The sequence below is a fragment of the Curtobacterium sp. MCLR17_055 genome, assembly GCF_003234305.1.
GTDB classification, from domain to species: Bacteria; Actinomycetota; Actinomycetes; order Actinomycetales; family Microbacteriaceae; genus Curtobacterium; species Curtobacterium flaccumfaciens.
This window is the reverse complement of the sequence record NZ_QKSX01000004.1, coordinates 170,216-212,389: the sequence shown is the minus strand read 5'-3', so window position 1 is coordinate 212,389 and position 42,174 is coordinate 170,216. Positions and strand designations below refer to the sequence as shown.

At 71.3% G+C, this 42,174-nt stretch carries 32 protein-coding genes, 1 tRNA gene and 1 pseudogene (1 of these 34 running past the window's edge); 6 read left to right on the top strand and 28 right to left on the bottom strand.

Annotated elements, in window-relative coordinates; translation table 11 throughout:
* The 17 genes from DEJ09_RS05585 to DEJ09_RS05505 all read right to left on the bottom strand — a co-directional run.
* Window positions 1–5,868: Ig-like domain-containing protein (locus DEJ09_RS05585; protein WP_146245676.1), on the bottom strand; the 5,868-nt coding region annotated here is incomplete at its 3' end.
* A complete protein-coding gene (locus DEJ09_RS05580; RefSeq protein WP_111029234.1) occupies window positions 5,865–7,277 on the bottom strand; it encodes a serine/threonine-protein kinase in 1,413 nt (470 codons plus the stop codon). The genes DEJ09_RS05580 and DEJ09_RS05585, both read right to left, overlap by 4 nt.
* 130 nt (window positions 7,278–7,407) lie before the next feature.
* On the bottom strand, window positions 7,408–8,229 hold the full coding sequence (locus DEJ09_RS05575) for a PP2C family serine/threonine-protein phosphatase (RefSeq protein WP_111053983.1): 822 nt from the start codon (window positions 8,227–8,229) through the stop codon (window positions 7,408–7,410).
* 3 nt (window positions 8,230–8,232) lie between these two features.
* On the bottom strand, window positions 8,233–9,045 hold the full coding sequence (locus DEJ09_RS05570; RefSeq protein WP_146245675.1) for an FHA domain-containing protein: 813 nt from the start codon (window positions 9,043–9,045) through the stop codon (window positions 8,233–8,235).
* 25 nt (window positions 9,046–9,070) lie between these two features.
* Entirely contained in the window at window positions 9,071–9,628 is a 558-nt protein-coding gene (locus DEJ09_RS05565; RefSeq protein WP_111029231.1) for a hypothetical protein, read from the bottom strand.
* Between the two features lie 109 nt (window positions 9,629–9,737).
* Window positions 9,738–10,490, bottom strand: a complete 753-nt coding sequence (locus tag DEJ09_RS05560) for a YaaA family protein (protein WP_258373802.1) — start codon at window positions 10,488–10,490, stop codon at window positions 9,738–9,740.
* 14 nt (window positions 10,491–10,504) lie between these two features.
* The gene (locus tag DEJ09_RS05555; RefSeq protein ID WP_027465776.1) at window positions 10,505–10,768 is read right to left on the bottom strand and encodes a F0F1 ATP synthase subunit epsilon; all 264 of its coding nucleotides are present in this window, start codon (window positions 10,766–10,768) and stop codon (window positions 10,505–10,507) included.
* A 1-nt stretch (window position 10,769) separates the two neighbouring features.
* Entirely contained in the window at window positions 10,770–12,224 is a 1,455-nt protein-coding gene (atpD, locus tag DEJ09_RS05550) for a F0F1 ATP synthase subunit beta (RefSeq protein WP_017885744.1), read from the bottom strand.
* 47 nt (window positions 12,225–12,271) lie between these two features.
* A complete protein-coding gene (locus DEJ09_RS05545; RefSeq protein WP_027465777.1) occupies window positions 12,272–13,174 on the bottom strand; it encodes a F0F1 ATP synthase subunit gamma in 903 nt (300 codons plus the stop codon).
* A complete protein-coding gene (gene atpA / locus DEJ09_RS05540; RefSeq protein WP_027465778.1) occupies window positions 13,175–14,803 on the bottom strand; it encodes a F0F1 ATP synthase subunit alpha in 1,629 nt (542 codons plus the stop codon). It abuts the gene before it with no gap.
* Window positions 14,804–14,911: 108 nt separating this feature from the next.
* Complete coding sequence (locus tag DEJ09_RS05535) at window positions 14,912–15,706, bottom strand: F0F1 ATP synthase subunit delta (RefSeq protein ID WP_111033768.1); 795 nt, start codon at window positions 15,704–15,706, stop codon at window positions 14,912–14,914.
* Window positions 15,707–15,708: 2 nt separating this feature from the next.
* The gene (locus tag DEJ09_RS05530) at window positions 15,709–16,263 is read right to left on the bottom strand and encodes a F0F1 ATP synthase subunit B (RefSeq protein WP_110859012.1); all 555 of its coding nucleotides are present in this window, start codon (window positions 16,261–16,263) and stop codon (window positions 15,709–15,711) included.
* A gap of 9 nt (window positions 16,264–16,272) precedes the next feature.
* Window positions 16,273–16,509, bottom strand: a complete 237-nt coding sequence (atpE, locus tag DEJ09_RS05525) for an ATP synthase F0 subunit C (RefSeq protein ID WP_027465781.1) — start codon at window positions 16,507–16,509, stop codon at window positions 16,273–16,275.
* Between the two features lie 61 nt (window positions 16,510–16,570).
* The gene (gene atpB, locus DEJ09_RS05520) at window positions 16,571–17,431 is read right to left on the bottom strand and encodes a F0F1 ATP synthase subunit A (protein ID WP_027465782.1); all 861 of its coding nucleotides are present in this window, start codon (window positions 17,429–17,431) and stop codon (window positions 16,571–16,573) included.
* A 107-nt stretch (window positions 17,432–17,538) separates the two neighbouring features.
* On the bottom strand, window positions 17,539–18,030 hold the full coding sequence (locus tag DEJ09_RS05515; protein ID WP_035808335.1) for a hypothetical protein: 492 nt from the start codon (window positions 18,028–18,030) through the stop codon (window positions 17,539–17,541).
* Complete coding sequence (locus tag DEJ09_RS05510; RefSeq protein ID WP_027465783.1) at window positions 18,027–19,253, bottom strand: MraY family glycosyltransferase; 1,227 nt, start codon at window positions 19,251–19,253, stop codon at window positions 18,027–18,029. Before DEJ09_RS05510 ends, DEJ09_RS05515 begins: the two co-directional genes overlap by 4 nt.
* The gene (locus tag DEJ09_RS05505) at window positions 19,250–19,924 is read right to left on the bottom strand and encodes an L-threonylcarbamoyladenylate synthase (protein ID WP_027465784.1); all 675 of its coding nucleotides are present in this window, start codon (window positions 19,922–19,924) and stop codon (window positions 19,250–19,252) included. Before DEJ09_RS05505 ends, DEJ09_RS05510 begins: the two co-directional genes overlap by 4 nt.
* Window positions 19,925–19,961: 37 nt before the next feature.
* On the opposite strand from DEJ09_RS05505, the gene DEJ09_RS05500 reads away from it, so the two are divergent.
* Window positions 19,962–20,615, top strand: a complete 654-nt coding sequence (locus DEJ09_RS05500) for an HAD family phosphatase (protein ID WP_139196861.1) — start codon at window positions 19,962–19,964, stop codon at window positions 20,613–20,615.
* A 166-nt stretch (window positions 20,616–20,781) separates the two neighbouring features.
* On the opposite strand, the gene prmC is transcribed toward DEJ09_RS05500, so the two are convergent.
* From prmC to argS, 9 genes are all read right to left on the bottom strand, one after another.
* Window positions 20,782–21,600: a peptide chain release factor N(5)-glutamine methyltransferase gene (prmC, locus tag DEJ09_RS05495; RefSeq protein ID WP_375537951.1), complete on the bottom strand. Its 819-nt coding sequence runs from the start codon at window positions 21,598–21,600 to the stop codon at window positions 20,782–20,784.
* An 82-nt stretch (window positions 21,601–21,682) separates the two neighbouring features.
* A complete protein-coding gene (gene prfA, locus DEJ09_RS05490) occupies window positions 21,683–22,765 on the bottom strand; it encodes a peptide chain release factor 1 (protein WP_017885756.1) in 1,083 nt (360 codons plus the stop codon).
* Between the two features lie 3 nt (window positions 22,766–22,768).
* Window positions 22,769–25,060, bottom strand: a complete 2,292-nt coding sequence (gene rho, locus DEJ09_RS05485; protein ID WP_111087850.1) for a transcription termination factor Rho — start codon at window positions 25,058–25,060, stop codon at window positions 22,769–22,771.
* Window positions 25,061–25,240: 180 nt separating this feature from the next.
* A complete protein-coding gene (gene thrB, locus DEJ09_RS05480) occupies window positions 25,241–26,224 on the bottom strand; it encodes a homoserine kinase (protein ID WP_181422633.1) in 984 nt (327 codons plus the stop codon).
* A gap of 32 nt (window positions 26,225–26,256) precedes the next feature.
* Window positions 26,257–27,336, bottom strand: coding sequence for a threonine synthase (gene thrC, locus DEJ09_RS05475; RefSeq protein WP_071404606.1), 1,080 nt, complete (start codon window positions 27,334–27,336; stop codon window positions 26,257–26,259).
* 87 nt (window positions 27,337–27,423) lie between these two features.
* Complete coding sequence (locus DEJ09_RS05470; protein WP_027465790.1) at window positions 27,424–28,731, bottom strand: homoserine dehydrogenase; 1,308 nt, start codon at window positions 28,729–28,731, stop codon at window positions 27,424–27,426.
* A 65-nt stretch (window positions 28,732–28,796) separates the two neighbouring features.
* Window positions 28,797–30,218: a diaminopimelate decarboxylase gene (lysA, locus tag DEJ09_RS05465; RefSeq protein ID WP_111087849.1), complete on the bottom strand. Its 1,422-nt coding sequence runs from the start codon at window positions 30,216–30,218 to the stop codon at window positions 28,797–28,799.
* Between the two features lie 58 nt (window positions 30,219–30,276).
* Entirely contained in the window at window positions 30,277–31,032 is a 756-nt protein-coding gene (locus DEJ09_RS05460; RefSeq protein ID WP_071404604.1) for an LmeA family phospholipid-binding protein, read from the bottom strand.
* Between the two features lie 159 nt (window positions 31,033–31,191).
* Window positions 31,192–32,862, bottom strand: coding sequence for an arginine--tRNA ligase (argS, locus tag DEJ09_RS05455; protein WP_056068838.1), 1,671 nt, complete (start codon window positions 32,860–32,862; stop codon window positions 31,192–31,194).
* Between the two features lie 59 nt (window positions 32,863–32,921).
* Here argS and DEJ09_RS05450 point away from each other — a divergent pair, with 59 nt between their 5' ends.
* Together DEJ09_RS05450 and DEJ09_RS05445 are read left to right on the top strand one after the other, a co-directional pair.
* The gene (locus DEJ09_RS05450) at window positions 32,922–33,497 is read left to right on the top strand and encodes a hypothetical protein (RefSeq protein ID WP_111087848.1); all 576 of its coding nucleotides are present in this window, start codon (window positions 32,922–32,924) and stop codon (window positions 33,495–33,497) included.
* A gap of 827 nt (window positions 33,498–34,324) precedes the next feature.
* Window positions 34,325–34,396: transfer RNA gene (locus tag DEJ09_RS05445), tRNA-Arg, on the top strand.
* A gap of 26 nt (window positions 34,397–34,422) precedes the next feature.
* On the opposite strand, the pseudogene DEJ09_RS18505 reads toward DEJ09_RS05445, so the two are convergent.
* Both DEJ09_RS18505 and DEJ09_RS05440 read right to left on the bottom strand, forming a co-directional pair.
* Window positions 34,423–34,767: pseudogene (locus DEJ09_RS18505) on the bottom strand (VOC family protein); the annotation flags it as partial.
* Between the two features lie 26 nt (window positions 34,768–34,793).
* On the bottom strand, window positions 34,794–35,618 hold the full coding sequence (locus DEJ09_RS05440) for an alpha/beta hydrolase (RefSeq protein WP_181433272.1): 825 nt from the start codon (window positions 35,616–35,618) through the stop codon (window positions 34,794–34,796).
* Window positions 35,619–35,786: 168 nt separating this feature from the next.
* Between DEJ09_RS05440 and DEJ09_RS05435 the strand changes: the two genes are divergently transcribed.
* The 3 genes in view from DEJ09_RS05435 to DEJ09_RS05425 are tightly spaced (at most 44 nt apart) and all read left to right on the top strand, a layout consistent with a single transcriptional unit that may run on beyond the window.
* Window positions 35,787–36,932, top strand: a complete 1,146-nt coding sequence (locus tag DEJ09_RS05435; protein WP_258373798.1) for a Gfo/Idh/MocA family protein — start codon at window positions 35,787–35,789, stop codon at window positions 36,930–36,932.
* A gap of 44 nt (window positions 36,933–36,976) precedes the next feature.
* Window positions 36,977–40,873, top strand: coding sequence for a Pls/PosA family non-ribosomal peptide synthetase (locus DEJ09_RS05430; RefSeq protein WP_111087846.1), 3,897 nt, complete (start codon window positions 36,977–36,979; stop codon window positions 40,871–40,873).
* Between the two features lie 14 nt (window positions 40,874–40,887).
* Window positions 40,888–42,174, top strand: the 5' portion of a protein-coding gene (locus tag DEJ09_RS05425; protein ID WP_258373796.1) for a M1 family metallopeptidase. 33 nt of this gene lie beyond the right edge of the window; only the first 1,287 of its 1,320 coding nucleotides appear in the window; its start codon is at window positions 40,888–40,890; its stop codon lies beyond the right edge, outside the window.

Sequence of the window (42,174 nt, the reverse complement as noted above, 5' to 3'; positions counted from 1 at the left end):
AGATGTGTATAAGAGACAGGGGGCGGGCTGCTCGGGAGCTGGGTCCGGTTCGGGTGCCGCCTCGATCGACGCGCTCGGCGGGTTCGGGTCCTCGTGGCCGTCGACGATCGCCGCGACGTACACGTACCGCGAGAGCGGTGCGTCCTCGACCGTCGGCAGGGCGTCCGGCGCGTAGACCGTGCCCTCTCCGCAGAGCTGGTAGTACCGCGAGGCGCAGAAGACGACCCGGTATCCGGTCGGCTGGAGCCCGGCGTTCTGCGGCGGCGCAGTCACCGTCAATTGTGTCCCGGCCGTCACGGAGTCCGGCAGCGTGGCACGGGTCTGCACCGGGCGCAGCCCGCCCACCGTGGAGCCGTCCCCGCAGAAGTTGGACGTGCCGTCCGCGCAGGCCACCACGGTCACGCTCACCGTCGAGCCGAACGCGGCACCGGTGACCCAGGAGCCGTTCCCGCCGAAGGACACGAGGCCGCCGCCGTTGACCGAGTAGGCGTAGTGGTCGATCGATCCGTTGGGGCTCGGCTGGGCGCGCGGGTTCCGGATGCGGATCGCGTACGTGCCGTCGTCCTCGCTGAACCGCTCGACGCCGATGTCGGCCGACGCGGCCCCCGGGGCGGAGTACCCCTGCACGGACGCCGCACGGCTCGGCGTGCAGAACAGACCGTTGTCGGCAAGCGCGACGTACTGGAAGTTGCCGTTCGAGTTCAGCGTGTCGTTGGCGCTGCCGCCGTCCCAGCGCTTGTCCGAACCAGTGGTCGAGCAACCGTTCGGGATGTTCGCCCCGGGCGGGTACCGAACGATCGTGAGCGTTCGACCGCCCCCGGCCCAGTCGTTCTCGGCCGCACTGAGCGACACGTTGGTCCGCCCGGGCGACACGTCGCGCGACGCGTTCAGCGTCGGGACGCCCGGTGTCCCGACGGCACTGCCGGTGGCGGACGCGGAGTTCCACTGCACGACGGTGCCGTTGCGGTCGGCGTCGTTGCGAGCGGACACGGTGACCTTGTACTGGGCAGCGCTCTGGGCGCCGGTGAACGAGGTGTTCGTGGCGGTACCGGTGTGCCGCGTGGTCGACAGGCCCGGGCCCTCGATCGTGACGATGTAGTCGTCGACCGCGCTGCCGTTGTTCGGCGCGGAGACCTTGCCCCACTTGACGTCGAGCTGGTTCGGTGTCGCCTTGCTCGGCGTGACCGTGATGCCCTTCGGGGGCGCCGGCACGAAGTCCGCACTCATCGGACCCGAGCGGGACGAGGGCTTCGAGTCACCGATCGCGTTGGTCGCCACGACCTGGAACCGGTACGACGCCTTCGGGTCGAGTCCGGTCAGCGTGCACACCGTCGCGGTCCCGCAGTTCTTCGAGACGCCGTTGGTCCCGACGACCCGGTAGCCCGTGATCGGCGAGTTGTTGCCCTGCGGGGTCGACCACGTGAGCGTGACCTGACCGCCGTCGTAGGAGCCGGTGCGGGTGGGTGCGCCCGGAGCGTCCGGGACGTCCTGCACCGAGATGGTGACGTCGCCCCAGACGTACCGGTCGGGGTCGTTCGTCGCGTCCGCCACCTGGTACTGCAGGTGGGCGTCGCCGGGCTTCGCGGTGTCGGCGACCGAGACCTGCAGGCGCGTGCGGTCACCACTCGGTGTGACGGTGACGCCGCTCGGCAGCCCGCCGGACAGACCCCGGATGTTCACGACGCGCAACCGCTCACCCGGGAACGGGTTGGTCGGCTGGTCGTTCGTGAGCACGTCGATGGTGGTGGTCGCCCCGCGCTTCGTCACCGACCGGTCGGCGCCGGGCTGGACCACCGGACGGGTGGAGGCGACGACGCCGACGGTGACGGTGCCGGCGCGACCGGTGTTGGCGTCGTCTGCGACACCGATCCCGATCGACGCGGTGGTGTTCTTCTTCGCGGTGTCGGCGACCGAGATCGTGAGCTGCTGCTTCGCGATCGACGCGGTCGTCCCCGCGGCCGGCCGGCCGACGATCGAGTACCGGAGCTCGGGCAGGTCCCTGGGGTACGGGTAGTCGGTCAGCTTCGTCAGGTCGATCTTGCGCGTCTCGCCCGGCTGCATCTCGACCGAGGATCCTGTGAACGCAGGCGGCTGGTTCGACCGGGGCGTGACCGTGATCGGGAGCACGAGCGTGGCGACGCGGCCCTTGCCGCCGTTCGCCGACGACCCGTCGGTCACCTCGAACGAGATCGACGCCTTGCCGTAGTAGAGCTTCGACGACGTGAACTGCAGCGTCGACGAGTCCACCATCAGACTCTGCCCGTTGGCGTGGGTGGCCTTGACCGTGCCGCGGTCGGTGATCTTCGCGGTCTCGCCGTTCGCCGTCACGACGAAGTCCTGCAGCGGGATGCGGACGGTGGCCTCGCTCTTCACCGTGACCGCACCGGCGCTGCGGTTGATCTGGGGCAGGGCATCGTCGAAGCCCGGCACGTTGATGAAGCCGTAGGAGACGATGTCCGGGTGGTCGGCCCGGGCGACCGAGAACGGGATCACCTGCGAGTCGTCGGTCAACCGGACGGTGATGCGGCCGTCGTCGGTGGGCGTCGCGGTGTCGCCGTAGCCGGGGACGACCCCGACCCGGAGGTCGGCCGCGGTGCCCTCGGCGAAGAAGACGTTGTCGAGCACGTCGACGGTCACGCTCTGCCGGTGCAGGATGTCCTGCAGGTCGAGGGTCGTGTCGTCGACCTCGGGCCGGAGCGGCTGGGCGTCGGGGTCGACGGTCACCGTGAGGAACGCCGTGCTCGACCCCCCACTGCTGTTCGCGACGGTGTAGAGCACCGCGAAGTCACCGCTCTTCGCCGACTCCGGAGGCGTGACGCGGATCTGCTGCTTCCGGAGGACCTTGGCGGTGACGTCCTCGGCCGTCGGCTCGGCCTGCGCGACGGTCAGCTGCCCGCCTTCCGGGTCGGAGTCGTTCTGCAGGACGCGCACCGTCACCGACCCACCGGGGCGGATCGTGACGTGGTCGGCCTCGGCCACGGGGTTCGAGGCCTGCTCGGCGCGGGGTGCGATGCCGACCCGTACGGTGCCGGTGGCGCGGGCCCCGAGGGCGTCGACGACGGTGTAGGTGAACTCGTCGGTGCCGGCCGAGTAGTCGCCCGCCTCGTAGGTCAGGGCGTCCGAGGCGACGTCCGAGACCGACCCCTTGTCGGGGTTGGAGCCCACGCCGACCAGCTGGACGGAGTCGCCGTCCGGGTCGATCCCGTTCAACGGCACGCTGACACGCACCGACGACCCGGCGACGACGCGCGCGGTGACGGTCTGCGGGACGGGCGGGTTGTTCGTGGCGGCGTCGCGTTCGCGCACCGAGATCGACACCGCGGCGTCGGCGTACTGGCCGTCCGGGCCGGCGACCCGGTAGACGGCGGTGTAGTTGCCCGGCGTCTTCGGGGCGAGGTACCGCAGGTGGTCGCCGGAGACGAACAGCAGGCCGCCGTCACCGGGGACGTTCTGCACCAGTTCGGGCTGCAGCGTCAACGGCTCGCCCTCGGGCTGGGTGTCGTTGTCGAGCACGTCGATGTTCGCGACGTCGCCGACACGGACGGTGGCGCTGTCCGGCTGGGCGACCGGGGGCTGGATGCGGTCGGGCTTCGGGATCTCGACGACCGTGATCGTGCCGGGTGACGACGCCAGGCCGTTCGTCTCCGTGTACCCGAACGAGACCGGCCCGTCGAGGGGTGCCGTGAGCGTGACACGGACCGTGTGCTGGTCGAGGATGCTCGCCTGCACACCGCTGCCCCGTGGGGGTCCGTCGAGCGCCGTCACGAGCAGCACCCCGCCCGCCGGGTCGATGTCGGTCGCGGTGACGTCCGTGTCCTTGGTGGACAGGGTGTTCACGAACACCGTCTTCGGCGTGGTGATCGGCGCCGTCGAGGCGTCCGGTGGCGCGAGGACGGTCACCCGGACGATGCCGCTCGAGGTCTTCACGCCGTCGGTCACCGTGTACTCGAGCTGGTGGTCGCCCGCCCGCTCCCCCTGCACCCGGAAGGTCCCGGCGTCGTAGCTCGGGGTGACGGTGAGCCCGGACGCCGACGACACGCTCGTCAGCGTCACGGTGCCGTTGCCACCGCGCACGTGGTCGAGCGGCTCGACCGTGAAGGCCTTGCCGGCGTACCCGGACACCGGGAACGGATCGGCGCGCAGCGGGACGGTGCCCTGCTTGGCGACCCGGACCGTCACGGCACCCCGACCGTCGGCGCGACCGTCGCTCACGACCAGCTGCACGGAGCGCTCACCGGTCCGGCCGCTGTCGTTCCGGAAGTCGAGCAGGCCGTCCGGTGTGGTGGACACCCGGTCACCGTTCGACGCGGTCGCCGACTCCAGGTACACCGGGTCGCCGTCCGGGTCGACCCAGTCGCCGAGGACGTTCGAGACGACGTGCCCGTTCTGGACGACGTCGGCCGAGGTGTCACGGACCTGCCGCGGCGCCTCGTTCTGACTGTCGGGGCGCACGCTGATCCGGACGGTCGCGGTGTCCGATCCGCCGTTGCCGTCGGTGATCGTGTACGGGAACGTCACGGTCCCGGTGGCGCGCGACGACAGCGTGACCTGCAGGCGTTGACCGTCGCCGACGATCGCGACGCGGCCGGCGGACTTCGAGATGGTGCCGACCTCGCTCACGATGATCGGGTCACCGTTCGGGTCGTAGTCGTTCAGCAGGACCGGGAGGCTCGTGGTACGTCCCGGACGAGCGCCCAGTTCGTCGTCCACCGCCACCGGTGGCTTCTGGTCCTTGTCGACCTCGGGGTCGTCGTCGGAGACCTGCTCCTGCTGCTGCTCGTCGTCCTGCTTGATCAGGTCGGCCCAGTTGTCGATGAGCTGCCCGCTCCGGTCGATCGCCCAGGAACGGCCGCTCGTCGGGTCGTTGGCGACGACGGTGTCGCCGTTGTGCAGGATCTGCAGTTCGCTCGTGCCGCCGGTGCTCGCCAGCCGCTGCAGCGCGTTGCCGTCACACGTGTCGATCGCCTGCCCGCCCGCCCACGCCGCGTACGTGCAGGAGCCGTCGACGTAGGGCCGCGCGGCTCGTCCGGCCACCTGGAGCGCGGTGGCGTCCACGGTGCCGGAGGCGCTGACGCGGACCAGGCCCGCCGTGCCCGCGACCGTCACCTGGGCCGTGCTGTCGGAGGACCGCTGGAGGGCCGGCGACGACCCCACCCGGTCGCCGAGTTCGACGGTGCGGCCGTCGACCGACAGGGCACCGCTCGTCCGGTCGAGCACGGCGAGGTGACCGTCGAACGTGGCGACCTGGAAGTCGTCGCCGCGGTCCATGTCGACCTTCCACCGTTCGGCGACGGTGAGTGTCGTGCCGACGTCGATCAGCGACGCCGTCCCGGTCTTCGCGGAGTAGACCGCGACGTGGCCGTCGGAGGCGTCGAAGACGGTGTCGGCGCCCAGGGTCAGGTCTGCCTTGGCCGACGCGTCGAACTCGGCGAGGTCGTTCGCGGGGGTCGCCCAGAGCTCGCCCGTGTCGGCGTTGCCGATGACCGCGGTGTCGCCCGCGAAGAAGACCTGCGGCGTCCCCGCCGGCAGCGTGATCGCATCACCCACGGTGGCGTCGGCGACGTCGACCCGGGCGACCGTGCCCTTCGTCTCGTCCACGCTGTAGACGGTGGAGCCGCGCTGCAGCACGGACAGGTCGTCGCTGGCCGTCTCGACGGCGGTGTTGAGCTGCAGGATGCCGGTGTTCGCCCGGCCGACCGCGCCGTACTCGGCCGAGGGCACCCAGACCGTGCCGTCGCCGAGGTCGACGCGTTGCGTGTGGTACCCGGTGGAGACGATGGCGGTGGTCGCGACGACGGCGGCGACGAGCACCGAGGCACCGGTCGTCACGGCGGCGGAGCGGTGCTTCGCGAGGAGGGCGCGGATCACCCGGCGCTCCCGATCGTCGCGCACTTCTGCGCGCTCGCGGCACCCGTCTTGCCGTCGCGGTTCACGGCGACGGCGATGCACTCCTCGTCGCCGCGTTCACCGGAGACGACGAACGTCGTGCCGGTCTGCTGGCTCGACGACCCGTTGGACGAGATGACGTACGTGTCGCCGCTGCGCAGCCCCGGGTCGGTCCAGCTGAAGGACACGGACTGCGGCGACGGCTCGGCACGGACCTCGGCCACGACCGGGATCGCCCCGGCGCCGAGCCGACCGACGACCACGACCGTGGCGATCGCCAGTGCGGCGACCACGACGACGGCCAGGGACGTCGCCCAGACCAGGGTCGAACGGGTCCGGCGCCGGGCACGGGTCACGGACCCGGTGCGGTGCACGGTGCCGACGCTGTGCGAACCCCCGGCCACGACCCCACCCTGCACCGCACGGCGGGTGCGACGACGTCCGCCGACCCGGGTGGGCGGCTGCAGCTCACGGATCACGGTGCGCTCACCGTGCGGGGTCGGCGTCGAGATCGCCCAGGCCTCGACCGCGACGTCGGCGGACGTCTGCGGGATGCCGAGCTCGGCCTCGACCTGCTGGAAGCCGCGGACGAGTTCGATCACCGTCGCGGGGCGGCCCTGCGGCTTGCGGGACAGCGCCGAGGCGAGCAGGCGCTCCAGCGAGGGCGGCACGTCGGTGCGACCGGTGGGCTTCACGCCGCCCTTGTCGATCCGGTGCATCAGGTCGTTCGCACCGTTCTTGCCGCCGCGGATCTCGAACGGGCTGCGCCCGGCGAGGAGCGAGTACACGGTCGCCGCGAGGGAGTACACCTCTGACTGGATCGTGCCGCGCGACTCGTCGATCAGGACCTCGGGCGCGGACCACGGGATCGACATGCCGATCGGCTCGTCGGGGTCGGTACCCCCGATCGTCGCGGCGATGCCGAAGTCGGAGAGCACGGGGTTGCCGTAGGCCGTCAGCAGGATGTTCGACGGCTTGATGTCGCGGTGCAGCACGCCCTCGCGGTGTGCGGTCTCGAGCGCCGACCCGATGCGGATGCCGATCGACAGCACCTCGGACACCGGGATCGGTTCGCGGCGGTAGCGCTCACTGAGGGACGAGGAGCAGAGCTCCATGACCAGGTAGGGCCGGCCGTCGGCGGCGACGCTGGCCTGGAGGACGGTGAGGATCGACGGGTGCGTGCTGAGCCGCGCCATCAGGTTGGCCTCGGCCTGGAACATCTGCCGGACGCGGTCGTCGACGACCTCGTCCAGCAGCACCTTCACCGCGACCTGTCGTCGGGGCATGTCCTGCTCGTAGAGGAAGACGTCGGCGAAGCCACCGGACCCGAGGACGTGCACGGGACTGAAACCGCCGATCACGGGCGGGTTGGACGGCAGGCGTCTCGCCATGGTCCTCTCCTCCCCCGGCCGAGCGGCCAGCTCTCTCGACGTGGCCATGTCATTGTACGAAGCGTGGGTGACCGACATTCCGCACGCCGATCCCCCACAGCTCGACGTGTTCCCCCAGTTCGGGGGCCAGCTAGTGGCGCGGCAGCGTGTCCTCGAGGTCGCCGTCGTCCGGTGCGGCATCGACCTGCAGCACCACCACGGTGACGTTGTCACGACCGCCGGCCACGACGGCGTCGCCGACGAGGCGCTCCGCCAGGTCCTGCGCGCCGGGCTCGCGTGCCGCGATGCGCGCGATGCCGGCGTCGCCGAGCTCCTTGGTCAGCCCGTCGGAGCAGACGATGTAGCGGTCACCGGCCCGCAGGGGCAGGGTCCACCAGTCCGGCGCCGGCGGTTCGCCGAAGCCGACCGCACGCGTGATGACGTTGCTGTCCGGGTGCTGCTCGGCGTCCTCGGCACGCAGCAGGCCGGCGTCCACCATCTCCTGCACCACCGAGTGGTCGACGGTGACGCGGCGGAGCACGCCGTCCTCGATGCGGTAGGTGCGGGAGTCGCCGACGTTGAACACAAGCGCCGCGGGCTGTCCGAGCGACGCCACGAGCGCGATCCCGGTGACGGTGGTGCCCGCGCCGATGGCGTTGCCGCCGGCTGCACGCTCGATGTCGGCTGTCGCGAGGAGCAGCGCACGCTGGATGCCCTGACGCGTGGTGAACGATTCGGCCGTCACCTGCTCGAGCCGACGCACGACCGCGTCGCTGGCACGGTCGCCCGCGAGGTGCCCGCCCATGCCGTCGGCGACGACGAAGAACGGCGCGCCCACGATGTAGCTGTCCTCGTTGTGGTCACGCCGCCGACCGACGTCGGTCGCGGCTCCCCACGAGAGTGTCAGGGTGGCGCCGTCGGCACCGGGGACGTCGATGGCGTGCGCAGTGGCTGCTCGGCCGAGTTCGGTCACGTGTCAGGATCGCTCTCTGGTGGGTCGGGGCGTGCCGTGTGCTGTCTGATCGGAGGGCCACGGGGGAACCGGAGGCAGCCCCTCTGCCGTCGGTGCGACCCGGAGGTACGGCGAGAGGACCTCGATGGCGTTGCCGTCACCGATCTCGACTACCGTACCCGTCAGCGCGACGATCGACGCACCCGAAGCCATGCGGTAGGCGGGTGCCCCGGCCGGGCGGACGACGGTCCCGTTGGTGGACCGGAGGTCCTGCACGACGACGGCTTCGCCCTCGGCGTGCATCCGGACGTGGGACGACGACACCTGCCCGTACGTCGACCGCACGGTCACGAGTTCGGGCTGCGGGCCACGGGTGACCCGCGGCAGCGACGGCCGTCGGCCGATGACCACCGGGTGGTCGAGCCGGAAGGTGCGGTCGCCGATGCGGATCGAGGGCACGCGTGCAGTGGGCGCGGCGGGCACCGCCGGGACGGCCGGGAGGCCCGGGGCGGCAGCCACGAACGGGCTCGCTCCGGCGCCGGGTCGCGCCGGCACCCGGACGACGGTGTCCTCCGGATCGACGTCGTCCACCGCTGCGGGTGGCTGGTCGCTTGCCCCGGGCGCGGGCCGGATGACCGTGTCACCGAGGACCCCGTCGTCGGAACCGGGGTCGGAGTCGGGGCCGGCTCCCGGGACGACGGGACCTGCGCCCCGGATGACGGTGTCGTCGACGGCGTCCGCCGTCCGGTCGGCCACCGATCGTCGGGGTCGCCGGATGACGGTGTCCTCGATGTCGTCGTCGTACAACCGGAGCCCTCCCAGTGTGGTCTCCCCCACCGTAGACGATCCGGTCGACCCCACGTCATCGACGCTCCCACGACGGCCCGCTGCCCGCGACGACCGAGCGCAGGACGAGCCCCGCGAGCGGGTCGTCCGCGCGGGTCTCGAGGGCGTACCGGGCACGCGTCTCCGCCCGCGCCCACGACCCGAGCGCCCACGCACACCAGGCGCCGAGCGACAGGGCGCCGGCAGCGCCCGACGATCCGTCGAACGGGCCGTCCTGCGCCCGCCACACCCGCCACGCGTCGGCGCACCGGTCACCGGCGACCCGCACGCGGGCACGATCGGGAGCCGGGCCGAAACCGTGGAGCGCCGGCGGTGTCGGGTCCGCGAAGGGGTCGAACACCCGGATCGACCGGGGGTCCGGTGTGCCCTGCGCCGCGATGAACGGCACCAGGGCCATCCGGGGCGCGAGTGCGCCGCACGCGGTCACCACGGCCGTCGCAGCGGCCGTCGACAGGTCGGCGCGACCGGGCGCGACCAGCGCGGCCGCCGCAGCGGGGAGGGTGACCGCCGCGGCGATCTCGCGAGGGAAACGGACTGCGGAGCCGGGGCTGGACTGTGCCGTGAGAGGGATCATGCACGCCATCGAAACGTGCTGGGAGCCTCCAGGCAGGGTCGCCCCGACCATCTGTGGACCGGAGCGACCTCGCTCACGCCTGTGGAGGACGAGCCGACCCGGCACCCGCTCAGGCGGCGACGGGCTCCAGGCTCTCGGCGACCAGGTCCCAGCCGCCCTCGTTGCGCTCGACGACCACGCCGTTCGCGGCCGCCCAACCGACCAGGTCGTCCATGCTGCCGATGCTCGCGACGGTGCGGGCGAGCAGCGCCACCAGGCGACCCTTCGCGGTCTTGTTCCAGTGGTTCAGCGCACGACGACGACCGGAGCCGTCGACACTCACCACCCGTGGTGCCACCGCTCCGGGCACGGGACCGAGCTGCCGGTACCCCTCGGACCGCAGGTCGAGCACCAGGCCGTCCGCACGGGTCAGCAGGGAACGGGTCGACACCGCGGGCCAGTGCGCGGCCAACCGGATCGATCCGAGCCGCGAGTCGTGTGAGAGCCGGTACGCCGGGATCGGGTCACCGGCACCGATCGGGCCGAACATCGCGGACTGCACGACCACGTGTTCCGCCCACCACGCGCGGGTCGCAGCATCCGCGTCCTGCGCGCCCAACGGGTCGTAGAGGACCCCGGTGTACCGCTCGATCGCGGGCATGGTGCCCGAGGTGTCGAGCTCGAGGTTCCTGAGCCGCTCGGCGATCGACTTCGGACCGAGCTTGAGCGCCGTCCTGGCCGAGGACTCCTCGGAACTGACGAAGCGGGCCGCGGTGATCACCGCGGCCCGCTCATCGGCCAGTTCCGGGAACGAGAGCGCACGCAGATCGAGCGTGCGGCTCGTGTCCCCGCCCTCCCGCTTCGTCTCCGAAGGCGGGAGCAGGACGGTCAGTCCGGTCAGGACGCCAGCGCGGCCTGCCGCGCGACGATCGTCACCGTGTCGTGCTCGACCGACAGGAAGCCGTCCTCGGCGTCGACCGCGACGGTCGACCCATCGGCCCGCGTGATGCGGACCTGACCCTGCGCCAGGATCGCGAGCATCGGCTCGTGTCCGGCGAGGATGCCGATCTGGCCCTCTGTCGTCCGTGCGACGACCATGGTGGTGTCGCCCGACCAGACCTCACGGTCCGCCGAGACGACGCTCACGCTGAGACCCGCCATGTCAGCGGTTCTCCTTCTGGATCTGAGCCCACTTCTCTTCCACGTCGTTGATGCCACCGACGTTGAAGAACGCCTGGGTCGCAACGTGGTCGAACTCGCCGTCGGCGATGGCGCGGAAGGACTCGATGGTGTCCTTGAGCGGCACCGTGGAGCCCTCGACACCCGTGAACTTCTTCGCCATGTAGGTGTTCTGCGAGAGGAACTGCTGGATACGACGAGCGCGCTCGACCGTGATCTTGTCCTCTTCGGAGAGCTCGTCGACACCGAGGATGGCGATGATCTCCTGCAGTTCCTTGTTCTTCTGGAGGATCTGCTTGACGCGCGTGGCCGTCTCGTAGTGGTCGGCACCCAGGTAGCGCGGGTCCATGATGCGCGACGTCGAGGCCAGCGGGTCGATCGCGGGGTACAGACCCTGCGATGCGATCTCACGGGAGAGCTCGGTCGTCGCGTCGAGGTGCGCGAACGTGGTGGCCGGAGCCGGGTCGGTGTAGTCGTCAGCCGGCACGTAGATCGCCTGCAGCGAGGTGATCGAGTGACCACGCGTCGAGGTGATGCGCTCCTGGAGCACACCCATCTCGTCGGCGAGGTTGGGCTGGTAACCCACGGCGGACGGCATGCGGCCGAGCAGCGTCGAGACCTCGGAGCCGGCCTGCGTGAAGCGGAAGATGTTGTCGATGAAGAGGAGCACGTCCTGCTTCTGGACATCGCGGAAGTACTCCGCCATCGTCAGCGCCGACAGGGCCACGCGGAGACGCGTTCCCGGCGGCTCGTCCATCTGGCCGAACACGAGGGCCGTCTTGTCGAAGACACCCGCCTCTTCCATCTCACCGATGAGGTCGTTGCCCTCACGGGTGCGCTCACCGACACCGGCGAACACCGACACACCGCCGTGGTCCTGCGCGACGCGCTGGATCATCTCCTGGATGAGGACGGTCTTGCCGACGCCCGCACCACCGAAGAGGCCGATCTTGCCACCCTGCACGTACGGGGTGAGGAGGTCGATGGACTTGATGCCGGTCTCGAACATCGAGGTCTTGGACTCGAGCTGGTCGAAGGCCGGGGCCTTGCGGTGGATCGGCCAGCGCTCGGTGATCTCGAGCTTCTCGTCCGTGTTGAGCACGTTCCCGAGGACGTCGAAGACCTTGCCCTTGGTGACGTCGCCGACGGGGACCGAGATCGGAGCGCCCGAGTCACGGACCTCCTGGCCACGGACCAGGCCGTCGGTCGGCTTCAGGGAGATGGCACGGACGAGGTCGTCGCCGAGGTGCTGCGCGACCTCGAGGCCGATCTCCTGCGACGAGTCACCGATGGTGATGGTCGTGAACAGGAGGTTGTACATCTCCGGGATTGCGTCGTGGGGGAACTCGATGTCGACGACGGGGCCCGTGACACGGGCGATCCGGCCGACACCGGGCGCCGACGACGTCTCGACCGCGGTGGTTGCGGTGTCGGTCATGGCTGGTGCCTTCCTGAGGGTGGGTATCTGTCCGCGAACGACGCGGACTACTTCTTCTTCGACGAGAGGGCGTCGGCGCCGCCGACGATCTCGGAGATCTGCTGGGTGATCTCCGCCTGACGCGCGTTGTTCGCGAGTCGGGTGAAGTCACGGATCAGCGAGTCGGCGTTGTCGCTGGCCGCCTTCATCGCCTTCTGACGCGCGGCGTGCTCGGAAGCAGCCGACTGCAGCATGGCGTTGAAGATGCGGCTCTCGATGTAGACCGGGAGCAGCGAGTCGAGCACCGCATCGGCGTCCGGCTCGAACTCGTAGAGCGGCAGGGGCTCGTTGCCCTCGGGCTCGTCGATGCCCTCGACGACCTCGAGGGGCAGCAGGCGAACGACCTGCGGCTCCTGGGTCGCCAGGCTGATGAACCGGTTGAACACGATGTGGATCTCGTCCACGCCGCCGTCAGCGGTGTCCTGGAGGAACTTCGCCACGACGGCGTCGCCGATCTCCTTGGCCGTCGAGAACTCCGGCTGGTCGGTGTTCCCGACCCACTGCTGCTCGGACGGACGCTCACGGAACGCGAAGTACCCGACGGACTTGCGGCCGACCAGGTAGTAGACGACGTCCTTGCCCTCGCTGCGGAGCAGGGAGGCGAGCTCCTCGCCCTGCTTGAGGACGTTCGTGCTGAACGCGCCGTTCAGGCCGCGGTCCGAGGTGAAGAGCACGACGGCTGCACGGGTCGACGACTCCGGCTCGGTGGTCAGCACGTGGTCGACGTTCGAGAACGTCGCCACGGCCGACACCGCACGCGTGACGGCCCGCGAGTACGGACCGGACGCAGCCATGCGGGCCTGCGCCTTCTGGATCCGCGACGCCGAGATCAGCTCCATGGCGCGGGTGACCTTCTTCGTGGTCTTCGCCGACTTGATCCGCTGGCGGTAGACCCGGACCTGCGCTGCCATCTAGCGACGACCCTTGACGATCTGCTCCTGGTCGACGTCCTCGGCGTCAGCCGCGTCGAACTGCTCGGAGCCGAGGGTCTTGCCGTCGCTCGTCTGGAAGCTCTTCGTGAACTCGTCGATCTGCTTGTCCATCTCGGCGACGGTCTCGTCGCTGAGCTGGTTCGTCTCGCGCAGGGTCGTGAGGACGTCGGAGTTGCGACGCAGGTGGTCGAGCAGTTCGGACTCGAAGCGGAGCACGTCCGGCACCGGGACGGTGTCGAGCTTGCCGTTCGTGCCGGCCCAGATCGAGACGACCTGCTCCTCGACCGGGTACGGCGAGTACTGCGGCTGCTTGAGGAGCTCGGTCAGACGCGCACCGCGCTCCAGCTGACGACGCGACGCCTGGTCGAGGTCGGACGCGAACATCGCGAACGCCTCGAGCGAGCGGTACTGCGCCAGCTCGAGCTTCAGCGTGCCGGAGACCTTCTTGATCGACTTCACCTGGGCGTCACCACCGACGCGGGACACCGAGATGCCCACGTCGACGGCCGGACGCTGGTTCGCGTTGAAGAGGTCCGACTGCAGGAAGATCTGGCCGTCGGTGATGGAGATGACGTTGGTCGGGATGTACGCCGAGACGTCGTTCGCCTTGGTCTCGATGATCGGGAGACCCGTCATCGAACCGGCGCCGAGCTCGTCGGACAGCTTCGCGCAACGCTCCAGCAGACGGGAGTGCAGGTAGAAGACGTCACCCGGGTAGGCCTCGCGGCCCGGCGGACGACGCAGGAGGAGCGACACCGCACGGTAGGCCTCGGCCTGCTTCGACAGGTCATCGAAGATGATGAGGACGTGCTTGCCCTGGTACATCCAGTGCTGGCCGATGGCCGAACCGGTGTACGGGGCGAGGTACTTGAAGCCGGCCGGGTCGGAGGCCGGAGCGGCGACGATGGTGGTGTACTCCATCGCGCCGGCGTCCTCGAGCGCACCCTTGACGGAGGCGATCGTGGAGCCCTTCTGACCGATGGCGACGTAGATGCAGCGAACCTGCTTCTCCTCGTCGCCGGACTCCCAGTTGGCCTTCTGGTTGATGATCGTGTCGATCGCGATGGCCGTCTTGCCGGTCTGGCGGTCGCCGATGATCAGCTGACGCTGACCACGGCCGACGGGGATCATGGCGTCGATGGCCTTGATGCCGGTCTGCAGCGGCTGGTGGACCGACTTGCGGGCCATGACGCCGGGAGCCTGGAGCTCGAGGGCACGACGGCCCTCTGCGGCGATCTCGCCGAGACCGTCGATCGGGGCGCCGAGCGGGTCGACGACGCGACCGAGGAAGGCGTCGCCGACGGGGGCCGAGAGGACCTCACCCGTGCGGGTGACCTCCATGCCCTCCTCGATGCCGCCGAACTCGCCGAGCACGATGGCGCCGATCTCGTCTTCATCGAGGTTCTGCGCCAGGCCGAGCGTGCCGTCCGCGAAGCGGATGAGCTCGTTCGCCATGACGCCGGGGAGACCCTCGACGTGGGCGATGCCGTCACCGGCGTCGGTGACGTGCCCGACCTCGGCCGTGGAGGCCTTCGTCGGCTCGTAGTTCGAGACGAAGTCCTTCAGGGCATCACGGATCTCATCGGGGCTGATGGTGATGTCTGCCATGGGATTTTCCTTGTGGTTTTCCGGGGCCCTTCGGCTCCGAGAGGGTGACGCTGCCGGACTCGGCAGTTCCCGTTGTGGACTTGGGGAGGAGCGGCTTCGACCGTACGCCTAGCCGGCGAGCTGGAGCCGGAGCTCCGAGAGTCGCGTGGACACGGTGCCGTCGATGACGTCGCCGCCGATCTGCACCCGGACCCCGCCGACGACCGTGGGGTCGACGACCTGGTTGATGCTGATGTCCTTGCCGTACCGCTCGGACAGACCGCGCGTGACGCGGGCCGACTGGGCGGGGGTCAGTGGCGTCGCCGTGACGACGGTCGCGACGAGCTTGCCAGCCTGCTCGGCCACGATGCGCGAGGCATCACGGACGATCTCACCGATGCGGCGGCCGCGGGGCTGCTGCACCAGGGCCGACACGATCGTGATCGTCTGCTCCGATGCCTTGGCACCGAGGAGCCGCTCGACGAGCGCGCCCTTCTGCTGCGGGCTGCCGAGCTTGGTGCCGAGCGCCAGCTCGAGGCCGGCGTCCGAGCGGACGGCGGTCTCGAAGGCGAACAGCTCCGACTCGATCGACGAGTCCGGACCCGCGGTGGCGGCGACGGCGCGGATGCCCGCGTCCTCGATGCCCGCGAGCAGGTCCTGCTGCGAGGACCAGCGCGAGCCAGCCACCGCGGTCAGGACCGCACGCGTCGCGTCCGACTGTCCGGCGAAGACGCGGTCGATGAGGACCTTCTTGCCGGCCGCGTCGGCCGTGGGGTCGGACAGCAGCCCGAGCAGCTGCGGCGCACCGGCGATCGCACGCCCGGAGGCGAGGATCTCGGCACCCGCGGCCAGGCCGGCGCTCGGACCGAGGTCCGACAACACCGCCCTGGTGGACGCGAGTGCTTCTCTGGTAGCGCTGCGCATGCTCAGTGCTCCCCCGTCTTCGTGGCCTGCGAGGCCTCGAGGTCGGCGAGGAAGCGGTCGACCACTGCGGTCGACTTGGCGTCGTCCTTGAGCGACTCACCGATCACACCGGACGCGAGGTCCAGCGCTAGGGTGCCCACTTCGGACCGAAGTGCCTGGACGGCGCTCTGGCGCTCGGCCTCGATCTGCGCCTGGGCGTTGGCCGTGATGCGTGCTGCATCGGCGGCCGCCTGCTCGCGGACCTCGTTGCCGATCGCCGTGGCGTCGGCGCGGGCCTGCTCACGGATGCGCGAAGCCTCGGCACGTGCGTCGGCGAGCTGCTTGTTGTACTCGTCGAGCGCAGCAGCGGCCTGCTCCTGAGCGGCCTCGGCCTTCTTGATGCCGCCCTCGATGGCCTCGGTGCGCTCATCGAGCATCTTCGTGATGCGCGGCGTGACGACACGCCACATCACCAGGAAGATGATGACGAAGGCGAGCGCCGACCACACGATGTCGTACACCGGCGGGATCAGCGGATTGTGCGCTTCCTCCGCCGCGATGATGAGTGCGTTCTGCATCGAGGAACCTTAGTTGGTGAAGATGAAGTACGTGGCGATACCGATGAAGGCCAGGGCCTCGGTGAAGGCGATACCGATGTACATGAGGGTCGTCAGGCGGCCCTGGAGCTCGGGCTGGCGAGCGACGGACTCGATCGTCTTACCGACGACGATGCCGACACCGATGGCCGGGCCGATCGCTGCGAGGCCGTAGCCAACCGTCGCGATGTTGCCGTTGATCTCCGCGAGAACGGTCGTTGCGTCCACGTGTTTTCCTTTCGAGGTGCGGGTCCGACGGTCGCCGGTCCCGTAGGGGGTCAGTGAGGAATCAGTGCTCGTCAGCCAGCGCCAGCTGGATGTAGACGGCGGTGAGGAGCATGAAGACGTAGGCCTGCAGCAGCGCGACGAGGACCTCGAAGAAGCTGAACGCGATGCCGAACGCGATGGTCCCGACGCCGAAGGCCTTGAAGCCGAGCGAAGCGTCGAAGAAGAAGAACTGCGTGGCCGAGAAGAACAGCACGAGGAGCAGGTGCCCCACGACCATGTTCATCAGGAGTCGCAGCGTCAGGGTGACGGGACGGAGCACGAAGGTGGAGACGAGCTCGATCGGCGTCACGATGATGTACAGCGGCCACGGCACCCCGGGCGGGAAGAGCGAGTTCTTGAGGAACGTGCCCGGGTGCTTGCGGAGGCCGGCGTAGATGAACGCGAGGTACGCGACGATCGCCAGGATCATCGGCATCGCGATGCGGCTGGTACCGGCGAGGTTCATGCCCGGGATCAGACCGGTCAGGTTCATGAACAGCACGCCGAAGAAGATCGTCGCCAGGAGCGGCAGGAAACGCTTGCCGTCCTTCTCTCCGAGGTTGTCGAAGGTGTTGCGACGGACGACGTCGAACGCGTACTCGATGAACGCCTGACCGCGGTTCGGCACGAGCTTCAGTGCACGGGTACCCACGAACGCGAACACCAGGAGCACGGCGACGGCGAAGAAGCGGATGAGGACGACCCGATCGATCTCGAACGGCGTCCCGGCGAAGAAGATCGCATCCGGGAAGAACTCGTTGATCGACGGACCATGGAACTCGGCGGCCTTGCTGCTCCCCGCCGCGACGGTGTCAACCGCAGCGGAGAGGGACAGGGGAAGAGCGTGGGATAGCAGCGCTGTCTCCTGTGTCGGCGCGCGCACATCATGGCACGCGATGGTGGACGTTGTGGAGGCTCGTCCGCCCCGAGCGAAAGGCTCCGGTAGCGGACTTCGAGAAGCCTATCAGGTGCGAGAGGCTTCCCGGCTTCTCAGACGCGGGGGGTCGGGTTCCCAGCGTCCGCGGAGTCGTCGAGGCCGTCGCCCGGCAGCCGGACGCCGATCGGGATGCGGGCCTTCGCGACGGCGACGACGTCGATCACCAGGGAGCCGACGACCCCCGCGATGATCACGATCGCCAGGACCGGGAAGTCGACCCAGTCGCGGTCCTTGAGCAGGACCAGCAGCACGATGAAGACGATGAACTTGAGCAGCCAGGTGCCCATCACGATGCCGAAGAAGGCACCGGAGATCATCTGGCCCTTCGAGACGCGCAGCGCGACGAGGACACTGACCGCGGTGAGCCCGAGGAACACGACGCTCAGCACGGCGCCGAGCAGTCCCCCGACCAGCCCCGGGCCGTCCGCGACGAGGAACCCGATGAGCCCGCCGACCACCGCGAGGGCGACGGCGAGGACCGCTCCCCAGGTGATGATGCGGCGGAACACCGGCCGGACGTGGTCGAGCGCGTTCGGTGCGGTCACGTGATGTCTCCAGGGATCGTGCGGTCGTTGGCGGCCCGGTCGAGCGGGTCGAGGCTGGCGTCCACCACGGCGGCGGAGCGGTTGGCGGTCTGGGCGGCGATCTCGGTGCGTTTCCGGCCGAGCGGCGCGAAGGTCGCGACGGCGCAGACGGTGAAGCCGACGGACACGAAGACGACGACCCAGTACCAGTCCACGAAGAGGAACAGCAGGCACCCGAAGGCGACGGTCGCGGTCCACGCGTAGAAGATCAGCACCGCGTGGAAGTGCGAGTGCCCCATGTCGAGCAGGCGGTGGTGCAGGTGCTTCCGGTCGGCCGAGAACGGCGACTTGCCCGCGCTGAGCCGTCGGGTGACCGCGAGACCGAAGTCCAGGATCGGGACGATCAGGATCGCGAACGGCAGCAGGATCGGGATGAACGCCGGCAGCAGCGCCTGGCGTGTCTGCACCGCCGCCGGGTCGATGTTGCCCGTGACCGAGACCGCGCTCGTGGCCATCAGGAACCCGACGAGCAGCGCACCGGCGTCGCCCATGAAGAGCTTGGCGGGGTGCCAGTTCAGGATGAGGAAGCCGAAGCAGGCCCCGACGAGCACTGCGGTGAGCAGCGAGGGCAGGTTGAAGAAGAACTCGGTCTGGACGACCACGCGGTTGATGAAGAACGTGTAGAGGAAGAAGACCCCGCCGGCGATGATCGCGACGCCGGCCACCAGGCCGTCGAGCCCGTCGATGAAGTTCACCGCGTTCATCACGAGCACCACCGCCAGCACGGTGAAGATCAGGCTCATGTACGACGAGCCGACGCCCAGCGTGTTGCCGATGGGCAGCGAGACGATCGCGACGCCCTGCCAGGCGAGGATGCCCGCCGCGATGATCTGCCCGGCGAGCTTCGTCATCCAGTCGAGGTCCCAGATGTCGTCCGCGACACCGAGGACCACGATGATGGTCGCTCCCCCGAGCACCGCGAGCACGCGACCCGGTTCGGAGAACACGAGCCGGAAGTAGTCGGTCCCCGCGATCGACGGGAACAGGAACCAGGCCGCGAGCAGCGAGACGATGACGCCGATGTACATCGCGATGCCACCGAGCCGCGGCGTCGGGGTGCGGTGCACGTCCCGCTCGCGGACCTGCGGGTACCACTTGTACTTCAGCCCGAGCTTCCAGACGATCAGGCTCATCACGAAGCTCACGACCGCGGCGATGGCCCCGGCGAGCAGGTAGTACTTCATGTGACGAGGTCGGCTCCGACGACCCGGATGATCTCCTCGTCGGGGATCACCCCGTGCCGGACGATGCGGAGCTTCCCGCCGTCCGACAGCCCGGTGGCGTCGACGATGGTCGAGCCGGTGCTGGCCTCGAAGCCGTCGTGCACCTCGACGGGTCCGCCGTCCAGGTAGATCGCGACGCTGTCACCGAGCATCCGTTCGGCGGCGTCGACGTCCATCGCGGCCGGGTCGCCCGTGGAGTTCGCGGACGAGACCGCGAGGGGCCCGACCTCCTGCAGGAGCTCGAGGGCGATCCGCGAGTCCGGCATCCGCAGTGCGACCGTGCCGCGTGTCTCGCCGAGGTCCCAGTCGAGCGACGGCTGTGCGTGCAGGATGACGGTCAGCCCGCCCGGCCAGAACTCCGCCACCAGGTCGCGCACCGGCTGCGGGACCTCGCTGGCGAGGGCGTCGAGCGTGGGCGGACCGGGGATGAGCACGGGCGGCGGCGACTGCCGCGTGCGGCCCTTCGCGTCGAGCAGCCGCTGCACGGCCGTCGCGCTGAAGGCGTCCGCGGCGAGGCCGTAGACGGTGTCGGTGGGGACCACGACGAGCTCTCCGCGTCCGAGGGCGGCACGTGCGAGCCGCATCCCGGTCAGGAGCCCGTCGGAGTCGGTGCAGTCGTATCGGGATGCCATGACTCGACGATGATAGTGCGACACAATGGTGGACATCGTGAACGAGACGCCCGCACCCCCGCTCCTGTTCCTCTTCGACATGGACGACGTCCTGGTCCGGTACGACTGGCAGGTGCGCATGGCCGCACTCTCCGAGTTCACCGGACACGAGTTCCAGGAGCTCCGTCGCCGCTGGTGGGACTGCGGTCACGAGATGCGTGCCGAGGCCGGTGGGTTCGCCGACGGCGACGAGTACCTCGCCGCGTTCGAGCGCGCGATGGAGTGCGACGTCCCCGAGGCCGACTGGGCCCGGATCCGCGGATCCGCCATGACCGAGCTGCCGGAACGCATCGAGGCGGTCCGGATCGCGAGCGAGCACGGGCGTGTCGGGCTGCTCACCAACAACGGTCCGCTCGCCGGCCGCTGGATCCACGAGTGGGCGCCGTCCCTGCCCGAGGTCTTCGGCGAGCACCTGGACACCTCGAGCAACTTCGGCGCCCGGAAGCCCGAGCCCGAGGTCTTCCAGCGCGCGATCGCCCACCACGGGGTCCCCGCGGAACGCACCTTCTTCGCCGACGACATGCCCGAGAACATCGCAGGTGCGCGCAGCGTCGGCATCCACGCGGTCCTGGTCGAGCACGACACCGACCTGCGGGAGCACGTCCGCGCCTTCGTCGCGGCGCAGCAGCGCGAGGCCTCCCCCGTCGCGTAGCCCGCCACGCCCGTTCCTTCCCATCGCGGTCGTGCCGGAAAGCAAGAACGGGCATACCTGGTCATTCCGAACGACCCGGTACGCCCGATCCCACCAGGTACGCCCGAATCCACCCGGCACGCCCGGATCCACGCGGCACCGGCCTGGAGGCGCGGCTCGGCTCCGGCTAGCGCGTCGCGGTGGTCGTGCGGTCGCGCCCCGTCAGGTCGACGTGCGTCTCCGGGGTGCGGAACCCCCGGCGCGCCAGGACCTCCCGGACGCCGGCGCCCTGCGGCTCGGCGTGCTCGATGACCAGGACTCCCCCGGGCACCAGTAACCGCCAGGCCGTCTCGGCGAGAGCCCGGACGGCGTCGAGGCCGTCCGGCCCGCCGTAGAGGGCCATCGCCGGGTCGTGGTCGCGGACCTCGGGGTCGATCGGGATCGCGTCGTCCGGCACGTACGGCGGGTTCGACACGACGACGGACACGGTGCCGTCGAGTTCCGGCAGTGCGTCGGCGAGGTCGCCCTCGACGAGCCGGACCGTGCCACCGTGGGCGTCGACGTTCCGCCGGGTCCAGGGCAGGGCCTCGGCCGACCGCTCGACGGCGTAGACCACGGCGTTCGGCACCTCGGTGTCCATCGCGATCGCGATCGCACCGCTGCCGGAGCCCAGGTCCACGGCGATCGGCTCGGGGACCGCGGTCGCCCGCAGCGCGTCGATGCCGAACTGCACGACGCCCTCGGTCTCCGGACGGGGCACGAACACGCCCGGTCCGACGGCCAGGGTGAGCGCACGGAAGTACGCCTGCCCGGTGATGTGCTGCAGCGGCTCACGGGTGGCCCGACGGGCGACGGCGTGCCGGAAGCGCTCGACGTGCTCCGGGGCGATGCCGCCGCCGATCAGCGCACGGGCTTGGACAGCTCCGCGCGAGGTGTCGGTCGCCCACGCGAGCAGCAGCTCCGCGTCGACCCGGGGCGTCGGCACGCCGACGGCGACGAGCGCCACGGTCGCCTGCTCGAGCAGGCGATCCGCGGCGTACGTGAGGGGCGTGTCGGCGGTGATCCGGGCCTCCAGGCTGGGTGTGCGCTTACGCGTCCTGGTCGCCGATGGCGGCCAGACGTGCCTCTTCGTCCGCCTGGATGGCGGACTGGATGACGGGCTCGAGGGCACCGTTCATCACGCGGTCGAGGTCGTACGCCTTGTAGCCGGTGCGGTGGTCCGCGATCCGGTTCTCCGGGAAGTTGTACGTGCGGATGCGCTCCGAACGGTCCATCCCGCGGATCTGCGACTTGCGCGCGTCCGAGGCGATCGCGTCGAGCTCCTCCTGCTGGCGCGCGAGGATGCGTGCGCGGAGCACGCGCATGCCGGCCTCGCGGTTCTGCAGCTGCGACTTCTCGTTCTGCATCGCCACCGTGATGCCCGTGGGAAGGTGGGTGATGCGGACCGCGGAGTCCGTCGTGTTGACGGACTGCCCGCCCGGGCCGGAGGACCGGTAGACGTCGATCTTGAGGTCGTTCTGGTTGATCTGGACCTCTTCGGGCTCGTCCACCTCGGGGAACACCAGCACGCCGGTGGTCGAGGTGTGGATGCGCCCCTGCGACTCGGTCTGCGGCACACGCTGGACGCGGTGCACACCGCCCTCGTACTTCAGGTGCGCCCAGACGCCCTGGGACGGATCGGTCGTGTTCGACTTGATCGCGACCTGGACGTCCTTGTAGCCACCCAGGTCGGACTCGGTGCGCTCGAGGAGCTCGACCTTCCAGCCCTTGGTCTCGGCGTAGTGCGAGTACATGCGCAGGAGGTCGGCCGCGAACAGCGCCGATTCCTCGCCGCCCTCGCCGCCCTTGATCTCCATGATGACGTCACGGCCGTCGTCGGGGTCGCGCGGGATGAGCAGCCGGCGGAGACGCTCCTGGCGCTCCGACAGCTGCTCCTCGAGCCCGGGGACCTCGTCCGCGAACGCTGCGTCTTCACGGGCGAGTTCCTGGGCGGCGGCGAGGTCGTCCCCCGCCGCCTGCCAGGCCTCGTACGCGGACTTGATCTGGTTGAGCTCGGCGTACCGCCGGTTCACCTTCTTCGCCCGGGCCGCATCGGCGTGGAGCGCGGGGTCCGACAGCTGCTGTGTCAGGTCCTCGTGTTCCGCCAGCAGCCCCGCTACCGACTCGAACACGCGTTACTCCTGGTGGCCGTTGTGGTGGGCGCCGGTCGAGGGGACCGACTTCTGCACCTGGACCAGGAACTCGACGTTCGACTGCGTCTCCTTGAGGTTCCGCAGCACGATCTCGAGGGCCTGCTGCGGGTCGAGCCCGGCGAGGGCCCGGCGCAGACGCCAGGTGATCTTGACCTCGTCGGCGGAGAGCAGCTGCTCCTCGCGACGGGTACCAGAGGCGTTCACGTCGACGGCGGGGAAGATCCGCTTGTCGGCGAGGTGCCGGTTCAGGCGGAGCTCCATGTTGCCGGTGCCCTTGAACTCCTCGAAGATGACCTCGTCCATCTTGGAGCCGGTCTCGACGAGCGCGGTCGCGAGGATGGTCAGCGAGCCGCCGTCCTCGATGTTGCGCGCGGCGCCGAAGAAGCGCTTCGGCGGGTAGAGCGCCGCCGAGTCGACGCCACCGGAGAGCACGCGGCCCGACGGCGGGGTCGACAGGTTGTACGCACGGCCCAGGCGGGTGATCGAGTCGAGCAGCAGCACGACGTCGTGGCCCAGCTCCACCAGGCGCTTCGCACGCTCGATGGCGAGCTCGGCGACGGTGGTGTGGTCCTCGGCGGGACGGTCGAAGGTCGAGGCGATGACCTCGCCCTTCACCGTGCGCTGCATGTCGGTGACCTCTTCGGGCCGCTCGTCGACGAGGACGACCATCAGGTGCGCCTCGGGGTTGTTCTTGGCGACGGCGTTCGCGATGGCCTGCAGCACGACGGTCTTGCCGGCCTTCGGCGGGGACACGATGAGACCGCGCTGGCCCTTGCCGATCGGCGACACGAGGTCGATGATGCGGGTCGACAGCTTGCCCGGCTCCGTCTCGAGGCGCAGGCGCTCGTTCGGGTACAACGGGGTGAGGTCGTTGAAGTCGACGCGGGCCGCGGCCTCGTCGGCGGACTGGCCGTTGATCGACTCGACGGCCACGAGCGCGTTGTACTTCTGGCGGCTCTGCTGCTCGCCGTCACGCGGCTGCTTGATCGAACCGACGACGGCGTCGCCCTTGCGCAGGTGGTACTTCTTCACCTGGCCGAGGGAGACGTAGACGTCGCTCGGGCCCGGCAGGTACCCGGTGGTGCGGACGAACGCGTAGTTGTCGAGGACGTCGAGGATGCCCGCGATCGGGATCAGGACGTCGTCCTCGGTGACCTCGGGCTCGAAGTCGTCGTTCTGGCCGCCACGGCCGCGCTTGCGGTCGCGCTGGCGACGGCTGCGGCCGCTCTCGGCCTCGTCGGCGTGCTGTTGCTGCTGCTGCTTCTGCTGGCCGCTGGTCTGCTGCTTCTGCTGACCGGCGTTCTGCTGCTGCTTCTGGTCGGCCTTGTCGTCCTGCTTGGCCTCGGCCTGCTTCGGCTGGTCGTTCTGCTTCTGGCCGCCGTTCTGCTGCTCGGCGCCGTTCTGCTTCTGCTGGCCGGCGTTCTGGCCGCCGTTCTGGCCGCCGTTCTGCTGCTCGGCGCCGTTTTGCTGCTCGCCGTTCTCGGCGTTCTGGCCACGGCCACGACCACGACCACGGCTGCGACGACCGCGACGCGAGCCGCCCTCGCCCTGCTCGGAGTTCTGGTCGCCCTGGTCGTTCTGGTCGCCGGACTCGTTCTGGTCCTGGTCGGCCTGCACGGCGGACGTCGGAGCCTGCTGGCCCTGCTGGCCCGCCTGGCTCGGCTGCTCGGCCTCGGCGGGTGCCGACGCCTGCTGGCCCTGGTCGGCGGCGCGCTGCTCGGTGCCGCGCTGGTCGGCGCCACGCTGCTCGGTGTTCCGCTGGCCACGGCCACGGCGCTGGGAGCCGGACTGCGCGGCTTCCTGGGCGTCCTTCTCGGCGCGGACCTGGTCGAGCCCGGCGAGGAGGTCCTCGGTGCCGGTCTGGCCGTGGTTGGTGTGCTCGGCGGCCGAGGTCGGCGCGGCGTTCACGGTGCCGCCGGACGATGCGCGGCGCGAACGACGGGCACGGCTCGGGGCGGCCGACTCGGCGGGTGCCTCGGGGTCGGCGACGGGTGCCTCGGCAGCGGGCTGCGCGGGGGTCTCGGCGGGCTCCGGCAGGGTCGGCTGCTCGGTGGCGGCCGGCTCGGCGGGGGTCTCGGCGACGACGGCGGCGGCAGGGGCCGCCGGCGTCTCGTCGACGGGACGCTTGTCCTCGATGGAGGCGATCAGGTCGCCCTTGCGGAGCTTGGAGAGCCCGGTGATGCCGAGCGAGGAGGCGATGCGCTGGAGCTCCGGGAGACGGAGGGCACGCAGGTCGCTGGGGATCTCCACCTGGGCGGAGTTGTTGTCGGTCAAGGTCGGTGTTTCCTTTCGAACCGCAGAACGCGGAGAGTTTCCACCGTCCCGGATGCAGGGTGAGCGTCGACCGCCGTTCAGACGACGGATCGGGATTCGGTGATCAGAAAGAGATGCACACTCGCGCACCGGACCCTGCGACGTCGTAGGAGCTGTCCTGAGGACGAGCGATCCGTACGGTTACGCGGGTTCGGCTTCGAGCGCCGAGTGCGCTGCCACTGTAGCACCACCGAGATCGACGGCCAGCATGAGCGGCCGCCAGTCGGATTCGGCGTGTCGCTGCACCAGTTCGGCGGCGGTCAGGCGCTGTGCCGGGTCGCTGCCGAGGACGAGCAGGCTCGGCCCGGCACCGGAGACCACCGCGGCGAGGCCGTGCTGTCGGAGCAACCGGATCAGGGCGTCGGTCTCGGGCATGGCGCTGGCGCGGTACGCCTGGTGCAGCCGGTCCTCGGTCGCGGCGAGCAGCAGCTCGGGGCTCTGGATGAGCGCCGCCACGAGCAGCGCCGAGCGGGAGACGTTGAACGCGGCGTCGGCGTGCGGGACCTGCTCGGGCTGCAGGGAGCGCGCGAGCTTGGTCGAGAGCGTCGAGGTCGGCACGAACACCACCGGGGCGACTCCGCGGTGCACCAGGAGCCGCTTGTAGGCCGGGCCCTCGGCGGTCATCCACGCGATCGTCAGGCCGCCGAAGAGCGCCGGCGCGACGTTGTCCGGGTGGCCCTCCATCTCGGTGGCCAGGGTCAGGAGCGTTGAGGCGTCCAGGTCGACGACGCCCTCGAGCAGACCACGGGCCGCCATCAGCCCGGCGACGATCGCCGCGGCGGAGGATCCGAGACCGCGGCCGTGCGGGATCGCGTTCGTGGCGTGCAGCTCGAGACCGGGCTGGTCGACACCGGCGTGCTCCAGGCCACGGCGGACCGCACGGACGACGAGGTTCGTGTCGTCCGTGGCGACCTCACCGGCACCGACGCCCTCGACCGTGACGGTCGCGCCGGGTTCGGAGCGGACACGCACCACGACCTCGTCGTAGAGCGAGAGCGCGAGGCCGAGCGAGTCGAAGCCGGGGCCGAGGTTCGCCGACGTTGCCGGCACCCGGACGCGGACCGCCGATCCGGTCGGCAGCGCACGGACCGCCCGTCCGGCCGGTACAGCACTGCGGGCGGTCATGCCCTCTCCCGGTCCGGACGAGCGGTCGGAGATCACTGCTCGCTGACCAGACCGAGCACGTCGGCGATCGACTTCGTGTCGACCGGCACGCTCGTCGGGGTGACCTCGCCGCCGTCCGGCGTGCGGAGCGCCCACTGCGGGTCCTTCAGGCCGTGGCCCGTGACCGTGATGACGACCTTCGCGCCCTTCGGCACGACACCGGCGTCGGCACGCTCGAGGAGCCCGGCGACACCGATGGCCGATGCGGGCTCGACGAAGACGCCGACCTCGGCCGACAGGATGCGGTGTGCCGCGAGGATTGCCTCGTCGGTGATGGCACCGAAGTAGCCGTCGGTCTCCTCCCGCGCCTCGAGCGCGAACTGCCACGAGGCCGGGTTGCCGATGCGGATCGCCGACGCGATCGTGTCGGGGTGCCGGACGACCTCGCCGTGCACGATCGGGGCGGAACCCGCGGCCTGGAACCCGAACATGCGGGGCAGCTTGGTGCTGCGGCCGGCGGCGACGTCCTCGCGGTAGCCGCGCGAGTACGCGGTGTAGTTGCCCGCGTTGCCGACGGGCAGGAAGTGGAAGTCCGGTGCGTCACCGAGGACGTCGACGACCTCGAACGCGGCGGTCTTCTGCCCCTCGATGCGGTCGTTGTTGACGGAGTTGACGAGGTGCACCGGGTAGTTCGCCGCCAGGTCGCGGGCGATGTCGAGGCAGTCGTCGAAGTTGCCCTGCACCTGCAGCAGCTGGGCGTCGTGGGCGACGGCCTGGCTGAGCTTGCCCATGGCGATCTTGCCCTCGGGCACGAGCACCGCGGCGGTGATGCCGGCGTGCGTGGCGTACGCGGCGGCCGAGGCGCTGGTGTTGCCGGTCGAGGCGCAGATGACGGCCTTCGCGCCGTGCTCGACGGCCTTCGAGATCGCCATCGTCATGCCGCGGTCCTTGAACGAACCCGTCGGGTTCATGCCCTCGAACTTCACGTAGACCTCGGCGCCGGTGCGCTCGGAGAGCCGACGAGCCGGGATGAGCGGCGTGCCGCCCTCACCGAGCGTGACGATGGGCGTCGCCTCGGTCACGTCGAGTCGGTCGGCGTACTCGCGCAGGACTCCCTGCCACTGGTGGGCCATCAGGCTTCTCTCTCTGTCCGGTGGGGTGGATCTGGTGGTGGTGCGGCTCGGTGGGCCGGCTGGTCGGCCTGGAGGCCCGTGGTCGCGTCAGCGACCGACGACGCGCAGGACGCTGGTGACGTCCAGGACGACGTCCTCGCCGCGGAGGGCGACGACGGTGTCCGCCAGGTCGGCCTCGCGCGCCAGGTGGGTGCCGATGACGAGCGTCGCGGTCCCCTCGGCTGCGCCGGTGGTGGTCTGTTCGACCGTCTCGACGCTGACGCCGTGCTTCGCCAGCACGCCGGCGACCGTCGACAGCACGCCGGGGGCGTCCGTGACGTGCAGGGTGATCTGGTAGCTCGTGCGGACGGTGCCGATCGGGAACACCGGCAGCTCGGACTGCGTCGACTCGGCGACACCCGGGCCGCCGATGACGTGCCGACGGGCCGCGGAGACCAGGTCGCCGAGGACCGCCGAGGCCGTCTCGACACCACCGGCACCCGCGCCGTAGAACATCAGGTCGCCGGCGGCCTCGGCCTCGACGAACACGGCGTTCTTCGCACCGTGGACGCTCGCGAGCGGGTGCGACTCGGGCACGAGGGCCGGGTAGACGCGGGCGCTGACGCCCTCGCGGCCGTCCTCGTCGGTGAGCCGCTCGGCGGTCGCCAGGATCTTCACGACGTAGCCGGCCTTGCGGGCGGCGCGGACCTGGTCGATCGTGACGTGGGTGATGCCCTCGCGGTGCACGGCGGCGAGCGGCACCGAGGTGTGGAACGCCAGCGAGGCCAGGATCGCTGCCTTCTGCGCGGCGTCGTAGCCCTCGACGTCGGCGGTCGGGTCGGCCTCGGCGTAGCCCAGCTCCGTCGCGGTGGCCAGGGCGTCCTCGAACGTGGAACCCTTGCGGTCCATCAGGTCGAGGATGAAGTTCGTGGTGCCGTTGACGATGCCCATGATCCGGACGATGCGGTCACCGGCGAGCGAGTCGTGCAGCGGACGGATGATCGGGATCGCCCCGGCCACGGCGGCCTCGTAGTAGAGCTGCGCGCCGACCTGCTCGGCCGCGGCGAAGAGCTCCGGGCCGTGGGTCGCGAGCAGCGCCTTGTTGCCGGTGACGACGTCCGCGCCCGACTGCAGGGCCTGGAGCACGAGGGTGCGCGCCGGCTCGATGCCGCCGATGAGCTCGACGACGATGTCCGCGCCGAGGATGAGCGATGCCGCGTCCGTGGTGAAGAGCTCCGCCGGCAGGTCGACGTCGCGCTGGGCGTCCACGTCGCGCACGGCGATCCCGACCAGCTCCAGCCCGGCACCGGCGCGCGAGGCCAGCTCGTCGCCGTGCTCGAGGAGCAGTCGCGCGACCTGGGAACCGACCGAGCCGGCCCCGAGCAGCGCGACACGGACGTTGCGGTATTCGATCATCTGGTAGCGGTTCCTGTCGGTGGGGGTGCGCCCTGCGGGGTGGGCGGACCCGGTCGGGTCGGGGGTCAGCGGTCGGTGCCGTCGGCGGGCACGGCGGCGACCCCGGTGTCACGGGCGAGGAGGTCGTCGATCGTCTCGCCCCGCACGAGGATACGGGCTGTGCCGTCCGCGACGGCGACGACCGGCGGGCGGCCCACGTGGTTGTAGTTGCTCGACAGCGCCCAGCAGTAGGCCCCGGTGGCCGCGACGGCGAGCAGGTCACCGCGCTGCACGTCGCCGGGCAGGTACTCGTCGTTCACCACGACGTCACCGCTCTCGCAGTGCTTGCCGACGACGCGGCTCAGCACCGCTGGTGCGTCCGAGGTGCGGGCGAGCCGGGCCGTGTAGTCGGCGCCGTACAGGGCGGGACGGATGTTGTCGCTCATCCCGCCGTCGACCGAGACGTACGTGCGGGTCGCGCTGCCGCCGTCGTCGGTCTCGAGCGTGACCGGCTTGATCGTGCCGACGCGGTAGAGCGTCACCCCGGGCGGGCCGATGATGTAGCGGCCCGGCTCGACGGCGATGTCCGGCACCGGGATGCCGCGCTCGGCGCAGGCCTCGCCGATGATCGTGGCCAGTGCGTCGGCGACGTCCTCGGGAGCGAAGGCCGAGTCGGCCTCCGTGTAGTCGATGCCCCAGCCGCCGCCGAGGTTCAGCTCGGGTACCGGACCGGAGGCCACGAGCGTCGCGTGCACGTCCATGAGTCGACGTGCGGCCTCGCGGAAGCCGGCGTCGTCGAAGATCTGCGAGCCGATGTGCGAGTGCAGCCCGACGAAGGCGAGCGAGGGCTCGGCGCGGACGGCTGCCGCGGCCTCGACGGCCTCGGACAGCGGGATGCCGAACTTCTGGTCCTCGCGGGCGGTCGCCAGGTACTCGTGGGTGGACGCGTGCACACCGGTGTTGATCCGGATGCGCACACGCTGCACGACCCCAGCGTCGGCGGCGGCACGGGCGACGCGCTGCACCTCTTCGTGGCTGTCGAGCACGATCGTGCCGATGCCGACCTCGACCGCGCGGGCGATCTCGGCGTCGGACTTGTCGTTGCCGTGGAAGCCGAGCCGGCCGGGGTCGATGCCGCCGGCCAGGGCGACCGCGAGCTCACCGGCGGTGCAGACGTCCACGCGCAGGTCGGCCTCGGCCATCCACGCGACGACCTGCGTCGTCAGGAAGGCCTTGCCGGCGTAGTAGACGTGCGCGTGGCTGCCGATGCGCTCGAACGCCTCGGCGAACGCGTTCCGCACACGGACGGCGCGGGACTGGACGTCACGCTCGTCGACGACGTAGAGGGGCGTGCCGAACTGCGCGACCAGGTCCGTCGCGCTGATGCCGCCGATCGCCAGGGTGCCGTCGTCGGTCCGCGTCGCAGACGCGGGCCAGATGCGGTCCACCAGTTCGGAGGCGTCCGTCGGGAACCGCAGCCGCGGCGGTGCAAGGGGGTTCTCGCTCACGGGACCCGATCCTACCGACGTGAGCCGTTCCTCCAGGCCGCGTTACGCACCTGTCCGCTCACCCGCAGCTGCCGACCGTCCGCAGGCCGTCCTCGTTGAGCGGCAGCGCGTCCGCGGTGATCCGGACCGTCGCGTCCGACTTCGACACGTCGAGCGAACGCACCCGCAGCGCCTCGGGCAGGAACTGCGCGGTGCAGACCTGCACCGGGACGCCGGTGACGCCCGGGATCGAGTCGACCTTCAGGCCGAGGTCGGAGTTCGTGATCCGGACACTCTCCGGGGTGATCGAGATGCCACGGCCGTCGTCCTGCGCGACGACGGCACCCTTCGCCGCGTAGGTGATGTCGTAGCCGAGCACCGATGACGACCCCGTCAGTTCGACGCCGCCGTCGACCAGGTTCAGCCGGTCGAACAGCGGGCTGTACTTCGCCAGGTCCTTGACGCTCGACGACGCCAGGGTGACCGTGCCGTCGACGTCGCGGACGTCGCCCTTGCCGTCCACCGGGACGTCCTGTGCGGTGACGTCGGCGGCGAGCGGGATGCCGTCGACCGTGAGCTTCGCCGAGGAGATCTCGACGCGGTCGAGGGTGCCGCTGATGAGCTGCGGGATGACGATGCCCTCGGCGTGGGCGTCGACCTCGCCGGTCGTGCCGTCCGGCAGCGACTGCTCGACCTGCTGGGCGATGATCCGGTCGACGACGCCGCGCAGCACGAACTCGGCGATCACGACGAGGGCGGCGAGCACGACGACGACCACGAGCAGGACGACGGGCCAGCGGCGGCGCGTGGTGGGGCGTTCGGTGGCTGCGGGCATGCGTCCTACCCTGCCAGCCGGTCCCGGCAGCCTGCCTGGAGGCCCGGTGCGCGTCCGGCGCGGCGACTGCCGGGATGCAAAACACCGGTGTTCGCGCTCGACACCGCGGAATGCGGGTGTTCGGTGCGCGAACACCGGTGTTGTGCGGAACGAGTGCCGCTACATGCGGGACGGCGCCGACACGCCGAGCAGGCCGAGGCCGTTCCGGACGACCTGGCCGGTGGCGTCGTTCAGCCACAGGCGCGTGCGGTGCAGGTCGGTCACGGGCTCGTCGCCGAGGGGCGTGACACGGCAGGAGTCGTACCAGCGGTGGTACAGGCCGGCCAGCTGCTCGATGTACCGCGCGATGCGGTGCGGCTCGCGCAGTTCGGCAGCGTGCCGGACCACCCGCGGGTACTCGGCGAGGGCTCCGAGGAGCGCGCTCTCCGACTCGTGGGTCAGCAGCGAGGCGTCGAACACCGACCGGTCGACCCCGGCCGCCGCGGCGTTCCGGGCCACCGACTGCGTGCGGGCGTGGGCGTACTGCACGTAGAAGACGGGGTTGTCGTTCGTGCGCTTCGTGAGCAGGTCGAGGTCGATGTCGATCGCGGTGTCGCTGGCGAAGCGGACCAGGGCGTACCGGCCGGCGTCGACACCGACGGCGTCGACGAGGTCCTCCATCGTGACGATGGTGCCGTTGCGCTTCGACATGCGCATCGGCTCGCCGTCCTTGAGCAGGTTGACCATCTGCCCGATCAGGATCTCGAGGTTCTTGCCCGGCTCGTCCCCGAACGCGGCGCACATCGCCATCATCCGGCCGACGTAGCCGTGGTGGTCGGCGCCGAGCATGATCAGGTTCCGCTCGAACCCGCGCTCGCGCTTGTCGAGGTAGTACGCCAGGTCGCCGGCGATGTACGCGGGCTCGCCGTCCGACTTGATGACGACGCGGTCGCGGTCGTCGCCGAAGTCGGTCGTGCGGAGCCACTCGGCACCCTCGGCCTCGTACATCACGCCGGCCGACCGCAGCCGGGCGATCGCACGCTCGACGGCCTTCGACTCGTGCAGGGCGTTCTCGTGGAAGTAGACGTCGAAGTCGACGCCGAAGTCGTGCAGCGACGACTTGATGTCCGCGAACATGAAGTCGACGCCCTCGCGACGGAAGAGCTCCTGCGCCTCGTCGCGCGGCAGGTCGCGGACGTCGATGCCCGGCTCGAGGGTCGCGATGACCCGTGCGGCGATCTCGGCGATGTAGGCGCCGCCGTAGCCGTCCTCGGGCGTCGGCTCACCGAGTGCGCTGGCGACGAGGGAGCGGGCGAACCGGTCGATCTGCGCGCCGTGGTCGTTGAAGTAGTACTCGCGGGTGACGAGGCCGCCCTGCGCCTGGAACACGCGGGCCAGGCTGTCGCCGACCGCGGCCCAGCGGACGCCGCCCATGTGGATCGGGCCGGTGGGGTTGGCGGAGACGAACTCCAGGTTGATCCGGACGCCGTCGTACAGGTCGCCGGTGCCGAAGGACTCGCCGCCGTCCACGATGGTGCGCGCGATCTCGCCAGCGGCGGCCGCCTCGAGCGTGATGTTGATGAAGCCGGGGCCGGCGACGTCGACGGAGTCCACGCCGTCGAGCTCGGTCAGCTCGCCGGCGATCTCGGTCGCGAGCTCGCGCGGGTTCGTGCCGAGCCGCTTCGCGAGCTGCATGGCCGCGTTCGAGGCCCAGTCGCCGTGGGCGCGGTTCTTCGGACGCTCGAGCACCACGTGGGACTCCTCGATCGTCACGGTCTCGGACGCGCCTCGGCGCTCGACGATCCCGGTCAGGATCGACAGGTACGCGGCGGAGAGTTCGGCAGGAGTCACGAGGACCGATCCTACCGGGACGCCCAGGTCCGCACCGGTCGATGCAGCATCATGTCGGGATGACCCCCCGCAGCCGTGCCCGGGCGCTCACCGTCGCCACCCTCACCACCGCAGCAGCCGTCGTGCTCGCCGGGTGCTCGGGCGGCGGGGACAGCACCCCGTCGGCCACCGCGACCCCGGCGGGCAAGCCGGTGTCGCAGACCTGCGCGGAGCTCCTGCCGACGAGCGCACTGTCGGTGTACGGGCAGACCTTCGAGCTCGACGACTCCTTCACCCCGGCGAAGGGCTCCCCCGCCGCGACCATCGCGAAGCAGCAGGGTCGCGTGTGCCGGTTCGTCAGCACCGACGCGGACGCCACGGCGATCACGCTCGCGGTCGCCGACCTGCCTGAGAAGTCGCTCACCAACCTGAAGGACGCCCTGTACGAGCGGGGCGGGTCCGTCCCCACCTACCGCGTGGAGGGCTACTTCGCCCTGAGCGGCGACGTCGGCCGCGCCGACGCCTTCGCAGACCCGTACTGGATCACCGCGCAGTCGACGCTGTTCACCGAGCCGGGTGGGGCGCAGCCCGTCGTCGACGCGGTGCGCGCTGCGCTGCAGCCGTCCGGGTCGGCGACGGCGACGCCCGCGGGCTGACGCGCGCGGCCCCCGCGCACGGTGCGGGGCCGCCGTCGTCTGGTGCGAGGTTGCGTGCGTGGTGCGCTGCTCGCAGCGCTGCACGGAACACGGGACGTCGCACGGGATCTCGACGGACGCACCGTGCGGACGGGAGGCCCGTGGCGGGCCCGCGCCGCGCCTCCCGGCCGCCGGCGGCCACGCACGGTGCCGTGTCCGCCGTCGGGTGCGAGGTTGCGCACGTGGTGCGCGCTTGCAGCGCCGCACGGAACGCGGAACCTCGCACGGGATCGCGACGGATGCACGGTGCGACCGGGAGGCCCGTGGCGGGCCCGCGCCTCCCGGTCGGCGGCGGCCACGCACGGTGCCGCGTCCGTCGTCTGGTGCGAGGTTGCTCGCGTGGTGCGCGCTTGCAGCGCTGCACGGGACACGGAACCTCGCACCGGATTGCGACGGACGCACGGTGCGGACGGGAGGCCCGGTGCGGGCCCGCACCGCGCCTCCCGGCTGGCGGCGGCCACGCACCGTGCCGCGTCCGCCGTCGGGTGCGAGGTTGCGCACGTGGTGCGCGCTTGCAGCGCCGCACGGGACGCGGAACCTCGCGCCGGCTCGCGACGCTCGCACGTTGCCGAGTCCGCCATCTGGTGCGAGCTTCCGTGCGTGGTGCGCGCCTGCAACGCCGCACGGGACACGAAACCTCGCACGGGACCGCGTCGCTCGCACCGTGCGGCCGGGAGGCCCGTGGCGGGCCGCACCGCGCCTCCCGGCCGTCCGACGGCACGTCCACAGCGCGACACGCGCTGTCCAGGACCACCCGCCGGACCTGCTACGGTTGTTGACACCCCTTGGCCCCCATAGCTCAGGGGATAGAGCACTGCCCTCCGGAGGCAGGGGCGGAGGTTCGAATCCTCCTGGGGGCACTGGAAAGTACGCCGAAGAGGTTCCCGAAGGGATCGAGCAGCTGGCAGAGCCGCTCTCCCGTGAACACCGTCTTCGGGCCCCGGTGCGCGACGGCACCGTTGGCGACCCAGTCCTCGACGACGGCATCGACGTCGGGCACGGTCCAGTACGGCACCGTGCCGGGCGGCCCCGGCGTGTTCAGTTCGTCGGTTCGGTGCAGCGTGAGGCGGACGCCCTCGATGTCGAACGCGACGAGCGCGCCACCACGCACGACCGGTTCGCGGCGGAGCCTGGCCGCGTACCAGACGACCGCGGCGTCGAGGTCGTCGACGAACAGGAAGACGTTGCCGACCGGGCCGATCGGGAGCGGTGCTGCGGAGTCGTCGGGCACGGGGGTCCTCCTTCGTCGTGCGCCGCTCAGCGGTGCTCGACCCCGAGCGTCTGCGCGAGGAACGCGAGCGATCCCGGCAGCGCGTGGTCGGTGTAGCCCTCGGCGTGCCGGAGACCGGGGATCAGCTGCAGCGTGTTCGGGACGCCGACCGCGGCGAGCGCGGCCTGCAGGGCGATCGGGTCCGACCGCGGGACCCACTCGTCCAGCGAGTTGGCGAGGTAGACGGGGCCCGTCGACGCCGTCACGTGCTCGATCGTGGACGCCGCGGCGAGCGCCGACCGGTCGCCGCCGACCTCCTGCAGGATCACCCAGCGGAGGAACGGGTCGTCCCGCCCGGTCTGGTCGATGTCGGCGCTCCGCATCGCGTCGAGGTCCTGCGTCGTCGGCGCCGCGGAGACCGTGCCGTCCGTCGCGCGGATGATCTCGGCGAGGCCGAAGATCCCGGACCAGCTCACGGAGGGACGGCCGGTCGCGATGCCACCCTCGACGGCGAGGTTCCCGCCGGCCGACCCGCCGAAGAAGGCGACCTTGCTCCGGTCGAAGGGGACGTCGGACTGCAGCGCCCACTCGTACGCGGTGAGCACGTCCTCCCTGCTCGCGGGGAACACGTCCGTCGGTGCCAGCCGGTAGTTCGGGACGAAGACCGTGTACCCGGCGTCCACGAGTCGGGCGGACAGGCCGTCCTCCTTGGACTTGTCCCCGCGGAACCAGCCGCCACCGTGCACGAGCACGACGGCGCCGGTGCTCGGGGGCGATCCGGTGCCCGGGCTGTGGACGTCGAGGACCAGGGCGTCGTGCCGGTCCGAGTACCGCACGTCGCGGTCGATGTGGGGAGGTGGCTGGGTGGGCATCGGTGACGACCTTCCTCGGGTTCCCGACGCCGCGACCGGCGGCGGTTCGTGGAATCCGATTCTCATCGACCGTGTCACGGGGTGATTGGGTCGGATGACTCGATGCGGTTCGGTTCCGGGGCGAGGAGCGGCACAACCGGGTCCGGAGCATCCCGGTAGCGTTCCGGCATGACGATGACGTTCCCGGTGCCCGGAGTCCACGCGCTGCGGGGCGGCCCCGAGCTCCGGTGGGGTGTGATCGGCCCCGGGGAGATCGCGAACGACTTCACGGCGACGCTGCACGCGAACTCCGACCAGCGCGTCGTCTCCGTGGGGTCCCGCTCCCCCGAGCGTGCTGCGGCCTTCGCTGCCCGCCACGGCGTGCCCGGTGTGCACGGCTCGTACGAGGCCCTCGTGGCGGACCCGTCCGTCGACGTGGTCTACGTCGCTTCGCCGCACCCGCAGCACCTCGGGCACGCGTTGCTCGCGATCGCCGCCGGCAAGCACGTGCTCGTCGAGAAGCCGATGACGACCTCGGCGGCGGACACCCGCACCCTCGCCGACGCCGCACGGGCCGCGGGCGTCCTCGCGATGGAGGCGATGTGGACCCGGTACCTGCCGGGCACCACGGTCATCGCCCGTCTGCTCGCGGACGGGGTCCTCGGCGACGTCCGCCTCGCGACGGTCGACGTCGGGTGGCCGCACGACCCGGACCCGGCGGACCGGATGTTCGACCCCGCCGCAGGTGGGGGTGCCCTCCTCGACGCCGGCGTCTACGGGCACTGGTTCGCACGGTTCGCCACCGGCGCCGCGGTGACCAGCAGCACGACGGGGGCGGTCTCGGATCGCGGGGTGGACCTCCAGTCCGTCACGGTGTCGACGGCGGAGCGTGGCGCGCAGGCGGTGGTGGCCACGTCGATGACGGCGTGGACGCCGGGGCTGGCGGTGATCGCCGGGAGCCGGGCCACGGTCCGCTACACCGACCACTTCGTGTTCCCGGCGTCGTTCGCGGTGCACCACCGGGGTGGGGAGGACCACTGGGCGGAGCCGACGGGGCTGCGGGGTCGTCAGGGACTCGTGTGGCAGGCGGCGGCGCTGGCGCAGTACGTGGCGGACGATCGCACGGAGTCCCCGGTGCACTCGCTGGACGACTCGATCGGGATCGCGACGGCGCTCGACACGGCCCGTGCGGCACTCGGCCCGACCGGTGCGGCGCTCGGCCCGACCGGTGCGGCGCTCGGCCCGACCGGTGCGGCGCTCGGCCCGACCGGTGCGGCGCTCGGCCCGACCGGTGCGGCACCGTCCGTTCCCGAGCAGGACACCTCGACCCTCTAGGATCACGGGCCGGTCGTCCCGCACACGACCGGGAAGAGGCCTCGATGACCATCGGCACCGGGAACGCGCAGCTCGAACTCGCCCGCGGCGGCGACGCACCCGCCCCACGGACCCTGTTCGACGTCCTGGCGGCGACCGCGGCGACCCACCCGGACGCGACCGCGCTCGAGGACCCCGCCGGCAGCGTCGACTACGCCGCCCTGCTCGACCTCGTGCGCGCGCAGGCCGACGATCTGGCCCGCCGCGGTGTCCGACGGGGCGACCGGGTCGGGGTGCGGATCCCCTCCGGCGGGCGTGACCTGTACCTGTCGATCCTCGCCGTGCTCGCCGCCGGAGCCGCGTACGTGCCGGTCGACGCGGACGACCCCGAGGAGCGCGCCACCCTGGTGTTCGGCGAGGCCGGTGTCGTCGGGGTGATCGGCGCGGGCGGTGTCCTGCGCGACCGCGACGGCGCCGAGCTGCCGGTGACGGACCCTGCGGCGAGCGCCGAACTCCCCCGTGAGACCGACGACGCGTGGATCATCTTCACGTCCGGGTCGACCGGGGTGCCGAAGGGTGTGGCGGTCACCCACCGCAGTGCAGCGGCGTTCGTGGACGCCGAGGCGCGGATGTTCCTGCAGGCGGCGCCGATCGGTCCGGGTGACCGGGTGCTGGCGGGGCTGAGCGTGGCGTTCGACGCGTCGTGCGAGGAGATGTGGTTGGCGTGGGGGCACGGGGCCGCGTTGGTGCCGGCGCCCCGGTCGTTGGTGCGGACGGGGGTGGACCTGGGCCCCTGGCTCATCGCGCACACGATCACGGTGGTGTCGACGGTGCCGACGCTGGCGGCGTTGTGGCCGGACGATGCGCTCGAGCAGGTGCGGCTGGTGATCTTCGGTGGTGAGGCGTGCCCGCCGGAGCTGGCGGCGCGCATCGCGAGTCGTGACCGTGAGGTGTGGAACACCTACGGGCCGACCGAGGCGACGGTGGTGGCGTGCGGGTCCCTGCTCGACGGGAGCCAGCCGATCCGGATCGGGTTGCCGCTGGACGGGTGGGACCTGGCGGTGGTGGACGGTGCCGGGCAACGGGTGGAGCCGGGCGGCGTCGGCGAGCTCGTGATCGGTGGCGTCGGACTGGGGCGGTACCTCGACCCGGCGAAGGACGCGGAGAAGTACGCGCCGTTCCCGGAGCTCGGGTGGGAGCGGGCGTACCGGAGCGGGGACCTGGTTCGGTACGAGCCCGAGGGGCTGGTGTTCCAGGGGCGTGCGGACGACCAGGTGAAGCTCGGCGGCCGGCGGATCGAGCTCGGGGAGATCGATGCGGCGCTGCAGGCCCTGGACGACGTGGCGGGTGGTGCCGCGGTGGTGCAGCGGACCCCGGCGGGCAACCAGGTGCTGGTCGGGTACCTGGCTCCGGTGGCCGGGGCGACGGTGGACGTGGCCGCGGCGAACGCCCGGTTGCGGCAGGAGCTGCCGGCGGCGCTGGTGCCGTTGGTGGCCGTGGTGGAGTCGCTGCCGACGCGGACGTCGGGCAAGGTCGACCGCGCGGCGCTGCCGTGGCCGTTGCCGGGGGCGACGGACGCGGCGATGCTGCCGGACACGGTGGCGTGGATCGCCGAGCGGTGGTCGGCGATCCTCGGGGTGCCGGTGGCGAGCGTCGACGACGACTTCTTCGCGCACGGCGGTGGGTCGCTGACGGCGGCGCAGCTGGTGTCGGCCATCCGGGAGCGGTTCCCGACGACGACGGTGGCGGACGTGTACGACCACCCGCGGATCGGGGCGTTGGCGGCGGCGCTGGACGAGTCCGGCCCGGTCGAGGCGTCGTCGCGCGACGTCACGCCGGTGCCCCCGGCGACGGGGTTGCTGATGACGCTGCTCGGGCTGCCGGTGCAGGTGCTCCGGGGGTTGCGGGTGCTGACGTGGACGGCCCTGGTGGCCGCGGTGCTGCACGCGACGACGCTGCCGTTCCTGCCGGTGCTGCCCTGGCCGGTGCTGGTACTGGCGCTCCTGGTGTTCGTGACGCCGATCGGCAAGATGGCGCTGACGGTGGTGCTCGCGCGGCTGCTGCTCGCCGGGGTCCGGCCGGGGTCGTACCCCCGCGGTGGTTCGGTGCACCTGCGGGTCTGGCTGGCCGAGCGCATCGCCGAGGCGGTCGACGGCCCCTCGACGGCGGGCGCCCCGTGGATCAGCTACTACGCCCGGGCCCTCGGCGCGCGGATCGGCAGGGACGTCGACCTGCACACGCTGCCGCCGGTGACCGGGATGCTCACGATCGGCAAGCGTGCCTCGATCGAGCCCGAGGTCGACCTGGCCGGGCACTGGCTCGACGGCGACGTGTTCCACCTGGGGCACGTCCGCGTCGACGAGGACGCCGTGGTGCGCAGCCGGACGACGCTGCTGCCCGGGGCGCACGTCGGTGCGGGTGCCGAGATCACGGCGGGTTCCGCCGTCGGCGGCCCGGTGCCCGCGGGCGAACGCTGGGCAGGGGCGCCGGCGGAGCGCACCGGGTCGGCTCGTGACGACCGGGAGGCCCGCCCCGCGACCCGACGACGCTGGCTGCTCGCGTACGGGGCCGGGTCCCTGGCCGTGGCCGGGTTGCCGGTGGTCGGTGTCGCGGTCGGACTGCTGGTCGCCCTCGCCCTGGTCGGGCGGGCGTCGACCCTGGGCGACGCGGTGCTCCGTGCGCTGGTGACGGTCCCCCTGGCGACGGTCGTCGCCGGTGCGGTGTACGCGCTGCTGGTGGTGGTCGCGGTGCGGCTGCTCGGCATCGGCCTGCACGAGGGGCGGCACCCGGTGCGCTCCCGGATCGGCTGGCAGGTGTGGTCGACCGAGCGGGTGCTCGACGCGGCGCGCACCCTGCTGTTCCCGCTGTACGCCTCACTCGTGACGCCGGTGTGGCTGCGGCTGCTCGGCGCCCGCGTCGGGCGGGACACCGAGATCTCGACGGTGCTGCTCATCCCGGCGCTGACGCAGATCGCGTCGGGGGCGTTCCTGGCCGACGACACGATGGTGGCGACGTACGAGCTCGGCGGCGGTCGGGTGCGGATCGGTCGCTCGAAGGTCGGCCGTCGGGCGTTCCTCGGCAACAGCGGGATGACGGGCGCCGGACGCTCGGTGCCGCGCGAGGCCCTGGTGGCGGTGCTGTCCGCGGTGCCGAAGAAGGCCAAGCGCGGGTCGTCGTGGCTCGGGTCGCCCCCGGTGCGGCTGCGGCGCGCGGCGACGGAGTTCGACGAGGCGCGCACGTTCCGTCCGTCCCGGCGGCTCAAGGTCGCCCGCGGCTGCTGGGAGCTGCTGCGCCTGGTCGCCCCGATGGTCTCCGCCGCCATCGCGCTCGGCGTGGCCGGAGCACTGCTGGCGCTCTGGTCGGCCGTGGGGATCGGCTGGACGGTGCTGCTCGCCGGACCGGTGCTCATCGCCGCCGGTGCCGTCGCCGCCGTCGTTTCGACGATCGCGAAGTGGGCGTTCGTCGGCCGGATCACCGCCCGGGAGCACCCGCTGTGGTCGTCCTTCGTGTGGCGCAACGAGGTGCAGGACACCTTCGTCGAGACCGTCGCGCGCCCCTGGTTCGCCGAGCAGGCCACCGGCACCCCCGCGCTGGCCGTCTGGCTGCGGAGCCTCGGTGCGACGATCGGCCGCGGCACCTGGCTCGAGACGTACTGGCTGCCCGAGGCCGACCTGGTCACGATCGGCTCCGGGGCGTCGGTGGCGCGGGGAACGGTCGTGCAGACGCACCTGTTCCACGACCGCGTGATGCAGCTCGACACCGTCCGGATCGACGCGGGTGCGACGCTCGGGCCGCACAGCGTGGTCCTGCCGGCGGCCGGCATCGGTGCCGGGGCGACCGTCGGGCCGTCCTCGCTCGTGATGCGGGGCGAGCAGGTGCCGACGGGCTCCCGCTGGTCCGGCAACCCGATCGCTCCGTGGACATCGGCAGCACCGTCGGTGACCGCCCCACCGGCGCCATGAGGTTGACTGTCCCCGTGCCCTCCGATCCCGCCGCAGACCCGTACACCCCGCACAGCGGCGACCGACGGTGGAGTGCCGAGCACTACGAGCTCCGTCTCGACTACCGCGTCGCCACGAACCGCCTGGACGGCACCGCCACGATCACCGCGCGCGCCCTGGAGCCGCTCGAGAAGGTCGTGATCGACCTGCACGGGCTCACGGTCGACCGGGTCGACGTCGACGGACGCCGGGCCAAGAAGGTCTCGACCGCGACGCACAAGGTGACGGTCACCCCGGCCGACCCCATCGCCGCCGACACCGTGTTCTCCGTGCACCTGCGGTACCGCGGCACCCCGCACCCCGTCCGGAGTGCGTGGGGGCAGCTCGGCTGGGAGGAACTGTCCGACGGCGTCATCGTCGCCGCCCAGCCCACGGGAGCGCCGTCGTGGTTCCCGTGCAACGACCGCCCCGACGACAAGGCCACGTACCGGATCGAGATCGCGGCCGAGGCGGCGTACGACGTCCTGGCGAACGGGGAGCTGCTCGCCAAGGAGCGCGACCGCGTCGGCACCCGCTGGACCTACGCCACCACCGAGCCGATGGCGACCTACCTGGCGACCGTGCAGATCGGCCGCTACCGCACCACGAAGCTGCGCACGAGCGGGGTCCCCGTCTCGCTGCACCACCCCGCCGACCTCGCCGCCGCCGCGAAGACCGACTTCGGCCAGGTGCCGGAGATGCTCGCGCTGTTCGGTGACCGGTTCGGCCCGTACCCGTTCGCGGCGTACGGCGTCGTGGTCACCGACGACGACCTGGAGATCCCGCTCGAGGCCCACGGCCTGGCGGTGTTCGGCCGGAACCACGTCGACGGCGAGCACGGGACCGACCGTCTCATCGCCCACGAGCTCGCCCACCAGTGGTTCGGCAACTCCGTCACGGTCACCCGGTGGCAGGACATCTGGCTGCACGAAGGGTTCGCCTGCTACGCCGAGTGGCTGTGGTCCGAGGACCGCGGCGACGACACCGCCGACCAGCTGGCCGAGCGGTACCGGCAGGGACTGCTCGAGCAGCCGGAGGACCTGGTGATCGGTGACCCGGGCGCGAAGGACATGTTCGACGACCGCGTCTACAAGCGCGGCGCCCTCGCACTGCACGCCGTCCGCCGCACGTTCGGCGACGACGCCTTCTTCGCCGGGCTGCGGAGCATCACCGAGCGGCACCGGCACGGATCCGTGACCGTGCCGGACGTGCTCCGTGCGTTCGCGGACGCCGCCGGCCGCTCGGTCGCGGACGTCGGTGCGGTGACCGGGCCCTGGATCGAC

What these genes read in the sequence shown, in the direction of transcription:
- DEJ09_RS05580 (WP_111029234.1), bottom strand. Translation starts at nt 7,277, where the DNA reads ATGGCGAGACGCCTGCCGTCCAACCCGCCCGTGATCGGCGGTTTCAGT.
- DEJ09_RS05565 (WP_111029231.1), bottom strand. Translation starts at nt 9,628, where the DNA reads ATGATCCCTCTCACGGCACAGTCCAGCCCCGGCTCCGCAGTCCGTTTC.
- DEJ09_RS05555 (WP_027465776.1), bottom strand. Translation starts at nt 10,768, where the DNA reads ATGGCGGGTCTCAGCGTGAGCGTCGTCTCGGCGGACCGTGAGGTCTGG.
- atpD (WP_017885744.1), bottom strand. Translation starts at nt 12,224, where the DNA reads ATGACCGACACCGCAACCACCGCGGTCGAGACGTCGTCGGCGCCCGGT.
- DEJ09_RS05545 (WP_027465777.1), bottom strand. Translation starts at nt 13,174, where the DNA reads ATGGCAGCGCAGGTCCGGGTCTACCGCCAGCGGATCAAGTCGGCGAAG.
- atpA (WP_027465778.1), bottom strand. Translation starts at nt 14,803, where the DNA reads ATGGCAGACATCACCATCAGCCCCGATGAGATCCGTGATGCCCTGAAG.
- DEJ09_RS05535 (WP_111033768.1), bottom strand. Translation starts at nt 15,706, where the DNA reads ATGCGCAGCGCTACCAGAGAAGCACTCGCGTCCACCAGGGCGGTGTTG.
- DEJ09_RS05530 (WP_110859012.1), bottom strand. Translation starts at nt 16,263, where the DNA reads ATGCAGAACGCACTCATCATCGCGGCGGAGGAAGCGCACAATCCGCTG.
- DEJ09_RS05510 (WP_027465783.1), bottom strand. Translation starts at nt 19,253, where the DNA reads ATGAAGTACTACCTGCTCGCCGGGGCCATCGCCGCGGTCGTGAGCTTC.
- DEJ09_RS05505 (WP_027465784.1), bottom strand. Translation starts at nt 19,924, where the DNA reads ATGGCATCCCGATACGACTGCACCGACTCCGACGGGCTCCTGACCGGG.
- thrB (WP_181422633.1), bottom strand. Translation starts at nt 26,224, where the DNA reads ATGACCGCCCGCAGTGCTGTACCGGCCGGACGGGCGGTCCGTGCGCTG.
- thrC (WP_071404606.1), bottom strand. Translation starts at nt 27,336, where the DNA reads ATGGCCCACCAGTGGCAGGGAGTCCTGCGCGAGTACGCCGACCGACTC.
- DEJ09_RS05470 (WP_027465790.1), bottom strand. Translation starts at nt 28,731, where the DNA reads ATGATCGAATACCGCAACGTCCGTGTCGCGCTGCTCGGGGCCGGCTCG.
- DEJ09_RS05460 (WP_071404604.1), bottom strand. Translation starts at nt 31,032, where the DNA reads ATGCCCGCAGCCACCGAACGCCCCACCACGCGCCGCCGCTGGCCCGTC.
- DEJ09_RS05450 (WP_111087848.1), top strand. Translation starts at nt 32,922, where the DNA reads ATGACCCCCCGCAGCCGTGCCCGGGCGCTCACCGTCGCCACCCTCACC.
- DEJ09_RS05440 (WP_181433272.1), bottom strand. Translation starts at nt 35,618, where the DNA reads ATGCCCACCCAGCCACCTCCCCACATCGACCGCGACGTGCGGTACTCG.
- DEJ09_RS05435 (WP_258373798.1), top strand. Translation starts at nt 35,787, where the DNA reads ATGACGATGACGTTCCCGGTGCCCGGAGTCCACGCGCTGCGGGGCGGC.
- DEJ09_RS05430 (WP_111087846.1), top strand. Translation starts at nt 36,977, where the DNA reads ATGACCATCGGCACCGGGAACGCGCAGCTCGAACTCGCCCGCGGCGGC.